Here is a 57,671-nt window from a genome sequence, read left to right as displayed (position 1 = left end):
TGAGAAAGAGGGGGGAACCTTGCTTCAATTATCCCATACAGCTTCTGGTGTCATTCATGAGAATTGGGAACATGATCACACTAAAGGATGGGAATACCTACTTGGCACATTACTAAAAAAATACGTTGAAGCTAAGTAATGTTAGGAGGACAAAATGGTAGATGTTTTAACAGAAATCATAATAAATCGCCCCATTTCACAAGTATCAGAATATGCAATGAATCCTGATCATGCTCCAGAATGGTATGTAAATATACAGTCTATAGAATGGAAGACACCCAAACCGCTCAAACTTGGTTCACAAATTGCTTTTAAAGCGAACTTTCTTGGAAGGGAACTTGCCTATGTGTATGAAATTGTAGAATTTATACCCGAGGAGAAATTTGTGATGAAAACAGCAAATGGCCCATTTCCTATGGAGACAATCTATACATGGCAAGCCATCGATGAAAATCATACTCGAATGACTTTACAAAATAAAGGTAAACCAACTGGCTTTAATAAGATAATATCCCTTTTCATGACAACAATGATGAGAAGAGCAAACATGAAAGATTTGAAAAAAATCAAAGCTATACTTGAACAATAACTTCTGCTGACAAGAATTTGTTCAAAATTTAATTATCACCTAGTTGATTGTTGACTTCCGCTTCGGAGTGGACGCTTTCCGTGGGCGTGGCTTGAGCCTCCTCGTCTCTGCTGCTCCTGCGGGGTCTCAAGTCTCACGCTTTTCTCGCGATATAAAAACAACAAAGTTTGCGAAAACATCATTTTTGAATGAATTCCGTTGTTGCGACTATAAACCCAGGTTATCTAAGTTTTTAAAATTGTATTACTTTTCCCTTTACTATTATATTAATAAAATGAAGTTCTGTAATTTTAAAGGCGGAAAAGGAAGAAAATCTTTGATTATCAAGTGATTAAACAAACATATAGTTTTCATCTATTGAAAAAGTATTATATTAATACTTCGATAGACTTTTTAAAATATTTCTGCTTTTGGCTTTAGTATTTCCTCCAAGATTAGACTGTGATACTATCTTATAGGTTTTGGAATTAGAAGATATTTCATCACAGATTAGAGTATTACTGGTTTTGATCATCACCCATTCCAAAACCATAATAAAAAAATATTATTGGAGTGTATGATGAAAACAAAAGAGAATGTTCAAAGTGAAAATATGGAACTCTTAATAGAAATCTTTCATCTTAGAAATACCTTAAGCGAAATATACTCTCAAAAGGGGCCAGATAACTCTGTTTATCTTTCACTCTCACTAGAGTTAAAAGTACTTGTTAATGAGTATGTTGAGGAAAAAATTACGATGTTGAAAGATGAGCTTATCGAAATATGTAATGAAAAAGGCTTTCAAAACAAAGAAACGATTGAGACGAGTAGGAAACTTGATAATGCAATTATCGAATATCAGAAGTTGATGTATATTGGCTAGAATGGGAGTAAAAAAGGTTATCTTAAAGGAGTTATAGATTAGGATAACTTTTTTGTTTATAAACCTTTATACCTGAACTTTTCAGTAGTTCATGGATTGCAGTTCTATTTGTACCTCTGTATCCCGTATGGTGATAAACTCTTTGAATAAGTGTACACCGGTCTTTCAGCCAAATACATATCATTTTACTAAATTTCCTCTAAAAAAAATGAGTGATTATATATTTGCAATAGGCGTTTAAAAAGTGAAGAGTTTACAACAAAGTTATGAAATGAAACATATTATCTACTATTACAAAGGACCATGTTTAGATATTAAGCATGGTCCTTTTTTATTTTGTATTGTCTGAAACAGTATTTTTCAATTAATTCTAATACAACCTAATATGGGTTGAACAATTGACTGTAAATTGAACACCTTGAAAAAATACCCGATTCAGCATATGTTCTTATCTTAAAAAAATATTGACTGGACACTAATTGGTGTCATATAATTTAGGACACCAATTAGTGTTATTTACATTTAATAAGGGGGGAGGATTTTGAACACTACTCACCAAAAGCATGATGTTTTTGTCGCGATTGCAGATCCATCAAGAAGAAAATTAATACGTTTGTTGGCAGGTGCAGAAGAGTTACCTCTTCACGAACTAACTCCTCATTTTCAAATGGGTCGGACAGCGGTATCGAAACATTTGGCTATCCTTAAAGACGCAGATCTAGTTACTAATCGTAAAGTAGGTAGAGAAACAAAGTACCGACTCAATCCAGCTCCCTTACAGGAAGTGAAAGATTGGTTAGCCTTTTATGAAAAGTTTTGGAATGAAAGAGCATTATTACTAAAGAATATTTTGGAGGAATAGAGAATGGCAGATTTATCATTAGATTTTGAATTTAAGAGTCCAATCAAAAAGGTATGGGAAGCTTTAACCAATTCCGATACACTCGCACAATGGGTAATGAAAAATAATTTTAAACCAATAGTCGGATACAAATGTCAGTTTCAAAATGAGGAAATCGGTTTAATTGTAGAAAGTGAAGTATTGGTGGTGGACGAGCCTAATAAATTGTCCTACACATGGGTAGGTGGCCCGGTAAACACAATAGTCACATGGACGTTAAAACAAGAGGGGGAAACCACCTACTTACATCTTGAGCAGACTGGATTTGAAAATGAGAATGTTCAAGCATTCAATGGTGCGAAGTATGGTTGGGCATATAAGATTGAAGAGCTTAAAAAAGTGTTAGAGGAATTGTAAGCCGAAACTTTTGAACACCATCTTTTTCATTTTAGGAGGGAATAACTTGGACGTTTTTGCTGAATTTTTAGCGGGGATTGATGACCCTTTCCACAGAGAAAGAACAGAAGAAATATTAACTTGGATAACAGATAAATATCCAAATTTAAAGAAAGAAATTAAGTGGAATCAACCGATGTTTACGGATCATGGCACATATATTATTGGTTTTAGCGTTTCTAAAAAGCATTTAGCTGTCGCTCCTGAAAGTGTAACGATTACTCATGTAGAGGATGACATTGTAAATGCTGGCTATGATTACACAAAGGAGATTATACGTATTCCTTGGAAAAGTTCGGTAGACTACCCACTACTTGAGAAAATGATTGAATTTAATATTAAGGACAAGGCAAACTGTACAACACTCTGGAGGAAATAGAAAAATATAGGGTAGCCTTAGAAAGTGTATGAGGGCTTCTGTGAGGCTTAAAGGAGATAGTAAAATGGGATTCTTTCAAGATATGATTGCGGTATTTAAAAAGAGACAATTAGTATTTATAGAAAGCTACAAAGAATCAGATGATGTATATACCTTTGTATTTGAAAAGGAGAAAGATTTAACCTGGAAAGCAGGGCAGCATGGATTGTTTAGTATTACTCATAAAAAAGTAAAAAATCCTACTAAACCTTTTACAATAGCAGCTGCTCCAAGTGAAAATGTTTTAAAATTAACGATGAAAATAAATGATAACCCCAGTGAATTTAAGAAGGCAATGTTAGAATTAAAACAGGGAATGACAATCGGTATGTCTGGTCCTTTAGGTTCATTAAATGTTAACGATGAACGTCCTACTGTTTTAATTGCTGGAGGAATTGGAATCACACCGTTTCGATCCATCATAAAACAAATTGAGGCAGAAGGAAATGGTAATAAGAAGCCAATACACCTACTCTATATGGATAGTGAAAAGAAGTATATGTTTAAAGATGAACTTGATGCTAACAATGACTCAATAAGTATCTCGTATCTAGACTCTAGGGATGACTTACATCAGGAGATAGACAAGTTATCTACTCTTTATCAGAACAATGGTCAATATCTGATTGCAGGGCCGAAGTCAATGGTGGATTCAATCTCAAGTTACTTACAAAATAGTAGTATTTCAAAAAAGAATATTAAAAAAGATGCTTTTCATGGCTATTAAAATATAAGCTGAGGAGGTTGAATTCATTTATGAAGCCAAGAATCACTGTCATCACATTAGGTGTAGATGATTTGGAAAAGGCATTAGAATTCTATCGTGATGGGTTGGGACTACCCACAGAGGGTATAATAGGTAAAGAATTTGAGCATGGAGCTGTCGCCTTTTTTGACCTACAAGCAGGTTTGAAACTTGCTATTTGGAAACGTGAAGATATTGCATATGAGGCAAAGGTTACAAAGGCTCCTGCAAGTCCTACTGAATTTACAATTGGTCACAATGTAAATAGTAAAGAAGAAGTAGATAAGGTATTAGAGCAAGCTGAAAAAGCAGGTGCAACAATAACAGACCCAGCACATGACACTTTTTGGGGTGGATATTCTGGTCATTTCCAGGATCCGGATGGTCATTTGTGGGAAGTAGTTTGGAACCCTGCGTGGGAGATTGAGGACTAGGTTCGTGTTCTTGAAACAGACTGTGCTTTGAGTAATATGTTAACAGGATAGTCGAATAAGGATATGATTGTTCAATTGAACTATATGAAGAAAAACTATGTCAAAGGAGATAGAATACATAGGATGGAAACAATTTTTATTGAAAAAGACATTAACGTATATTGTATAACTGCTACGTCTTTTCCAAATGGAGTTTTGGAGGCTCATCAGAAACTTCATAAAATGATTCCATTTTCGGAAGAAAGAAGGTACTTCGGTTTATCGAGGCCGGAAAATGGTAAGATTGTGTACAAAGCAGCTGCAGAAAAATTAGAAAAAGATGCAGAGGAAAATAATGAATTTGAATCATTCATTATTAAAAGTGGTAACTACAGAACCATTACCGTATTGAACTTTAAAAAAGATCCACAAGGTATAGGAACAGCTTTTGAAAAGCTAATTTCATATTCCGACATTGATCCTAATGGCTATTGCGTCGAATGGTATTTTAATGATCAAGATGTGAAGTGTATGGTTAGGTTAGAAGATAATTAATTAAATTTTGTATCCAGGGTGGTTTTTCCAATCAAAACCAATACAAATTCTTACTGACATTGGAACTAGATCTATATTCGTTCAAATAACACCTAAAAATAACGCCTCTACTTAGTAGTAGAGGTGTTTTTTAGATAAAATCCATTTTGGATTCTTATAATAGTAAAGGTGAAATCTCCATATTACGGGGCTGTTCCTATTTTTATAACTATCGGTATGTTATAAAATAAGAAACATGAAAAATAATTGTAAGGTGTCGATAAAATGGAGAAGGAAATAAAGATCTTAGTTGTTGAAGATGACAATGATATCAATAAATTATTATGCGACATTATAAGAAAGAGTGGGTATGTGCCTCAGTCCGCATTTTCTGGAACAGAAGCGATGATTTACTTGGAAAATCGGGTTTGGGATTTGGTGCTGCTAGATCTAATGCTACCAGGTATGTCGGGGGAAGAGCTTCTTGAAAAAATAAGTGAGCAAATTCCTGTTCCTGTCATGATTATATCAGCGAAGAGTGAGAAGCAAACAAAAATAGATGCATTAAGAACTGGAGCAGATGATTACATTACAAAACCTTTTGATATTGAAGAAGTATCTGCGAGGATTGATTCTCATTTACGTAGATATCGACGCTTAAATCAGGCTTCACATAAAGAAGAGCTAAGCTATAAAGATATTAGAATCAATACAGACTCACAAACAGTAATTGTAAATGAAAAAGAGATTCTTTTTACCGCACGAGAATATGCCATTTTAACACTTCTTATGTCCTCTCCTAAGAAAGTCTTCACGAAAGCTAATCTGTTTGAGAGTGTGTGGAATGAGAAATATTACGGAGATGATAATACGATAAGTGTTCATATGAGTAACCTCAGAAGTAAACTTTCGAAAGCAAATCCAAATGAAGACTATATTGAGACCGTTTGGGGAGTCGGATATAAATTGCAAACTTAAGACTTTCTTAAGACTTTCCTTAACTCTTTTTTATGATTTCCTTTCTATACTTAAAGCATCACATAAGGGAGGGAAACGATATGGTGGAATATGTACTTCGAACGAATAGCTTATCAAAGCATTATAAAAACCAAATTGCCCTTAATAAAGTAAATCTTACGATAAATAAAGGATCAATTTATGGATTTATTGGGCAAAACGGTGCAGGTAAGTCAACGTTAATACGATTAGTAACGGGTCTTGCTTTTCCGACGACGGGAAAGATTGAATTATTTGGACAAAGTAGTGAAATGGAACTTATTGAGGCAAGGCGACGAATAGGGACGATTATAGAAGGTCCAGCTTTGTACCCGCATTTGAGTGCAACTGATAATCTAGAAGCACATAGACTATTAAAAGGGATTCCTGGGAAGGAATGTATCGAAAAAACACTCGAAATTGTTGGACTCCAAGATACTGGAAAAAAGAAAGCGAAGAATTTTTCATTGGGCATGAAACAAAGACTTGGGATTGGGATTGCTTTGTTAGGTGAGCCGGAATTCTTGATTCTCGATGAACCGATTAATGGACTTGACCCTATGGGTGTTGTAGAAATAAGAGAATTATTGAAGAAGCTCAATCATGAATATGGGATTACAATCTTAATATCAAGTCATATTTTAAGTGAACTTCATCTACTTGCTACCCACTACGGAATCATTCATAAAGGAGAATTGTTAGAGCAATTAACCGCAAACGAACTTAATGAAAAATGTCAGCAGTATATTCATATAAAAGTGGATAATCCAGATAGAGCAGCGATCATCATTGAGACGGTTCTAGGAACTACTGAGTATGATGTTTTTCCTGACGGGACAATTAAGCTTTATAATCATCTTGAAGTTCCAAGTAAAGTTTCAAAAATACTCACGGATAAAGGATTATTAATCGAGGAATTTATGCCGATGGGTGAAGACCTGGAAACGTATTTTACTAATCGGATCGGTGGTGTTCAGCATGGATAATCTATTGAAGTTTGAGTTATTTAAGCTGAGGAAGGATCGGTCATTTTGGACATTGGTCTTTGGGCTAACCGCATCTGCTGCTTTTTATCCCTTTCTAATCTTTTTTAATGATGGCGTATTTGGTGCGGAACCAGTATCCGTGAGTGAATTATACACATTTACAGCTCTTGGAGGAAATAATTATATTGTTCGATTAGTTCCATGTATTCTTGCAGGTTTCTTTATTTCTAGCGAATATTCAATCGGTACAATGAAAAGTATGGGTGCTTCTGGTAATAGTAGATTTCGTATCTTTTCCTCTAAATTAATTGTCTTTTCGATAGGTGCTGCCATTATTTCACTGATATTCCCTATTGTCATGACTGGGGTTTCAGCGATCTTATCTGGGTTTAATGACATGCCAGATTTAGGCTTTATCGTTCGAACGCTAGGATTAACGGCTTTATACGCAGCTGCATTTGCATCTATGATGGCGTTAGCTGCAATAATACTTACTGATAGTGGAAAAACAATTGGATTTCTAATCTTATTTTTTATTCTTTTCGACAGTATTTTATATATGTTGAGTCAACAGTTTTCGTTATTTGAAACAATCTTTAATAATTCAGCGTTTAAGCTCTATTTAGATATTACAAAACTTGATCTTGGGTCCGGTGAATTTCTTAAGTTGATACTGGTACCCATCTTAACCTTTATTGTTTTTGGACTTATCGGTAGTTTTGTGTTTCAAAGGAAGGAAATTAAGTAAGAATGAAAGCGGGTGAGAATCATCGTCTATATCGCAGTCACTTCAATAGTCATAACTGTATTTGTTCTCACTCGTTATTATTTGTTAAAAAAGGAAATAAAACGAGCTAAAAAGCAATTGCACGAGTTAAATAATAATCGAACTGAAAAGAAAATTGACCTTGCTTTTTTTGATAAGGATATTGAAAAGCTTGTGAAAGAAATAAACAATCAAATTGATGTAACCAAAAAAGCAAACGCAGAAAAGCGACGGAAAGAGAATGAATTAAAGCTAGCGATCGCTAACATTTCGCATGATATTCGTACACCCATGACATCAATTCTAGGGTATATTCAATTTTTAGAATCAGAAGAATTATCAATAGAGAAAAAAACAGAGTATACGAAGGTAGTAAAAAGTGGTGCGTTAAGATTAAAGGCCTTACTAGAGGATTTTTTTGAATTATCCATCATAGAGTCTGCCGATTATCCATTAAAGCCTGAAAAGATAACATTGAACCAATTGCTTTTAGAAGTCTTGGTCTTCTTTTATGAGCAATTCAAACAGCAAGGCATTGAGCCTATTCTTCAAATTCCAGATGAAGAGATCGATATCATAGGTGACATCTCTGCAGTGAAAAGAGTGATAGAAAACTTAGTTGTCAATGCAATTAAGCATTCAAAGGGAAATGTTACCATCCGACTTGAAAAACTTCCATCATCAGTACAACTGATCATAAGTAACACTGCTGAACAGCTAAGTGAACAAGAGATCGATTATCTATTTGACCGATTTTACAAAGCAGACAAAACGAGAACAGAAAAAAGCACAGGTTTAGGATTAGCCATTGCTAAAAGTCTAATGATTAAAATGAGTGGCACTCTCACTGCACATTTAAAAGAAAATGAGTTATTTATGATTTGTGAATGGAAAAGGTAGTTTCTATCTAAATGATTTAAATCTAAGAAAACAATTCAATTCCAAAATGAAAAATCCAATCTTTATTCAAACCAAGAATAAAGATTGGCTTTATTTTTCCCACATTTTGGATTTAAAGGTTTAGACCATATAGGTTGAGGACTTTTTGCAAATAATGACGAAATTTTTTTTCAAAAATTCCACCTTCAATAATTTGGGCATTCGTACCTAACTGTAATATAAAACGGTAGGCATTCTCATTATTAGGAAGTTGTAAGTCTGCATAGTATGTTGTTTCATCACACGGTGTAATCACCGAAATGCCAAAGCGTTCGATGATGATATCGCGAACCCGCATATTCGCTTTCAAACGTACTGGGTAAAATGGAGGGAGCTTTTCTTTTGGTATTTTGTCTATAAGAACATAATCTCGAGCATGAAATATTTCGTTAGTAATTTGTATATTCGACATGCGAGCTAATCGAAAGGTACGAAAATCCTCTCGTTCATAACTATAGCCTTGTAAATACCAGCGTTCTCCTTTAAACATCAAGTGATAGGGTTCAATTTTTCGGGAAGTGTGTGTGCCGTTGACATCGTAATAGTCGAATTTGACGATTAAATGGTCTCGGATTGCCGCTTGTAAAGACTCCGCTACCGCCTTCAATTCCTCAGTTCCTTGCCAGTTTGTAAAATGCAAGGAAAAATCCATCTTATCGTTCAATTGTTCTGTTTGCATGGCACGGATTTTCGTCATAGTCGATTTGATCTCCGGACTTTCTATCAATTGTTCGACACTATTTAAGGCACTTATTATATTTTGTAAATCTTTTGAGGTTAGTAGCTTTTTATCAACCTTATAAGTAGACATGAGCCCAATTCCGCCATCTCGTCCGGGAACAGTATATATAGGGATGTTTGCCATGCTAAGCGTTTCAACATCGCGATAAATTGTCCTTGTAGTTACCTCAAAAGTTTTAGCTAGTTCTGTTGCCGAGACTAATTCTCGCTTTAATAAGATCATAATGATACTAATTAATCGTTCGATTTTCATAACTTTCTCCAAATATATGACAGACTGCTGTCAAGGTTAGTTGATTATAGTATAGATATAAATTAAGAAAATAGGAATGATAATATGACAAATTTAACTATAAAACATATGGGTGAATTAACATTAACCGGCTATAGTACGAACATTTCACTCCCAACAATGGAGAATGTAGATGAAGTATCAAAACAAAAGTCAGCACACTTCGGGTCACTCGCAAAAAGTGGCAAATTCGGTGAATTAATGGCTGGAAGTAGAGACAAAATTGGTTATGCAGTCGGGACAACTAGCAGTGATAGCTTATCCTATTTCGCAGGAGCAAATACAACTACAGTCGCTGAAGATGCGGAACAATTGGTCCTGCCGGGTAATGATTATGTCGTGCTTACCGCAAAAGGAGGCCCAAGCCGAAATTTATTCGACCAATTAATCCGCCAATTTTTTGGAGAAATACTACCCAATCATCCGGAAATTGAGTATAAAGATACGTATGTCATTGAAATGTTATTAAACGGAAATCCAATGGATGCGGTTGTTGAATTAGCAGTTCCGGTAAAGTTGTAATCGTAGGAAAGAGAGCATCATTTAAAAAATGACAGTCTGAAGATTGTATGTTTGGGCACTATATCCATTCGAAATGCCCGCAGCTAGAATCTTTGATGATTGCTGTAAAAAATTTAGGAGAAAATTAAGTTTTTGTTTCAGATTCCCTCAAACTATGATTGAAGAGTTGATAAACATAAATGGTTTAGTGGGGATTGTACTGAATCTTTTGGTTGGACTGTTTAAGAAAAGTTTAAGTAATAAAAACACCGGTTGCCGGTGTTTTTGTTTTGGTTATATTCAACGGTTTATATTTTTGTTAAGTATTCTTCTAATTGATTAAAGGTTCCACTATATCCTGCCTGAGCCATCTCTTTTGAATCTTCGAAGGTTTTAATCTCTTCCTCAGTAGGGGATACAGGAGCCACAATCATTGTAAGTGTTGTTTTTCCAGCGTCTTCGGTAAGCGTGATGGAATTCAGAGTTTGCATAGGCCAATTTGCGTCAAATGGTGCACGTACAGTGTTTCCTTCTTCATCCGAAAAGAAACTGGTGTAAATGATTTTCTCTGGTGCAATAATTTCATTGTATAAGAATTTAACCCACATTATGTTGCCGTCGGCAGGTTTTTGGCTATAGTGAAAGACACCGCCTGAACTGAAATCTGATTTAGAAACCTCGAATGCCCATCCTTTTGGTCCCCACCAGTTCTTTAGGTGTTCTGATTCAGTTAATGCCTTAAATACTAGTTCACGCGGGGCGTTGAAAGTATGAGTAATTTTGATTTGAGTTGACATTATGTTTCCTCCATTTTTTAGTCTTCACTTTCTTTATTTTCTCTCTTTTGTAGGTCTTACAGATAACGATCCGAGTTGTCGATTTTTTCTTCCCAAATGTCACTAATTCTAAATAACTGAACTTTTAAGAAAAAAGTTATTGCTGAACAGCAATTAATAATAGAGCTTAAAAATTATGTGAAGCAGAAATATAATAAAGTTTGGGGTTTTAAGGAAATCCCTATTGATGCCTATATACCAAAATAGGAAATGTTTAATTTGGACTTTGCCTGTTTGGTTATTGTTATAATAGCCATTAAAATTGGATTTTACTACCTCAATTACTACCTTTTCCTTATTTCTATTTGGCTATTTTCGTAAACTTTGTTGCTTTTTGATCCGATTATGCAAGGGATATATTATTGTCCAATCAGTGATTGCAGTGGATGGTACGAGATCCTCAAAAATGCAAGCATTTTCTTCGTGCGGTGTAGCTTCGAGGAAGTAATTCAACGTCCTGCGGGAATAGCGAGCCAGGCGAGACCCCGCAGTGACATAGCGACTTGTCCAGTTGCAGCGGCTAGAAACTCGAGAAATTTCAACTCCTCCTTCAGAGGCAAAATACGCCTCTTTGTCGGAGTCTCCGACGCACAGGACGTGCTAGTGCCGACTCCGCCACAGGACGTGGCGCTTTAGTCGGCCAATTTTCTCGTTTCTGTGCAAGCCGCCTCCACATTTCGTTGAGGAGGCTTGCGGATCGCCCGCGGAAAGCGAGTACCAGGAGCGGAAATCACCCTACATATAAAAGCAACAATCTTTTAGAAAATAGCCTTCTATTAAAAGTATAGGAACCCTTCGAATAATAGAAATAAGAACACCTTCCTATATGAATAGGAACAACAGGTGATTCATTTTTTTTATGAATTCCGTCAAAATTAGCATATAGGTTGAAAAGGGGATGACGAGCTTGAGAAAAACTGTATTAATTGCTGACGATTCATTATTTATGAGAACTTATTTAAAAAAAATGATAGTCAAAGAGAACTATAAAGTTATCTCGGAAGCCAGCAATGGAGAAGAGGCTGTCATCCAATATAAAAAGTCCTTACCAGATATTGTTTTTATGGATATAACAATGCCTACAGTCAACGGTATTAACGCATTAATAGAAATTAAAAAATTTGATCCTAATGCAATAGTGATTATGTGTTCCTCAATGGGGCAAAAGTCAATTATTATAGATGCGATTAGAAACGGAGCGACAGATTTTATTGTAAAACCTTATTTCAATAATCTCATTCATATATTAAGGAATATCGAATATAACTGTCACTCAAATAGATTGAAAGTAAAGTAGCGTACATATACTTAAGCAAACATTCGTGATTTCTCTCCATTAGCCCTACTTCTTATGAGGTAGGGTTATTCGTTTGTTAATATAATACACTTTCGCATACTTCGAAATATAAAGATAATTATCAACATATCTACAAACACTTATTCACATATCCACAGGAATCAATAATTTTCAATGGCATTTAAATTGAATGGGAATATAATCAAACTTGAAGTTGTGAAGCTCAATGAAGTACATTATGAAGGGAATATCTAATAATAGAGAAATACATTACCTAAGGAGAAAACAATGAACAATTATAAATTAACCATTCAGTATGATGGTGGACGTTACAAAGGGTGGCAGCGACTTAGTAATAGTGACAATACGATTCAAGGGAAAATTGAGAATGTATTAACAGAGCTGGCAGGAGAAAAGATTGAAATTATTGGATCTGGAAGAACGGATGCAGGTGTACATGCTCTTGCTCAAATCGCTAATTTTAAGATGCGTAAAAATGCATCCGAAGATGAAGTTATGCAATATTTAAACAGATACCTTCCAAATGACATTAGCGTTGTAGATGTTACGTTAACCCACGATCGATTTCATGCACGCTATAATGCTAAAGATAAAACCTATTTGTATAAGATATGGAACGAGCAATATACACATCCTTTTATGAGAAAGTACAGTATGCATGTGGAGGAGAAGCTTGATATTGAAAAAATGAGAATGGCATCTCAATTCTTTCTAGGTAAGCATGACTTTACTTCCTATTCCAACGCAAAATCTAAGAAAAAGTCGATGGTGCGTGAAATATACTCACTTGAAATAAATGAAAATGAGGGCTTTATCGAAATCAAAGTGCGAGGCAATGGCTTCCTTTACAATATGGTGAGAAAAATTGTAGGAACGCTAATTGAAGTTGGATTAGGCGAAAAAGATGCGGCTGCAATACCGAGTATTCTTGAATCAAAGGAAAGAATTCAAACAGGTCGTATGGCCGAAGCTGAGGGGTTGTATTTAGAAAAAGTTGGTTTTTAAATCATCTCCTTTTTTACGGAGCTATAATTAGCACCTCATGTGTTGCCATATACACTCAAGCTACTTGCTGCATTTATATTATTTTGGGAGCCATAAAACTATAGTAAAAAAAAGTAGGATTTGAGACGACCTCAAATTCTACTTTCTTATAATTTATTATTTATGAAATCGACTTATTGGAAGGACAAGTGGTGTGTTAGAAATGGGATCATTTATGATATGGCAATCTAAATTAAAGGTTTCTTTAATCAGTTCGCTCGTGATAATGTCATTTGGCGAGCCTTCAGCAATCAGTTTCCCATTCTTTACGGTAAATAAATAATCCGCATAACGTGCTGAAAGGTTAATATCATGAAGCACCATGACAATTGTTGTCCCATACTTTTCATTTAAGTCCTTCAATAAATCTAAAATTTCTACTTGATAAGTGATATCTAAATAGGTTGTTGGCTCATCTAAAAATAAAATATCGGTTTGCTGAGCTAATGCCATCGCAATCCATACACGTTGGCGTTGTCCACCTGATAATTCATCAATATGACGATCGCTAAATTCAGCGATATTCATCATATCAAGAGCTGTTGCAACGGCTTCGTAATCCTTTTTTGACCAACTTGAAAACATCGATTGATGCGGAAATCGCCCACGGCCAACTAAATCAGCAACGGTAATACCTTCTGGAACAATAGGGGACTGAGGCAAAAGTCCAACCGTACGAGCAAGCTTTTTAGACGGAATTTCATAAATTGATTTGTTATCTAAGTACACATCGCCATCCGATGGTTTTAATAACCGAGCCATTGTTTTTAATAAGGTCGATTTTCCACAGCCATTTGAACCGATAATAATGCTAATTTTATTTTTAGGAATCGAGAGGTTTACATCCTTTAAAATGAGATTTTGGTCATAGCCAGAATGTAAGTTTTTAGTCTGTAATGTATGAGACATTAAATATTCCCCTTTCGATTCAACTTGATTAGTAAGAAAATTAAATAAGGTGCTCCAATAATCCCTGTAATAACACCAACTGGATAGTGTGTCTCAAAAGCAAATTGCCCGATTAAATCTGCTGCAAGTACCAAGATTACACCAATTAACCCTGAAGGTATAAGTGCAGAGAATCCGACTCCGACAATACGTCTGGCAATTGGGCCAGCTAAAAATGAAATAAAGGCAATCGGTCCTGTTGTTGCAGTTGCTAAGGCAATAACCAGTACAGCTGATATTAATAAAATGATACGAACTTGATTTGTTGAAACACCTAAAGATGTAGCTGCTTGTTCACCGAGCTCTAACATTTCCAAATGATTTGAAAAATAGATAAGTATCGGTGTACAAATGACTATAAGAATAAGTAAAGGCATTATAGTTTCAACTTTTGCGCCGTTTAAGCTTCCACTCAGCCATCGAAGAGCAGTCGGTAAATCATATGTTTTTGCTATTAACATTAAATAAGAGATAAAGGCATTTAACATTGCTTGAATCCCGATTCCAATTAAAATTAATCGTCCAATTGAGAAAGAAGAACTTTTCGACAAAATATATAAAACCGCAACTGTCAATAATCCACCTACAACTGAAGCAATTGAAATCATTGTGTTACTTGCATGTAGGACGACAATACAAAATACAGCTGCTGCACTTGATCCCGTTGTAATACCGATAACATTTGGATTTGCTAATGGGTTTCGCAGCATTGTTTGGAAAACATAACCCCCAACTCCAAATGCAAATCCAGCAAGGAGACCAGCTAACAAACGAGGAAAACGTAATGTTCCAACGGTAAAACTTGCCCCCTTAACATCTTCACCTAATAAAACGGCTATGACATCTTTCACTGGATAAATCGTATTTCCAAGCATGAGCATGGCACAACATAATCCAAGGGCAATTATTATTAAGATAACCATCGTCGCAATATAACGACGTTTACGTTTTGATCTTGATTGAATAATGGTTTGTAAAGTCTCATTGTTCATCATAGGCTACGCATTTTCGCTTTCATCGTAATATAAATTAAAATTGGTGCGCCAATAAAGGCTGTTAATATCCCAACCTCTACTTCTCCAGGACGAGCGATCACACGTCCTACAACATCGGATATGGTTAAAATAATCCCACCAGATAAGGCGGAAAGAGGAATGACAAAGCGCAAATCTGGCCCAATCATTAAGCGAATGACATGAGTTGCTAATAGACCAATAAATCCAATTGGTCCCGCAAAGGCTGTCGCAGCCCCACAAAGTAATACGCCAGCAAAAGCAGAGACTAAACGAATCGTCCCTGTTTTAGCACCTAATCCTGTCGCTACCTCATCCCCTAATGCCATCGCATTTAGTGCAGGTGCAGTTAAAATAGCAAGTATTATACCTACAACTAAGAAGGGTAGAAGTAATTGAATACTATCCCATGTACCAGCTCCAACGCTTCCAACTTGCCAAAAACGGAATTGATCCATAACATTTTGTCGAGGAATCATAATCGCTGTTACGAGTGATGAGAAGATAGCACTTGTTGCAGCGCCAGCTAAGACGAGTTTTAAAGGCGTAGCGCCGTTATAACCAAGAGAACCAATTGTAAACACAAAAATAGCAGTAAGAATCGCACCTGCTATAGCTAACCAGACATATTCACTTGGAGAGCTAATATTTAAAAAGGCAATGCCACTAACGACAAATAATGCAGCACCTGTATTAACTCCTAAAATACTTGGATCGGCAATCGGGTTTCGCGTGACTGATTGCATTAATGCCCCAGATACACCTAATGCAGCACCACACATAAAACTAAAAATAGTTCGTACAACACGTTGACGAACAACACTAGATTCATGATCGTTTAATTCTGGATGGAATAATCCATCCAGAATTATCGACCACCCAATTGAACGAGAGCCAAAAGCTATAGAAGCAATGATTGATAATAGTAAAAGAATGAAAAGAATAATTGTTAACTTCCCTAAATTCTTTGGCCGGAAAAATTGCTTCTCCATAGCAACATTCAACTGTTTCATGACTACTTAATATTCTTCGCTACGTCTGAGATTAAAGTTAAGTATTCATCAATTGTATATTGAATTGAAAGTGGGTTTGGGTTACCAGCAGCTGCTAATGGTGTGTTGTCTTCTATAACTACGATGTTACCAGCAGCAATTGCAGGCACTTTCCCCAAAATTGGATTTGCTTGTAAAGCAGCTAATGTATCCTTGTTACCATAAGTAATAAATAGTTCAGTGTCGTTTAATGCATCTGCATTTTCAGCACTTACTTGAATGTAGAAGCTGTCATCAGTAATTAATTCTTTAATACCTTCAGGATATTCCATACCCAAATCCGATAAGAATTCACCACGTGGGTCTGCAGGTGTATAAATATAGAAACTTGATAAGTCAGCTGTGTTAAACATACCGAATGCAGCTTTTTTGCCTTTAATACTAGAGTACTCGTTTGCTTTATCAGCAATTAACTTTTCTGTATCCGCAACTAATTTCTTACCTTCTTCTTCCATACCCATACCTTTAGCGTTTAATAATACTTGGTCGCGCCAAGGTGTTACCCATGGAGTTTCTTCATACGGAACTACTGGAGCAATTTGGCTTAAAGTATCGTACTCTTCTTCTGTAATACCTGAATATGCAGCAAGGATTACATCTGGATTACTATCAGCAATTGCTTCAAAATCTAAACCGTCAGTATCTTGATATACGGTTGGATTTTCTTCACCTAGCTCTTTTAATTTATCAGCAGTCCATGGTAATAAACCAGAATCATCTTGGATCCCGTAGTTTGCAGCAGAGAAACCTACTGGTACTATACCAAGTGCTAACACTACATCATGGTTTGCCCAGGCTACTGTTGCAACTCGTTCGGGTTTTTCCTCAATTGTTGTTTCACCAAATGCATGTTTAATGACGATTGGATACTGACTATCGCTTTCTTTATCAGTGGTTGCCTCTTCATTGGTTGTGCTTTCGTTGGCACAAGCCGCTAGAAATAAAATAAAAATAGAAGTAATAATAAATAATAGCTTCTTCATTATAATTAGCCTCACTTTGTTAATTAGTTTTTTTATTTTCCGGTTAAATGATAAAGATTTTCATTATCATTTGTATAAATTTATAATACGCTTACTTTTTTTCATATGTCAATAACTTTTCTGAGAATTATTATCAATTACAATTGACTTTCAAAACAGGATTCGTTAATCTAGTTGATAAGAGTTCTCATTTAAATTCATAAACAAAATGGAGTGTTCCAAATGGAAATATATGATGTGACGATTATAGGTGGTGGACCTGCCGGACTATATAGTGCTTTTTATAGTGGTATGCGAGACATGAAAACAAAAATTATCGAATATCATTCCTATTTAGGTGGAAAAGTAAATATCTTTTTAGAAAAAGTACTTTGGGATGTAGGTGGTCAACCACCAATTCTGGGCCATCAATTTGTGGAAAATTTAATCGCACAAGCTATGACATTTGAACCGACCATATGTTTAAGTCAAAAAGTTGACCGGATTGATAAAGAGGAAGAATATTTTATTATTTCAACAAATACAGGGGAGAAGCATTATTCAAAATCTATTATTATAGCAATTGGCGGGGGCATCTACGAGCCAATTAAGTTGGAGCTTGAAGGAGCAGAAAAGTTTGAAATGACTAACCTTCACTACACAATTAACGGCATCGAGCGCTTTAGAAATCGAGATATTTTAATATCGGGCGGAGGAAATGCGGCTATTGATTGGGCTGTTGAACTATTGCAAGTCGCAAAAAAGCTAACAATTATTTACCGTAGTGATGAATTAAAAGCACATGAATCACAAATAAAAAAATTAGTAGAGAACGGTGTAGAAATTAAATTACATACAGAAATAGTGAAGCTCATTTCAAATGAAAATAAGACGGCTATTGACCGTGTTTTATTAAAAGAAAATGATACGGAATATGAAATAACAATGGACGAAGTATTAGTCTGTCACGGTTATAATCGGGAAGTTTCACTAGAATTCTGTGATTCTATTGCACCCGTACGAAATGAATATAAGCAATTTGAAAGTGAAGGGCAATGTAAAACATCGATACCTGGGATATACGCGGTAGGCGATATTGTATCCTATACAGATAAAGTCTACTTATTAGTCGGGACCTTTAATGATGCAGTTTTAGCTGTAAATAGTGCGAAGAAATTCATTGAGCCAGATGCGGCGAGTTATGCCATGGTTTCTTCACATAATGATAAATTTAATCAGCGTAATGCAGCGATTTTAGTGAAAAAATAAGGCTCATTTCTAAAAGATTGTTGATTTCAAAAATAAATGTGTAAACCTAGTAGATTGGAGCAGGTGGCGACCCCCGCGGGGAAAGCGTCCACATGAAGCGGAACAATCATAATAAACAACAAAGTTTGCGAAAACAGCCTAAATATAAAACAGTGTAAGACATTTCTACATAAAGAGCGGTCGCGTTTTTAGAATTACTATAACGAATAGAACGAATTTCCATTAGTGGAATTCGTTCTTTTTTGTTATATAAGAGGATTAAAGATATTTTTGAAGAATTTCTATATGATGCATTTGTACTAATTTTTTATGGAGGGAACTATGGGGTCGGAATTTATTATAACGATTGTTATTATTTTTGCAGTTGTATTCTTGATAGACAAAGTATACGGAAGAATTAATATAGAAGATTATTCACCTATTTGGGAGTATTTTTTTAAAGCCCTTCTCTATGGGTTTATCGCTAGCGTTACATTATTCTACGGAAAGGAATCGCTAAGTGATGTAAATACGCTAGAATGGGCCATCATTGCAGTATCAGCAATAGAAGGAATAGGGAATTACATTAACTATGTAAAAGAATCTAAAAGGAGAAAAGAAGAAAAAAAGGAAGCCTTGAAAAGACTTAACTAAACCACTGTTTGATTTGGTGTGGTAACTTAATTTTCCTTATTTTATTTTTTATTTTGAAAAAACCAAAGCCTGTGAAATTTTACTCATGGTAAATAACACAGGCCTTTTCATTTCAAAGGAGGGTTTTGTCCCAGTCTCTTGTTATGTTAAATCAGAAGATTCCATATGTATTTAATTCCATCCCATAAAGCTAAGGCTACGAGTACAGCAACTATCCCTTTTAAAATCTCTCTCATACTATCACCTCACAATAGCCGGTTTCTATGTATTTACGAAAGGGATTCGTAAAAGTTTCAAATCTCTAAAATTCATTAAGTAGTGTCAAATCCTTCGTTGCTCAAACTCAATGTTTAATAAAAGAGAAGGGCATCCCTTTATATAGTTCCATATCAAAAACCGATTAGTGCTCCGGCAATCAATTTCGTATTTAACATGGTGAAAACTAGGTGAAGAATATTTTGATACAGAGAGGTGGGAAAATACAGGTTATGTAGATAAACAATTTATGTTTTATTAGAAGGCTCTTTTCTAAAAAATTGTTGGTTTATTGATAATAAAGTTCAAACCTAGTAGATTGGAGCGAAAGATGGCGACTCCTCGAAAATGTATTCACATTTTCTTCGTGCGTGGGTTATTTCAAAGAAGCAAATTCAATGTCCAGCGGGAAAAGCGTGAGACTTGAGAACCCGCAGGAGCAGTAGCGACGTGTCCAGTTTCAGTGGCTAGAAACTCGAGAATTTCAACTCCTCCTTAAGAGGCAAAATACGCCTCTTAGTCGGCAATTTTCTCGTTTCTGTGCAAGCCGCCTCCACATTTCGTTGAGGAGGCTCAAGCCACGCCCGCGGAAAGCGTCCACCTGAAGCGGAAAGTCAACAATAATGTATCCCATGATTTGAGAACACCTTTGACCATGGCAAAGCAGTACTGAAAGTATCAAATAGGGTAGAAAAAGCTCCTGTAGATGATGTGAAAAAATTATTTGAACTATTTTTTAGAGGAAACAAAGCAAGGAAAGATAACCAAGGTACGGGGTAGGACTTGCGATCTCAAAAAGAATCGTTGAACTTCATTATGGCAATATTTGTGCGGATTATAAGAAAGGGTGGATGACTTTAATTGTTGAACAACCGATTCATAAAAGTAGCAGGTAGAGAGGAAACCCTGTCGATTCTCTAGTTAGGGTAAGAGGAATGTAGAGAGTATGATGTTAATATCTTACAAAAAAATCTTGTTTTAAAAGGAGGAGTTTTAAATGTCAAGAAAGGCTTTTAGTGCACCAGGAGCTGTTGCTGTTGGTCCATATTCACATGCAATTGAATCAGGTGATTTACTATTTCTATCTGGACAAACCCCAGTAGACTCACAAAATGGAAAGCTTGTAGAAGGTGATATTGTTGAACAGACAACTCAATGTTTTAAAAACCTTTTCAATGTATTGGAGGCAGCAGGATTAACTCCTGACCATGTTCAAAAGGTGAATGTGTTCTTAACCAATATGGATAATTTCACAGCGATGAATGAAGTATATTCTAAACAATTTTCTGAGCCATATCCTGCACGTACAACTATAGGAGTGTCATCACTTCCTCTTGGTGCACAGGTTGAAATCGAGATGATAGCTAGAAGATAAAACTCAGGGAATTCGGACCAAAGTATAGGAATAAGCAGAAGTGAAAACTGGAGTGCAGCAGGTATCAAAATAATCAACGGATGGCTACTTGTAGAAAGACCATGAGTTCGTTAAAAGGTTTTTTAACAATTCATGGTCTTATCTATTTCAAATAAACTACTTGGATTATATGTTCCTAAGGTGAAGATCTGGAGTCGCGATATAACTACTATTGTTATTTTTATAAAGGCTAGATTTCAGTATGCTCTTACTTTCGATTAACTACTATTAGGTCTCCAGCTTTTTAAAATGGTATAATCTTGTTTATCGTTTGCGGTTTTACTATCATTATTAAAATATTCATCGGGTCTTCACTGTGACCGATGACACATAGACGAAGAGGGGGATTAATAGTGATTAAAATGGGGGTTATTGGACTTGGAGATATTGCACAAAAAGCTTATCTTCCTGTTTATAGCGGATTAAAGGAGATTGAGTTTCACTTTTACACAAGAAACCAAGAAAAGTTACGAGAAATTACCAGCCAGCATAGGTTTGAACATTTTCACTTCAGCCTCCAATCCTTGGTTGAGAGTGGGATTACGGGAGCATTCGTCCATTCAGCGACATCTTCTCATGAAGAAATCGTGAAGTTGCTTCTACAGCACGGAATCCATGTATTTGTGGACAAACCAATCACGGATAATTATGAAGGTGCTCATCGGCTTGTTGAACTAGCAGAAGCCCGAGGGGTCATTCTTATGGCTGGATTTAATCGTAGGTTTGCACCTTCGTATGTCAGTTTGAAGGAAGTATCTCACCCCAATATGGTTGTGGTCCAGAAAAATCGTCATAATCTTCCTGGAGAGCCGAGAACGTTTATTTTCGATGATTTTATTCATGTAGTGGATACGATGAGGTATTTATTTCCACACTCAATGGAAGATTTAATAGTGAACGGTCGTATGGAAAATGGTCTCTTATACCATGTAGTGATCCAATTTGTATCAAAAGGCGGCACGGCAGTCGGTATTATGAACAGGGATAATGGGACGACCGAGGAAATGGCCCAAGTTATGGGTCCGTTCGAAAAGCGAACAGTCATGAACGTATCCAACTTAGTTATTTCGAAAGGTATGGAAAACAGTGAGGTTCGTAGCAGCGATTGGGAGCCAACCTTGGTTAAAAGAGGCTTTGAGCAAATGGTAACTAATTTTATTCAAGCGGTCAGCACAAATTCGGTACCATTAATTACAGCTAGGGATGCACTGAAAACCCATGAAATTTGTGAAGAAATCCTCACAAAACTAGCGGAACAGAAGTAACTGACAGTTAAATAGAAAAAAAGGAGGTCAAATGATGGATAATAACGATATTTTAATCCGATTAAGATATGCATTGGAATTAAAAAATAAAGAAATGGCAGAGATTTTTAGACTTGGTGGCACGGAGGTATCGGTACCAGAGGTAGTAAAGATTCTCACAAAGACATACGATGAGGATGAATACGAGAATGAAGATCAAATAAAGTGTACGCACAGTATGTTAGACTCATTCTTAAATGGCCTTATTATTTACAAAAGAGGGGTGCAGGAACCTAAACCAGGACAGCCTAATCCAGCAGAACCTACTCTAAAGACAAGTGGGAACATGAATAATCTTCTTTTAAAGAAAGTCAAAATTGCACTAGCTTTGACGACTGAGGATATGCTAGATATTTTTGATAATGTAGGATTAAGGGTAACAAAAGGTGAGCTAGGGGCATTATTACGAAAAGAAGGACATAAAAACTATAAAGAATGCGGAGATAATTTCGCAAGAAACTTTTTAAAAGGGCTAACGATCAAATACAGAGGGTAGTGCCACAGCCATCATTTATTAGAGGTTCTATTATCTCGTTCCGCTTAACAACAGATGATCATATATAGGGGTTTTCCAAAAGTAATAAGACTTTTGGGAAGCCCTTTTTTATAGCTTTTTCGAATGGTTTCGGAATATAAAATTTCATTTTACCTCACGATAAAATAAGTTGTCAATAAGAAAATTTGAAAAACTTTCAAAAAAATGTTACAATAATCTTACAATTGGTTATTGATACCAATCGAAGAATAAATCAATCATTTACGTGGGATTGAAAGGAAGCTAGTTGAATAAAATGATCAATTTACTATCTAATAGTAACCGAGTTTTTTTATTCTACAAGGAGGACTAGAATAATGAATCTAATTAATAAGAAAGTTACACACAATCGTTTTGGCCTGGGTAGTATAGTTGAGCATAATGAATCTAGTATTGAAATCCATTTTGAATCTGAAAATAAAAAGTTTGTTTTCCCCGATGTATTTGAAAAGCATCTAAAACTGCATGATAAAAATATTGCCAATTCACTAGAAAAAATAATACAAAAAAAGGCAATGGAACGAAAAGAGGAAGAACGGAAGAAGGAAGAGGAAAGAGCACGACAAAGAAAAAAAATGGAACTTCGCTTGGAATATGAAAAACTTATGAAAAATCATAAACTTCATCCACAATCACAAATGGTCTTTTGGTGTGACACAGAAGAACAGCATCAATCTTTATCAGAATGGAAGGTTTTTTCAGGTGAAATAAAGAGTGGTACAAATAAAGGGAAGCCAAATAAACCTATCCGTCTGCACCAAAATAGTGCTGTCTTGTTAACAGAAATAGATTCCAGCATGCCTGAAAAAGATAGACGTATCTTAGGTGTTTATATGGTGAAGGAAGGTTTTATCGGTAAGCTTTGTGAAGATGGATATATTCCGGCTCATTCAACTTACAGACTCCAACTCACAGAACAGGAGTCAGAACAGATGCTTTTCTGGAAATATTACGTGAATGAAAAGCACCCTCATAAAATGACATGGAATACAGGGAAATACCGTTATTTTGATAACTTATGGATGGCTCAAATTTTGCTTGATATTGTTTCGTTGAAAAGTGATCCAAAGGAAAGAGAGCTAGCCCAACAATTCTTTGAACATTTTTGTAAAATGAACCAGATCTCAGAGCAAGAGATACAAGAGCCTAATGGCGCTTTAATGCGTAATTAGTCGTTTGTCCTATACCCCACCCGCGATTAATGCCAAGTTATCGTGTAGCTTTTGCGTGGTTGGAGCTCACATAATAGAAAAGCAGTTGATATAGAAACTCTATACCATCTGCTTTTTTTGTAGTGCCTTTTTGTGTCTAGCAAAATAGATTCCAGCAGCAAAATAGGGGAATGCCTTTTAGCGTGAGCACCGAATTTTTTAGAAAAAATGGTCAAAAAGTGGGAGAAAAGGAAAGACTTTATTTTAAGAGGATTGAATGAAGGTTTCGGAGGATGAATAGTAATGAGTGATGTAAAATTAAGGCCTTTAGAACGAGTTGATTTAGGATTTGTCCATAAATTAAATATAAATGCAAACATCATGTCCTATTGGTTTGAGGAGCCATATGAGTCTTTTGTTGAATTGCAGGATTTATATGATAAGCATATTCATGATCAGGGTGAAAGAAGATTTATTGTACAAAAAGGCGATGAAATGGTGGGACTAGTTGAATTAGTAGAAATTGATTATATTCATCGTAGGGTTGAATTCCAAATTATTATTGATCCCAACCATCAAGGGCATGGATATGCGAAGTCTGCAACCTATCTCGCAATGGACTACGCGTTTTCTGTATTGAATATGTATAAATTATACTTAATCGTGGACAAAACCAATGAAAAAGCGATTCACATTTATCAAAAACTTGGATTTCAATTTGAAGGAGAATTAATTGATGAGTTTTTTGTTGACGGTGAATATCATAATGCAATAAGAATGTGTATGTTTCAACATCAATATTTTAATAGGGGTTCTTGAGAGTCCTATTGCGGTGCTAGGAAGAATTAATTAAGAAGTTGGAAAACGCAGTTCTTATACAGGAAAATACAAATCAGTTCAAGGAAAAACGGAGTGCTACTAAATGGGCACTCCGTTTTTTCTATTTTATTTGTACGTTTTAGTAAGGATAGTACGGGTAGTATGGTGGATACGGCGGATAATAATAAGGGTATGGTGGGTAATAACCAAATCCCGGGCCTGGAGTCAATAGTGCACCAGTTGCTAAGCCGCCTAAAAAGCCTAATCCAAAGCCTGGTCTACCGAACCCAAAACCAGGTCTGCCGAATCCAAAGCCTGGTCTACCAAAACCAGGTCTACCAAAACCAAAGCCTGGTCTGCCGAATCCAAATCCGGGGCGTATTCGTTGATCATTGACATCAATTATTTCCTGATAAAATGGTTCTTGTAAAGCGTTATATGGATAACCGTTATTCAAAGCAAATCCCTCCTGTTTATTTATTTCACTAAAGGATATGCTAAAGTAGCCTATTTGGGTTGGGCATATGCCTCATATTCATCCAATAAATAAATTGTTTAAGTATTCACCACTATCTGTTATTGACTGAACACCTGAATGTGATAAAATCTAGAGGATTTTAAGAATTGGAAGAATTGATCCTACGTGCATGAGAAAAATGAATGATATTAAAGTAATCAAGTAAGCTATTGAGGGAGTTAATATATGCAAACACAAACCTTACATAAAAACCTTATTCGTGCAAGTGAAAATGGATCATTGGAAAATGTAGAGCGCTTCCTGCAAAAAGGAGCGAGCATTCATTATAAAGATAAAAATGGCAGAACCGCTTTAATGGCGGCTACACAAAAAAATCATGTTTCAATTGTTCAAATGTTAGTAGAAGCAGGGAGTGATGTGAATACAAGGGACATTAATCAGTTAACTCCATTTATTTGCGCGGGTGCAAACGGATTTCACGAAGTATTAAGCATAATGCTGAAATACGGAGCTGACCTGAAAAGTGTAAATCGATTCGGTGGTACAGCTTTACTGCCTTCAAGTGAAAAAGGGTACCTGAAAACCGTTCAAATTTGCCTGGAAGCTGGTGTCCCGGTAAATCATGTGAATGATTTAGGATGGACGGCCTTATTAGAAGCTGTCATTTTAGGAAACGGTGGCCGTCTGTATTCTGATATTATTCAAATTCTTGTTGAAGCGGGGGCGGATGTTAACCTCCCTGATAGAGATGGTAAGTCCGCACTTCAACATGCAAAAGACCTAAATCAATCAAAGGTTGTTAACATCTTAAACAAAGATTATAAAGTGCGAAATGAAGGCATCGAAAAGGCAATATCATTCTATAAAAATGATAGGTACTTTGAGGCAATCACTACAATAGACTATGAACTTGAAAGTGATAGTGAAAACATAGATTTATATTTTTATAAAGGGTATTTTTTACAAGAAGCAAAGAGGTATGAAGAAGCTTTGGTTCAGTTTGAGATAGCCATAGCTAAAGATCCGAGCGACTTAGACTTTTATTTCTATACAGCTAATTGTAAGCGGTTGATGAAAAGATCAGAAGAAGCACTTGCTGAATATGATAAAGCTTGTGAACTCAATCCACATGCAACCTTTTACCGATACCATAAATCGAATTATTTGAGAGAACTGAGCAGACATGAGGAAGCTGTCAACGAGATGGACAAGCTTTTAGCTCTCCAACCACATCGGTACGATTTCTCATTTCATAAGGCTAACAGCCTAAGGTCATTAGGAAGACACGAAGAAGCACTTGCTGCAATTGAGAATGCAATCAAACTTGATCCGACTAATCCTTTATACCAATTGCACAAAGAACAGTCTCTCGAATTACTAGAAAAATAATAGATGAACAAAAAGGAGAATGCACGAATGGAAGCTAGAAATACGGTCAAAGAAGAGCTACATAAAAAGAACTCCTATATGCTATTGAATGTTCGATTAGAAAGTGGATATAAGTATGAAGATGGACAAGTTGTCGCCACTGAAACAGAATTACGAAATATCGAAATTGAAAACGGTATTATTACGAAAATACAAGATGCTCATCTACCATATAGAAGAGAAATAGATTGCTATGATGCGATGGGAATGCTTCTCCTCCCGGCATTTAAGGAAATGCATATCCATTTAGATAAAACCTACTATGGGGGGCCTTGGAGGTCTGGGGCAAATCGAAAAAGTATTTTTGACATGATTGAATTAGAGGAGGAAATACTGCCAAAGCTACTGCCAACGGCACAAGAGCGTGCTGAAAAATTAGTTGAGTTAATCCTAAGCTACGGTTCAACGTATGTTCGAAGTCATTGTAATATTGATCAAACTGTTGGGCTAAAAAACCTCGAAAAATTAAAGGCTGCCTTAGAGAATTATTCAGATAAAATTTCACATGAGATCGTAGCTTTTCCTCAACATGGATTGCTTCGTTCCAATGTAGATGGGTTATTACGAGAGGCAATGGAGCTTGGCGTAACACATGTAGGAGGTCTTGATCCAACCGTTGTTGATGGAAACATGGAGAAGTCCCTTGAAACAATGGTACAAATCGCTGTGGACTATAACAAAGGCATTGATATGCATCTTCATGAGGGTGGGGAAACAGGGATTAAAGCGATAAATAGATTGGCTGATTTAACCGAAGAGGCTGGACTAGAGGGAAAAGTAACAATTAGCCATGCATTCTCACTAGCTTCATTGTCGGAGGAATCAGGAATCGAGCTTGCAAACCGCCTAGCCTCATTAGGTATTTCAATTGCCTCAACTGTTCCGATCGGTAAAATGATTATGCCGATTTCACTACTTCAAAAGCATGGAGTAGAAGTTCTTCTCGGGAATGACAGTATCACAGACCATTGGTCACCGTTTGGGATTGGAGATATTCTTCAGAAAGCACATCTTGCAGCACAATTATATGGTTGGAGCAATGAATATAACTTATCACGCGCTTTATCACTAGCAACTAGAGGCATTACACCTTTAGATAAAGAGGGAAATCAAATCTGGCCAAAGGTTGGAGATGAAGCTACTGCTGTCCTCGTAGCTTCCAGCTGTTCAGCAGAAGCTGTAGCAAGGTTACCGAAGCGTACTGCTGTTCTGCATAAAGGTGTATTTTCTTCAGGCTATTTAGAAAAAAAGTAATTTTACACAATGGAGTGTTCTAGCAACTTTGATCTTAAAGAAGGCAACTAGCCCATTTGTAGTGAGGGGATGGGAAAATGAAAAGGGAAGACCCAGAAAATCAAATAAACAATGATTTAGATAAGAATAAAACAAAGCATGAAATTATTGAATCAGGACACAAATATCGGGAAGAATTATTACAATCCATTCGAAAAGGAGAACAGGAATCTGTTGTCCGATCCATAAGTGAATTTAATGAGTTTCTAAGTGAAGAAACTGACACTCTAGATATTTTTAAAAGAGTTCCAAGGAATAAATTACGTGCATTTAAAAACATATTATTATCGCATAATACGCTCTACAGCTATTCGGCAGAAAAAGGTGGCTTGAGCGCATGGCAATGCCATTACCTTTCTGAAAAATACGCAATTATGATTGAGAATGCCAAGTCTACACCTGAACTAGAAGAGATTCATAAAAAAATGCTAGAGGAGTACTCTGACCCTTCCATTCGTTTTGTCGAATTTGAAAAGGCATCAATTGCCGAAAAAGCTGAGCATTTTATAAAGATGAACTTCTCAGAGGATATATCAATAGAGGACATATCGCGAAAGTTACATGTACATTCTTCCCACTTAATGCGTGCTTTCAAAAAAGAAAAAGGGATGACAATAAGTCATTATCGAAATTTGGTAAGGATTAAGGAAGCAAAGGAATTATTAATCAATTCTAATCTTACATTGATAGAAATCACCTTTATTGTAGGTTTTAAAAATCAACAATACTTTTCTCGCGTTTTTAAAGAGGAAGTAGGCGTAACCCCAAAAGAGTATAAACAAAAAAATAGTAAGTGAAGCCCTTTTATCATTTGAAAAGTTTGATAAAAGGCTTTTTTTATTTAATGCAATGATAGTGTAAAAGGATGCAATATTATTGCAAAAGTAATTCGGAATTTTGAGTTAAAATTCTAATATATTAATATTTTAAACGCTTTCATTAATATGAAGGAGGATGAAGTAAGTTTAGTATATAGATAATAGTTAAAACTATTGGTTTGTATAGTAAACAAATATAATGAGATATCATCATAAGTTGAAAATCTGGATAATTAAAGCCTTACTCTTCTCAAGTTAAGTTATTGCAGCATTGAAATTAAATTTAAAAGTAATAAATCCATTATTTCATTTACATTGGGGGTTAAAACATGGAAAAGAAACAGGTTAGAAAATTTGGTTTCCGTGATCAATTTGGATATATGCTAGGGGATGTTGGTGGTGGCTTTGCAAACCTTTACATCGGCTCGTTTTTCCTTTTATTCACCACCTCAGTATTGGGAGTAAGTCCTTATTTTATGGGAACATTGTTTTTAGTTGCTCGAATATTTGATGCATTTACAGATGTTGTGATGGGAAGTATTCCTGATAGATGGAAATTAGGAAAAAGTGGTGATAAATTTTTACCTTATATCAATATATCAAAATGGTTACTTGCAGCATCCATTTTAATTTCATTTGCAGACGTCTCAAGTTGGTCATCAACGGCAATTCATGTATGGGTCGTATTTGTTTATCTATTCTATGGAATCGCATACACAGCTGATTCAATTCCTTATGGTTCATTAGCGGCTGTTATTACAGATGATCCAATTGAACGTACAAAATTATCTCGTGCTCGTTCTATTGGTGGAATGGTTGTTGGAATCGGGTTTTTATCGTTTGTCCCTATGTTTATCTATGATAAATCTGGGAATCTAGTGCCTGAAATGTTTTTCTATATTTCTATCGTATTCAGTATTCTTTCTGTTCTGGCTTATACAGGACTTGTTAAATTAACAACAGAGCGTATTCGTGATGACAGACCAGTTGGTACTAAAGCTGATTACAAATTTACTGATGCTTTAAAAGCTGCCTTAAAGAATCGACAGTTATTAGGGATGATGGTAGCAAGTGTTGGTTCATTAATTATGATTAATGGTGTTACACAATTAGCTGCAATTGTGTTCTCAGAATACTACAAAAATCCTGGTGCATTTGCGATTAACTCATTCTTACAAATGGGAGTTACACTGGTACTGTTTATTTTTGTCCCTACGTTAGTTAAGAAGTTTGGTAAGCGTAATATGGTCATTAGTACGGCAAGCTTTAGTTTAATAGCTTCTACACTCCTAACCATTTTTATTATTGAGAATGTTTACGTGTATATAGTAGCCTATAATATCGCAACAATCGCAAATATGGTTTTTGTTATGATCGTATGGGCACTTGTAACAGATTGTTTAGATTTTACAGAACTTCAAACTGGCAAACGATATGATGGAACACTTTACTCCATTTATTCATTCTCACGTAAAGTAGGAATGGGTGTTGGTTCTGCACTAGGTAGTTATGCTCTAGGTTGGGTCGGATTTGTTTCTGGACAAACTTCTCAAACTCAAGAAGTAGCAGAAGGTGTTTTACGTATGTATAACGGATTACCTATTTTGTCTTTTCTCTTAATGATTATCGGTATTGCGTTAATCTTTAACTTGAATAACACTAAAGCTCAAGAAATGTATAGAACATTAAAAGAAAGAAGAGCTCAAAACTGATAAAACCAATGACTTATCTATTAAATATATACATTAATAATTTTTAAGGGGGATGTTATTCGATGAGAACTCGGTTCCTATCTAAATGCACAAACGGGGAAGTTGAAGAATACCTGCAACAAAATGATCTGATTTTTGTACCTGTTGGTGTAACAGAAACGCACGGAGCACTACCGCTTGATACGGAAACGGTAATTGCGGAAGCACTTGCGTTAAAAATGGCAGAGGCGACAAATGGCCTCGTTCTTCACAACCTGCCCTATTTCTTCGCTGGTGGGACAGCGATGGCTCGCGGGACCGTTAATATAAGTGTTAAAGAGGGTATGAGATATTTAGAAGCAATAGCTAAATCACTTTTAAAACAGGGTTTTAGAAGACAGGTATATGTTACTTGTCATGGTCCTGCACACATAACATTAAGCGGAATGGTTCGTGATTTCTTTGAGGAAACAAAAGTACCAATCCTTTATATTGACATGATTAAAGCAACTGATAGTGTTGAAGATTTAAGTTTTTCGTTTATGGAGAAATTCAATGATATTAGCATTGGGGCATACAAAATACTAGGTAGATTAGAAGATGTTCCGATGAATGTTCCAGAGTCAAACTCAGTAACCTATGATGTACAGAGTATGTTAAAGGGCATGAGTAAAAACCCGGGAAATGCACTTGGTAAATATGCACTGCAATCAGGGGCAATTGGTTCATACTTTGATCAAGCGTCTGACCATCTACCAACACCACTCATTACATCTGAAGAACATCGTGAAGAATTAGCTCATTCAGGCGTTCTTGCAATTGAAGAGTTTATTGAAAAATTGGATTTGCCAACAATTGTTGACCTTTTACGAAAAACAGATGAGTATACACAAAACGACAGTCTACCAAAATACGGTGAATGGTTATAATTTAGATAAAAACGAGAATTCATTTTCTCGTTTTTTTGTTGGAGATTTATGAGTATTTTATATCCCATTAGCAGTTTTGTTTTATCTCTCTGGTTATTAAAGTCTAATTTAGTAACAAATGTAGTGAGGGATTGTACAAAATTACAGTTTCAAATTACAAGTATTTAAGTTATATTCTATAAGAAAAACCGAGCTGTTGGGGAGGAAACTTTTTATGAGAAATATCATTATCCGCATCGCTTCTATTAACGATATTGATGATATCCTTTCAATTTATAATGAGGGAATTGAGGATCGAATTGCAACTTTGGAAACTTCTACAAAAGATAAGGCTTTTATGCTTGCCTGGTTTCATCAACATACTGGACGTTTTAAGGTCATAATTGCCGAAGTTGAGGGAGAAATTGTTGGATGGGCAAGTCTTAATCAGTATAATAGTCGATCTGCATATGATGGGGTTGCTGATTTATCTGTCTATGTTAGAAGAGATGATCGTGGAAGAGGTATAGGAGGAAAATTACTTTCCACAATCGAGAAGTTGGCTAAGGAAAACGCATTTCACAAAATTGTCTTATTTACTTTTCCGTTTAATAAACTTGGTCAAGGACTTTATAAAAAAAGTGGATATAGAGAAGTAGGCATATTTAAAAATCAGGGGAAAATCGGTGATCAATTTATTGATGTAATGGCAATGGAGAAACTGTTAGTTTAGTAGGATGAGAAAGCAATTTATGTGTAATGACCAGTCTGAAATGTATGGATTGGTTATTTTTTATCATGCAATATGCAAGCATCTACTCAAAATCAAAGAGAAATTATTGGTCAAGTGTGAATCAAAGAATGTAAGGCATTTATACTAATTAGGAAAGATAGATTTGACGTGTTTAGTAATTGATTGATATGCATTTAAAATAAGAGTTGCGATTTTTATATAAGCAAAATATTATATAAGTAAAAGGTTATATAGGTGGATCTTTATGTAGGAAGGAGAAGACTGATTTGGAGAACATTGAATTAATGGCTAAACAGCTAAAAGCTGTGAGTGACCCCAACAGATTAAAGCTATTATCATGCCTTAAAAAAGGGGAAGTATGTGTTTGTGATTTTGTCGATGTTTTAAATATTTCTCAACCAGCGGTTAGTCAACAATTGAAAAAGTTGAAGGATGCTGGAATTGTTCTTGAAAGACCCTCTGGTACTTGGAAACATTATCGATTAAATGATGATTTACCTCCATATATTCAGTCTATTATCGATCAATTGCAAGAAATCGCAATTATTAAATGCGATTGTTAAGTATGCAACAGGAGTATTCTAATACATCTAAGTAAGTAGTAGGAGGTTATCTATTGATATCAGTAATTTTAGCTTCAGTTATTTTCTTAATTACACTAGTCTCGGTTATATGGCAACCTAAAGGTTTATCCATTGGTTGGTCTGCATGTGGTGGAGCTGTCTTAGCTCTAATCGTTGGAGTAGTGGATTTTAAAGATGTAATCGATGTTACATCCATTGTTTGGAACGCAACTCTAGCGTTTGTTGCTATTATTATCATTTCATTAATACTAGATGAAATCGGATTTTTTGAGTGGTCAGCCTTACACATGGCAAGAGCCGCGAAAGGAAATGGAGTTCGAATGTTTGTGTATGTATCTATTTTAGGTGCATTAGTAGCTGCATTCTTTGCTAACGACGGAGCAGCATTAATTTTAACTCCAATCGTATTAGCGATGGTTCGAAATCTAAACTTCAATGAAAAAATGGTATTCCCATTTATTATAGCTAGTGGATTTATTGCAGATACGACATCTCTGCCACTTGTCGTTAGTAACTTAGTAAATATTGTTTCAGCAGACTTTTTTGGAATTGGTTTTGCAGAGTTTGCATCAAGAATGATTGTTCCCAATCTCTTTTCGTTAGCAGCAAGTATTTTGGTCTTATATCTATTTTTCCGTAAGAGCATTCCAAAGAATTATGATATGACTCAATTGAAAAAGCCAGTAGAAGCGATTCGTGACCTGAAGATGTTCAGATTATCTTGGATTGTGTTAGGGATACTACTTATTGGATACTTTGCAAGTGAATTTACAGGAATTCCTGTATCAATTATCGCAAGTATCGTGGCAATCTTCTTCCTCTTCATGGCTAGGAGAAGTTCAGCCGTGAATACACGTACAGTAGTAAAAGGTGCTCCGTGGGCTATCGTGTTTTTCTCAATAGGAATGTATGTAGTTGTGTATGGGTTAAGAAATGTTGGGCTTACAGATATCCTAGCAAACCTAATTCAGTTTACAGCTGATCAAGGATTATTCGCGGCAACAATCGGAATGGGATTCATTGCAGCGATTCTGTCATCTGTTATGAATAACATGCCGACTGTCATGATAGATGCTCTAGCAATTGCAGATACAAATACAAGCGGTGTAATAAGAGAAGCTCTTATCTATGCGAATGTTATTGGTTCAGATTTAGGTCCAAAAATTACACCAATTGGTTCTCTTGCAACGCTATTATGGCTACATGTACTTTCACAAAAAGGTGTTAAGATTTCGTGGGGAACATACTTTAAGACTGGTATTATTTTAACCATTCCGACTTTGTTCATTACTCTAGTTGGATTATATATCTGGTTACTTATTATTCATTAAACAACAAAGGAGACTTCGTTTATGTCTAAAAAAACAATTTACTTTTTATGTACTGGTAACTCATGCAGAAGCCAAATGGCTGAAGGGTGGGGGAAAAAGTATCTAGGAGAAGAGTGGGACGTATTAAGTGCAGGAATTGAAGCGCATGGTTTGAATCCTAATGCAGTAAAAGCGATGAACGAAATTGGTATTGATATTTCCAATCAAACTTCAGATATAATTGACCCTGAAATCCTAAACCATGCTGATTTTGTCGTAACTTTATGTGGAGATGCTGCTGATAAGTGTCCAACGACACCACCACATGTTAGACGTGATCATTGGGGATTCGATGATCCTGCGAAAGCTCAAGGTATGGAAGAGGAGAAATGGGCAGTGTTCCAACGAGTGCGTGACCAAATTGGTGAAAGAATTCAACGATTTGCTGAAACAGGTGAATAAGAACCACTAGAGGAACTACCAAATTTCCGTTGGTATTTGAAAGATAGGAGGATATGAATGCATAATTAATGTTGTCTATTATCTAGGCAATCTATGCATTAATATCCCCAGTTTATTGATGTAAATAACCAATCAGTATCTTCGAACACCCCCTCCCAAACCTACCTTTTTTTACCCGATTTTCTTTACGCTTTAAATTTGATATAGTAAAGTTTATAATTTTTAAAGTTATTATAGTTTGATAAAAAGGATTTATGAATGCCATTGCTATAAATGAAGCATGAACATTCTGAGTGTTACTTTCGGATGAAAGTTTGACCTCGTGTTGATATAGAGAGGATTTGAGTTTGACTATGAAAGATAATTTTTGGCGTGATCTACCAAGGCCGTTTTTTATACTTGCACCAATGGAAGATGTGACGGATGTTGTTTTCCGCCATGTAGTAAGTAAAGCAGGCAGACCTGATGTGTTTTTTACAGAGTTTACTAACACGGATAGTTATTGTCATCCAGAGGGGCAGCAAAGTGTACGCGGGCGTTTGACGTTTACTGAAGATGAACAACCAATCGTGGCTCACATTTGGGGAGACACGCCCGAACACTTTCAAAAAATGAGTATGGGTATGGCTGAAGAAGGATTTCGGGGGATCGATATCAATATGGGGTGTCCAGTTGATAATGTCGTAGATAATGGAAAGGGATGCGGTCTCATCCGCCGTCCGGAAGTTGCAGCTGAAATCATTCAAGCAGCAAAAGCGGGAGGACTCCCTGTTAGTGTGAAGACAAGGCTTGGTTGCGCGGAAGTTGATGAATGGCGCGATTGGTTAACACATATTTTGAAACAGGACATTGTTAATTTATCCATTCATTTGCGTACAAGAGAGGAAATGAGCAAAGTCGATGCGCATTGGGAGTTGATTCCGGAAATCAAGAAACTTCGTGACGAGGTGGCTCCAGACACGCTTTTAACGATTAATGGAGATATTCCTGACCGTCAAACGGGCATGAAACTTGCTAATCAATATGGTGTAGATGGGGTTATGATTGGGCGCGGGATTTTTACAAACCCATTTGCCTTTGAAAAAGAGGCAAGAGAACATAGCAGTAAGGAATTGCTTGATCTTTTAAGATTGCATCTCGATCTTTTTGACAAGTATTCACATTTACAATCGCGTTCTTTGGGACAACTACGTCGCTTTTTTAAGATTTATGTCAAGGGATTTCGCGGGGCGAGTGAGTTAAGAAATCAATTGATGAGTACAAAATCAACAGATGAAGTACGTGCGCTGCTTGATAACTTTGTGTTAGAGAATGATCTATAATGTAATCAAAAAAGCTTGTAAAGACATTGAATCTTTACAAGCTTTATTTTTGTTAAAGGAAGCTTAGTAGCTTATCTTTTAATCGCTTTTTCCATTGAAGGTAAACAATAGAAAGGCATTATCGTGGAAAATGCACCATTTACTGCCTATGATAGAGTAAGAGGTTAATTGTCTTTCCTGGTAACTATTACAGACGAAAGGAGGCAAACTATGAATATCGGTGTAATTGGGGCGGGGGCAGTTGCTACCTTTTTATTGAAAGAAATCAATCAAAATCAACTTGATAATCTGCGTATTAAAAGCGTTTTGGTACGGGATACAGAAAAATATCGGTTGTTGGAGTCAAAATTTGGTGTGAAATTGTATACTGATCTCAACTCATTTCTTGATTCAGAAATCGATATTGTTGTGGAGGCAGCGAATATACAGGCAGTAAAGTCCTTGTTACCGTCAGTTATCAAGAAAAAGGATGTAGTTGTAATCAGTGTTGGTGCACTTGCAGATGAAACACTGTTGAATGAAATTAGTAATCCTGTAAAACAGCATAAGTATTCCGTTCATCTGCCGTCTGGTGCAATTGGCGGATTGGACTTATTGCAAAATGCACACGCACTAGGGAAAGTGAGTAGCGTTTCGTTGACAACTCGAAAACCTGCCATCTCGCTCATTGATGAAGACATCCAAGAAGCGAAGGTTGTTTTTGAAGGAAAAGCGATTGATGCAATTAAGCAATTTCCGAAAAACATGAATATCTCTATTTTACTTTCACTAGCTGGGATTGGGATAGAAAAGACAAGAGTATGCCTTGTGGCTGATCCGCATATCCAAAAGAACATACATCAAGTGGACATAACAGGCGAGTTTGGCGAAGCAACATTCTCTATAACGAATCATCCACTCCCGGAAAATCCAAAGACGAGCTATTTAGCGGCTATGAGTATTCTGGGGACCCTAAAAAGAATGAATGGGAAACTAAGAATTGGTGGTTAAGTTAGAGTTTAAAAATATCCTATTTTTGATGGAGCGTGCCTTTAAGGTTCGCTCTTTTTTTACTATTTTTGATACAAAAAGAAGGGTATATTTTGAAAATGCAATAGACAACCCCTGCTGCTATTGCCTTCGCTTCATCGGCGTTTAAAGAGGAAAAGGGTTGATGAAAAGTTGCTGAATCCCCTTCATCGAGCGTATGAAGAGGAAAAGTGCCGAAGAAAGTTGCTGAATCCCCTTCATCGAGCGTATGAAGAGGAAAAGAGCCGAAGAAAAGTTGCTGAATCCCCTTCAACGAGCGAATGAAGAGGAAAAGAGCCGAAGAAAAGTTGCTGAATCCCCTTCATCGAGCGTATGAAGAGGAAAAGAGCCGAAGAAAAGTTGCTGAATCCCCTTCATCGAGCGTATGAAGAGGAAAAGAGCCGAAGAAAAGTTGCTGAATCCCCTTCATTGAGCGTATGAAGAGGAAAAGAGCCGAAGAAAAGTTGCTGAATCCCCTTCATCGAGCGTATGAAGAGGAAAAGAGCCGATGAAGAGTTGCTGAATCCCCTTCATTGAGCTTATGAAGAAGAAAAGAGCAAATGAAAAGTTGCTGAATCCCCTTCATCGAGCTTATGAAGAGGAAAAGAGCCGAAGAAAAGTAGCTGAATCCCCTTCATCGAGCGAATGAAGAGGAAAAGAGCCGAAGAAAAGTTGCCGAATCCTCTTCATCGGCCGTATGAAGGGGAAAAGAGCCGAAGAAAAGTTGCTGAATCCCCTTCATCGAGCGTATGAAGAGGAAAAGAGCCGAAGAAAAGTTGCTGAATCCCCTTCATTGAGCGAATGAAGAGGAAAAGAGCCGAAGAAAAGTTGCTGAATCCCCTTCAACGAGCGAATGAAGAGGAAAAGAGCTGAAGAAAAGTTGCTGAATCCCCTTCATCGAGCTTATGAAGAGGAAAAGAGCCGAAGAAAAGTAGCTGAATCCCCTTCAACGACTGTCCGAAGTTACTTCAACTTCGGACACGCCGCGCGGATAGTACCTCTCCGAGTCCGAAGATGGTTAAACTTCGGACAAGCCCACGCGGAAAGTGCCGCCCCGAGTCTGAAGATAGGTAAACTTCGGACACGCCCGCGCGTAAAGTGCCACCCCGAGTCCGAAGATGGGTAAACTTCGGACACGCCGGCGTTGATTTTACCTTCGCTTGTCCGAAGATAGCTAAACTTCAGACACGCCCGCGCGGATAGTACCACCCCGAGTCCGAAGATGGGTAAACTTCGGACGCGCCCACGCGTAAAGTGCCACCCCGAGTCCGAAGCTGGGTAAACTTCGGACACGCCGGCGTTTTACCTTCGCGTGTCTGAAGCTGGGTAAACTTCGGACACGCCCGCGCAGATAGTACCTCCCCGAGTCTGAAGACGGGTAAACTTCGGACACGCCCTCGAAGATAGTGCCACCCCGAGTCCGAAGATGGGTAAACTTCGGACACCCCGGCGTTGATTTTACCTTCGCTTGTCCGAAGATAGCTAAACTTCAGAAACGCCCACGCGGAAAGTGCCACCCCGAGTCTGAAGACGAGTAACCTTCGGACACGCCCTCGTTGAAAGTGCCTTCGCGTGTCTGAAGATGGGTAAACTTCGGACACGCCCACGCGGAAAGTGCCACCCCGAGTCCGAAGATGGGTAAACTTCGGACACGCCCGCGCGGATAGTACCTCTCCGAGTCCGAAGATGGGTAAACTTCGGACGCGCCCACGCGTAAAGCGCCACCCCGAGTCCGAAGATGGGTAACCTTCGGACACGCCCGCGCGGATAGTACCTCTCCGAGTCCGAAGCTGGGTAAACTTCGGACGCGCCCACGCGTAAAGTGCCACCCCGAGTCCGAAGATGGGTAAACTTCGGACACGCCCGCGCGGATAGTACCACCCCGAGTCCGAAGCTGGGTAAACTTCGGACACGCCCGCGCGGATAGTACCACCCCGAGTCCGAAGATGGGAAAACTTCGGACACCCCGGCGTTGATTTTACCTTCGCTTGTCCGAAGATAGCTAAACTTCAGACACGCCCGCGCGTAAAGTGCCACCCCGAGTCCGAAGACGGGTAACCTTCGGACACGCCGGCGTTGATTTTACCTTCGCTTGTCCGAAGATAGCTAAACTTCAGACACGCCCGCGCGGATAGTACCACCCCGAGTCCGAAGATAGCTAAACTTCAGACACGCCCGCGCGGAAAGTGCCACCCCGAGTCCGAAGACGGGTAAACTTCGGACAAGCCCACGCGTAAAGTGCCACCCCGAGTCCGAAGCTGGGTAAACTTCGGACACACCCGCGCGGGAAGTGCCGCCCCGAGTCCGAAGAAAGCTCAACTTCGGACACGCCCGCACTGATTGTGCTAACCCTTGTCCGAAGACAGATCAACTTCCGACATCCCTGCACTGATTGTACCTCCCCGAGTCCGAAGATAGCTCACCTTCAGACACGCCCACGCTGAAAGTACTACCCCAATCCGAAGATCACCAACCTCCATACACCCATGCCCAGATTTGCCATCATATTGTCCGAAGATACATACTCCCTCACGCCGGCACCACCCAGTTTCTCGACAAATGTAAACAAAAGTTGATATTAAATTTATGTTCGATTAGTAAGATCATATTCGAAAGGTATTAAAGGAGGTTTTACATTTTGAGGAAATTGTTATATCCAATTACAGATTGGGTTTCAAGTAAACGTGGGATGTGGATTACGATTATAGCTTGGCTCGTCTTGATGGTCGGATTAAGTGCGGGACCAAGGCTTGCCGATTATAAAGTAAGTAATTTTCAATCGCTTCCTGATGAAGCACAATCGATCATAGCTGAGAAAAAGACAGAAGAGCTATTCCCAAATGAGCAAGGGACACCGGGAATCCTTGTATTCCATAATGAAAATGGGGACATTAATACCGATGAGGTCACACAAATACTAAATGGAATCGCAGCAGAAGATATTAAAGGAATTGAGACAATCCTTGATATAAACGCGCTTCCACCTCAAGCATTATCGGGCTTTATCTCTGAAGATGGTACAACCATGATTGTGCCGATGGAATTAGAACAGGGCCTTGGCAATAGTGAATTTGCCGAAATAAATGACAAGGCTTCTGAGATAGGCAATAAGCTGGCAGAGCAGTTTGATAATATGTCCTTTTATATCACTGGTCCAGCTGGGATAGCTGGGGACACACTCAAGTTATTTGAACAAGCGGATGTGGTGTTATTACTTGCAACGATAGGTATTATTTTAATATTACTTATTGCCATTTACCGTTCGCCATTACTTGCATTTATACCTCTTCTAGCAACAGCGATTGTTTATCAGGTTGTGAATCAAAGTGTTGCATTACTAGGAGCGGGTGGGTTAGAAATTAATAACTCCACAACCTCAATTATGAGTATTTTACTTTTTGCTGCAGTGATTGACTATTCACTATTTGTATTCTCACGTTACCGCGAGGAACTAAACAAAGTAGAAAGTAAATATGAAGCTATGAAACTAGCAATGCGTGCAACTGGGGAACCTGTATTTTTTGCTGGAGGAACAGTATTAGCAGCTATGCTAATCTTATTCTTTGCCGATTTCCGTGACTATCAAAACTTTGCTCCTATATTTGGGCTTGCAATGTTCTTTATTATGTTAGCATCGATCACATTGGTTCCAGCTTTATTTACACTTTTCGGTCGTAAAGCGTTTTGGCCAAAAGTTCCAAAGTATGGCCAAGAAAAAGAAATAAAACATGGAATTTGGGGACCAATTGCTAAGTTTGTGGTGAATAAACCAGGTTTATCTGGAGGCATTGTTGGTGTTTTCCTTCTCATTACTGCATTAAATATATTTAATCTTGATTTTGAATTTGATACTGTCAAAAAGTTCCCTGAGGATTTACCTTCTCGAGTAGGTTATGAAGTTGTAGAGACAAGATATGATAAAGGGGAACTAGCACCTACAACATTGTTAGTTGAAAGTGATAAAGCAATAGCCCCAGAGCAAGTAACAACTTTTACAGAAAAACTACAAGAATACGAAGAAATTGCAACTGTTCGAATGACTGCACAATCTGAAGACTCTAAGGCATTAAAATTAAGTGTTGTCTTAGCAACGAATCCATATTCTACAGAATCTATGACAATCATTAAAGATTTGCGTGAAGATACACCAAATCTATTGAAGGACCTTTCCATACCAGGAGATGCATACTATAGTGGAGTGACTGCAAAGCTAGTAGATGAACTGGATGTGAATACGAGAGATATCTTTACAATTGCGATACTTGAAACATTACTAATACTCATACTCTTATTTGCCCTAACTCGTTCAATGAAAATGCCAATTTATATGATGGCAACCATTTTACTGTCCTATGTATCTGCTTTGGGGCTTGGTATTTTCCTTGTCGATATCTTGTTTGGATATGATGCATTAAGCACTCGGGTTCCGGTATATGCTTTTATCTTCCTTGTGGCATTAGGTATCGATTATAACATTATCCTTGCCTCACGTTTTATAGAGGAAAGGAAAACTCATCGCGTTAAAGATGCTCTTGAAGTTGCGATTCGTAATACGGGTGGAGTAATCTCATCTGCTGGTATCATTCTAGCTGCAACCTTTGCAGCGCTAACAACGATGCCAATTGCCGATCTATTCGTATTTGGATTCATCGTTTCGATTGGAATCTTGATTGATACTTTCCTAGTACGTGGAATGCTATTACCAGCTTTGGTATTGTTATTTGAAAAAGACAAGCAAGCATCGCATAATAGACAGTAAAATAAAATACAAAGGGCTTCCTTCGTATTTTACTTTTTAGGAGGTTCGCATTATGAAGATTCTTGTTGTAGATGATGATGTCTATATTCAACAGCTAGTATCGATCCATTTGAGCCGAGAAGGCTATCAAGTATATCGAGCTAATCATGCCGAAGAAGCATTAGATTTGTTAGAGGAGAAAACAGTTGATTTGGCGATTGTCGATGTGATGATGCCTGGAATGGATGGATTTGAATTGACCAAGATTTTGGCGAACGACTATGATATCCCTGTCATATTGCTTACGGCTAAAGGTCAAATCGATGATAAAGAACAAGGCTTCTTATCTGGTTCTGAAGACTATATTGTTAAGCCTTTTGAGGTGAAGGAACTTCTATTCCGTGTTGCCGTTGTGTTAAGGCGTGTCGAACGTGCCATGGAAACTGTAATAAAAGTAGGAAATCTCATGATAGATCGAAAAAATTTCGAATTAAATATAAATCATGAGACAGTCCTTCCGCCTTTAAAGGAATTTGAAGTATTAAGCTTATTAGCATCACGGGCAAATAAGGTTACGCCTAGATCCATTCTGGTGGAACAAGTATGGGGTGTTGATTATGAAGGTGGAGAACAAACTCTAAATACTCATATAAATCGTATCCGGGAGCGTTTAAAAAAATACGATGCATCAGTGGAAATTCAAACGGTTCGCGGAATTGGCTATAAGCTAGAGGAAACGAAATGAAGACTTTATATCGGAAATTCATTGTGGCTACGCTATTGATTTTAATGATAAGTGTCATTGTAGGTATGATCATCGCAAATTTTATTTACATGACATCGACAAAACAGAAGATTGATCAGCAGAATGTAGAGATTGCACAAAGAATTACATTAACCCTTGAGAGTATGCATTCGGATAGCTCCTCCTTCGAGCCATTCTTGGAATCGATTGGAAACCTGGGGTATCAGATATATGTGGTAAACGAATCAGGTAAAGAAGCTTATTTTGGTAAGCCTTTTACAAAAACGGATCTTCCACAAGAAGCCAAGAAGGTTCTTTCTAAGAAGGAAGTTTACCATGGTATGAATGCATTTTCCCATAAGTTTTTAATGATGGGACACTTCTCAAATACTGTAGAGAATACGGTAGGTGTTCCATTCACAATGAATGGGAAACAATACGGTTTATTTATCCGTCCTAACAATAAATTACTTTTTTCAGATATTCATATGATATTAGCGTGGTTTTTTGTAGCGGTAACGATTGTTAGTATTAGTGGGGTAATTCTGTTTGCAAAGCATCTGATCCAGCCGATTACTAAGTTAACGGAAGCGACCAAAGAGATTACACGGGAGAATTTTAATTATCCACTACCGATTGATCGTAATGATGAGATTGGACAATTAGTAGAAAGCTTTAATACGATGCAGAGGCAGTTACAGCATAATGATGAAGCGAGGAAATCCTTTATCAATAATGTGTCACATGACTTTCAGTCCCCACTTATGAATATTCAGGGATATGCAGAGCTTTTACTGTCACAAAACGTAAATGAACGAGATTCTAAAGAATACTTACAGATTATTGATCACGAATCAAAGCGGCTTTCAAATCTAACAAAACAACTCTTGTTGTTAACATCTCTTGATCAAAAAGCATACCCGATGAAGATTACAGAGGTCCAATTGGATGAACAAATTAAACAAACCATCCGTAGGTATCAGTGGCGACTACAAGAAAAGGAAATTGAAGTCTCGTACAAATTGCCTTTTATTCGGACAAAAGTTGATGCAGAACTTATGAGCAATGTTTGGGACAACTTACTAACAAATGCGATTAAGTATAATACACAAGGAGGAAATATCTGGATTAACTTATCAAGAAGCGAATTTTTCATTAAGGTCATTGTGAAAGATACAGGAATTGGTATGTCGAAGGACGCCGTCTCTCAAATTTTTGAACGTTTTTACCGAGTAGATTCATCTAGAAAAAGGGACGGCACAGGACTTGGTTTATCAATCGTTAAACAAATAATTGACCTGCATGGAGGAGAAATCAAGGTTGACAGTAAGGTTGCCGAGGGAACAACCTTCACAATTATACTTCCTAACATGATTGGGGAAATGGAGGAATAAATAATGGAACAAACTTGGAGTATACGGCTCATTCGATTTTCAGCGATATTCGGTATAATCGGTACTTTTCTAGGCTCTCATATGTCTGGAAATATGGATTATTCGTTGAGACCTATTCATGCTCATATTCTATTAGTAGGCTGGCTATCAGTGTTTGCTTGGGGAATTTTTTATAAGGTATATACGATTAAATACAAAAAACTTGTGTCAATTCACAGTATCCTAGGAATGTTAGGTGCCCTAGGGTTAACGGTAGGTATGTGGATGTACAATATTAATCCATTTAATCTTAATGAGACCTTTGTAATGGTGTTCTTTATTGTGGGGGGAACCTTCCTTTTACTTGCTTTTTTACTATTTGTGCCAATCACTTTTCTTATTGATAAACAGGAAAATAAAAATTTCTAATATTAATCAAAATTTTTTATCAATTCTTAAAAATGCTGGTTGACGCTGGAAATAAAAGTGCATATACTGAAATTAGTTATTAGAATCTAGAGCTTTATAGATACTTAAACAAGTGAATTGTTATTTTGTATAGTTAAAATCAATCACATATCATTCGCCCATAGTATTTTAGTTAATAGGGGGCTATATGATGAAGTCATTTTTTTAGTGGCTTTCATCATGTAGCTCCCTTTTTTATTGGCTCTTTACCGGACTAAAGCGAATTGAGGGGAGACAAACAGATGGTTACATTAACTGGTCAAACACTAACTTTTAAAGAGGTACAAAGAGTTTTATATGAAGGTGAAAAAGTTAATTATTCTGAAGAAAGTATGAGAAAAGTCCAAGAAAGTCGAAAAGCAGTTGAAAAAATTGTGGCTGAGGAACGAATTATTTATGGCATTACAACAGGGTTTGGGAAGTTTAGTGATGTGTTTATCGATAAAGACGATGTAGAGGCGTTGCAACTAAATTTAATTCGTTCTCATGCTTGTGGAATTGGCGAACCCTTTCCGGAGGTTGTATCACGTGCGATGCTCCTTCTTCGAGCAAACGCATTGCTGAAAGGGTTTTCAGGTGTACGTCCAGTCGTGATTGATAGATTGCTTGATTTACTGAATACTGGCATTCATCCGGTCATTCCACAACAAGGATCGCTTGGTGCGAGCGGGGACTTAGCACCACTCTCACATTTGGCTCTTGTTTTAATCGGGGAGGGTGAGGTCTTTTATAAAGGAGAGAAAACATCTGCGATTCAGGCGTTAACAAAGGAATCTATTTTTCCGATCACATTAACAGCCAAAGAAGGGTTAGCGCTTATCAATGGAACACAGGCAATGACAGCGATGGGGGCAGTTGCATATCTGGAAGCAGAAAAGTTAGCCTATCAAACAGAATTGATTGCCTCTCTAACTATTGAAGCGTTGCGCGGAATTATTGATGCATTTGATGAAGATATTCATCTTGCACGTGGTTATCAAGAACAAATAGATGTAGCTGAACGTATTCGTGCTCATCTTTCCGATAGCTCTTTAACAACAAGACAAGGTGAAATCCGCGTTCAAGATGCCTATTCAATCCGTTGTATCCCACAAGTGCACGGAGCAACATGGCAAACATTAAACTATGTTAGAGAAAAATTAGAAATAGAAATGAATGCTGCTACTGATAATCCATTAATCTTTGATAATGGTGAAAAGGTATTATCAGGGGGGAACTTCCACGGACAACCGATAGCTTTTGCCATGGATTTCTTGGCGATTGCAGTGGCGGAACTAGCTAATATTTCAGAGCGCCGCATTGAGCGTTTAGTTAATCCGCAACTGAATGACCTACCGCCATTTTTAAGTCCTGAACCTGGTTTACAATCAGGTGCAATGATCATGCAGTATGTCGCAGCATCACTTGTATCCGAAAATAAAACTTTGGCTCATCCAGCTAGTGTAGATTCGATTCCTTCATCAGCAAACCAAGAGGATCACGTGAGCATGGGGACAATTGGATCAAGACACGTATATCAAGTCATCACAAATACGCGACGTGTATTAGCAATCGAGGCTATTTGTAGTATGCAGGCAGCTGAAATTCGGGGAAAAGAAAAATTGGCATCCGCAACAAGTTCATTTTTAGAAAATGGTAGAAAAGTCGTGCCGTATATTTCCGAAGACCGCGTGTTCTCTAAGGATATAGAAGCAATGAATCACTGGTTAAAGACAGGAACTTTTAATTTTAATCAGCAGAAGTCCCCTACTTCTACTGAATAAAGTTAAAGCATCCGGCGGATGCCTCCAATTTTCAGCGGAAATTTTTCGAGCATAGGATCAAAGACTAAAAACGCCACGTCCTGTGGCAACGTCTTTGTGACCCACATCGTGTGGGCCTAAAAAAATAGGGCGTAAATACGCCAAGGCGCATTTGATATTTAATCAAAAAGCAACAAAAAACTCCATTAATTAACAGAGGATCGAAGTAATGTGATTGGGATTCTATACATTCTTTTTATTAATAAAATATAAGTAATACAACTTGGAGGGAATAAAATGAAAAGTACAAAAAACAACAAAATTATCCGTTACGTAGGGACACAATTAAATACGAAAGGTTGGCAGCAAGAGGCTGTGCTTCGTATGTTAATGAATAATTTAGATGCGGATGTAGCCGAGAGGCCAGAGGATCTTGTTGTATATGGGGGGATTGGGAAAGCAGCACGTAACTGGGAATCATTTGACGCGATTGTTGACTCAATTAAAGATCTAGAGAGTGATGAAACATTGCTGGTGCAATCAGGAAAACCGGTGGTTGTGTTTAAAACTCATAAGGATGCACCACGCGTTTTGATTGCGAATTCGAATATTGTTCCAGCTTTTGCAAACTGGGAAACCTTCCATGAACTCGATAAAAAAGGCCTAATGATGTATGGGCAAATGACAGCAGGTAGCTGGATTTATATTGGTTCTCAAGGAATTGTTCAAGGTACGTACGAAACGTTTGCCGAGTTAGCGAAGCAGCACTTTAACGGTACATTAAGAGGCACGATTACTGTGACAGCTGGTCTTGGAGGAATGGGTGGTGCACAGCCACTTGCAGTAACGATGAATGGTGGCGTATGTATCGCGATTGAAGTGGATGAGTCTAGAATCGACCGCCGAATTGAAACTCGTTATACAGATGTGAAAGCGTACACATTAGATGAAGCGATCCAGTTGGCTGAAGAAGCAAAAAGAGATGGAAAAGCATTATCGATTGGTTTATTAGGCAATGCCTCTGATCTTCTTCCGGAGATGATTGCAAGAAACTTTATCCCTGATGCCTTAACCGACCAAACATCAGCACATGATCCACTAAATGGGTATGTACCTTCTGGGATGTCATTGGAAGCAGCAGCAAAATTAAGAGAGTCCAGCCCGAAAGAGTTTGTAAATCTTTCAAAAGCATCAATGGCTAAGCATGTTGAAGCAATGCTTGAAATGATGGAAAAAGGAGCTATCACATTTGACTATGGTAATAATATTCGCCAGGTTGCCAAAGATGAAGGTGTAGAAAATGCATTTGATTTTCCTGGCTTTGTTCCGGCTTATATTCGCCCACAATTTTGTGAAGGAAAAGGACCATTCCGATGGGTAGCACTATCAGGAGACCCAGAAGATATCTACAAAACAGACGAAGCCATTTTACGTGAATTTAGTGACAATGAACACTTATGTAACTGGATTCGTATGGCAAGGGATAAAATCCAATTCCAGGGCCTTCCATCTCGTATATGTTGGTTAGGCTATGGAGAGCGTGCCAGATTCGGAAAGATCTTGAATGATATGGTGGCAAGCGGAGAACTGAAAGCACCAATCGTCATTGGTCGTGACCATCTGGATTCAGGTTCAGTTGCTTCACCAAATCGTGAAACAGAAGCAATGAAAGATGGATCAGATGTTGTGGCAGATTGGCCGATTTTAAATGCGATGGTAAACGCTGTTGGAGGCGCAACTTGGGTATCTGTCCATCACGGTGGCGGAGTTGGAATGGGTTACTCTTTACACGCAGGGGTTGTGATTGTTGCGGATGGTACGAAAGAAGCAGAAGCACGTATTGAACGTGTATTAACAACGGATCCAGGGATGGGTGTTGTACGTCATGCAGATGCAGGATACGAACTTGCTAAGAAAACAGCGCGTGAAAAAGGAATCAAGATGCCAATGTTGGATAAAGGGGCTGATCAATAATGACAAAACCAATCTGGATTAAACATGCAGCACAATTAGCAACACTCGCGTCTGATGTAAAAGGTCCACGCTCAAAGGAAGCAATGTCTGAGCTTGGGCTAATTGAAGACGGCAGTTTGTGGATTGAAGATGGTGTAATCCAGGCAGTAGGAACAACAAAAGAACTTGAAGTGCGGTATGCTGATAGGCTCCATGAGGCTGAAACTGTTGATGCTACGAACCATCTAGTTACTCCAGGACTGGTGGATCCGCATACACATGTTGTGTACGGGGGAAGCCGCGAGCGTGAATTTGAAATGCGCCTTGAGGGTGCAACATATATGGACATAATGAACGCGGGTGGAGGAATTCATGCGACCACCCGCATGACAAGAGAAGCTACAGAAGATGAGCTAATTGATCAAACAACACATCGATTAGATTCGTTTTTGGCACATGGTGTAACAACTGTGGAAGGAAAAAGCGGTTATGGTATGGATTTGGAGACCGAGTTGAAGCAGTTACGTGTAATGAAAAAACTTCAAAATCAACATCCAATTGATCTAGTTCCAACGTTTATGGGGGCACATGCAGTGCCACCAGAGTATAAAGGTCGTGAAGATGAGTTTGTTGATCATTTAATTAATGATATGTTACCGGCGGTGGCTAAGGAAAAATTGGCTGAATTTAATGATGTGTTTTGTGAAAAAGGGGTATATACACCAGAGCAATCAGAGCGGATATTAGAAGCTGGAAAACGATTGGGATTAATCCCGAAAATCCATGCCGATGAAATTGTACCTTATGGAGGGGCGGAATTAGCGGCGAAAGTAGGAGCCATTTCAGCTGAGCATTTATTAAAAGCGTCTGATGAAGGGATTAAAGCGATGGCGAAGTCCGGTACAATCGCTTGTTTACTTCCAGCGACAGCTCTGTATTTACGTGAAGCAGCAGCCGCAGGCAGAAAAATGATCGACGAAGGTGTGGCTGTGGCGATTTCGACGGATTGCAATCCAGGATCATCCCCAACAACCTCGATGCCACTTGTTATGAATTTAGCTTGTATTTTAATGCGTTTAACACCTGCAGAAGCATTAACGGCAGCAACCTATAATGCAGCCCATGCAATTAATCGGCATGAACAAGTTGGGTCTCTTGAGGTCGGTAAACAAGCGGACTTTGTTTTATGGAATGTGAAAAATTATCAAGAATTGCAATATTTATTCGGGGTAAACCATGTAAAAGATGTCTGGAAAAAAGGTATAAAGGTCGTGAAAAAAGATGAATGAACATTTTCTTCAGAAACCTGAATGGTCATGGAATCAGACGGCAATAGATGAACCAACTTACGTCCATCAATGGGTTACACCATTGAATGTGCAAGAACATACACCTGATCTCATTCTGTACGGAGCGCCAATTTCAAGGTCTTCGATTAGTGTTTCTGGAGCTTCTTTATATCCAACTGAATTTCGGCGGATGTGGAAGGGATTTGCCACATATAATTTGGACGAAAATGTTGATTTAAGTTCCTTTCGAGTAGCGGATGCTGGCGATGTGGCGATGCATACAACGGATATTCTGTTATCACATCAACGAATCCAAAAGTCCACAGCCTATCTTGCTGCACACTATCCAAACACGCCGACATGTATGATTGGCGGTGATCATTCGACAACGGCTTGTGCTGTACGAGGGATTAAGGATGCATTCCCTAGTGAAACGATTGGAATTTTACAACTTGATACACATCTTGATGTAAGGGATCCAAAAGAACTAGGGCCAGCAAATGGAACACCAATCCGGCAATTAATCGATGGCAAGGTCATTAAAGGAGAAAACGTGATTAATATTGGACTTCATGGATACTTCAATGCAAAACCATTAGTAGATTATGCAAAACAGCACAAAATTCAGATGGTTACCTTAAAGCAAGCTCGAAAACAGGGGTTAATGAACACGATTCAATGTGCATTAGAGCAACTAACAGCAAAGGTTGATCGGATTTACGTAACAGTTGATATGGATGTATTGGATATTTCAGTTGCCCCTGGAGTACCAGCTTCTACACCAGGAGGGTTATCAGCCGTTGAACTGTTTGATAGTTTGCTAGAAATCGGCAAACATCCTTCTGTTAGACATATTGATTATGTCTGCCTGGACCCAAGTAAGGATTCGACAGTTTCTGAAACAGTTAAGGTTGGAACTTATGCGTGGCTGCAATTTATTACAGGTCTTGTCTTACGATAGACCCAAGTGCAGGGATAATTAAGGGTAGATAGATTAAGGAAAACTGTAGGTGCTTGAAACCTACAGTTTTTTTATCTTCTATTGCATGACATATTTCGACTATTAGTTGAACTGTTAGAGTTGAGGTATAATATAGATGATATAAAGTGGCATACAGAAGAATGAGAGTGATTAAGTTTTGATTGATATTAGCAAAATTATTCAAGGGAAAAATTTGACGGAATTAGATGTACAAATCATACGTTATATTATTACGAATATTGATACCGTTTTGCAAAAAGGAGTACGTGAAATTGCTAAAGACAATTTCACTTCCCCCGCAACTGTTATTCGCTTATCCAAAAAGTTAGGCTATACCGGTTTTGTGGATATGTATTATCAACTACTGCCGATGATAAGGAATGTTGAAGTACCGCAAAGTGGTGATATAGAAGACTTTTTGCAGGTTAGCCAAACGGATTTTTTAACCCTTAATTCGATGGAAGATATTGAAACGTTTATTAGCGAAGTGTTAAATCTAGATCAAAAATATATATTCATTTATGCGACTGGCTTTTCAGCGATTGCTGCAGAGTACTTTCATAAAAAACTACTAGTATTAGGTAGGAAAACGATATTTGCCAGTGCAACGGATTCCGTTGGCATATTTGAAAATAATCTTGAAGATATTGGAGCATTAGTTGTTATATCAAAATCAGGGGAAACACAGACTGTGATTGATAAGCTGCATGCAGCAAAAGAGCATCATGTGTTTACAGTTTCTTTTACAAAGGAAACGGAGAATCGCATTGCAAAGTTGTCAGATTTAAACTTTAAAATTATGGATTACAATAAACTAGATGACCGAAATATGCTACCAAATCGTTTCTTTCCAAAATTGCTTTTGTTGTTTGAGTTTATCCTTAAGCAGTATGTTGAGAAATTAGGGTCGAAAAAGAATAGGGTCGAATGAAACGTGTTTCAATCTGTGAAACACGTTTTTATTCATGTTGAAACTATCGACTATAAAACGCTTGCATTGTATTCTAAACTTGTCGAAAGAAATTAAGTGAATATTGGAGGTGCGGCTAAATGAAAGCCAAAATGATGGAAGGTATGCAACGCTTTTCAAAAGCAATGTTCATTCCAGTACTTATTTTACCGATTGCCGGTATTTTGATTGCCCTTGGTAATTTATTTACAAATGCTAGACTATTGGAAGTCATTCCATTTTTAGATAATCCGATTACGACAGGATTCGGATCCATTTTAACAGGATCATTAGTTTCGATTCTTGGGAACTTAGGATTGATTTTCTGTGTCGGTATCACGGTAGGCTTGGCTAATAAAGAGAAAGCCGTTGCTGGTTTTACTGCTTTGTTAGGTTATTTGGTTTTTGTTAATGCGATGAATAAATTTATGGACCTTACCGGAGTACTGTTTCAAGGAGACTCCCTGCAAGGTACAGGACAAACGCTTGTTTTAGGTGTTCAAATACTTGATATGGGTGTTTTCCTCGGAATTATTCTTGGAATTGCAACCGCTTTTGTTCATAACAAATTTGTTGATATAGAATTTAACGGAGCTTTTCAAATATACGGTGGATCACGTTTTGTCTTTATCGTACTTATACCAGTAGTTGTACTCTTATCAATTGCTCTTACGTATATTTGGCCGTTTTTCCAAAATGGGATCAACAATCTTGGTACTCTTATTAATCACAGTGGGAGCTTCGGAATATTCTTATACGGAATGTTAGAGCGCTTATTAATTCCTACTGGGCTGCATCACTTAATCTATACACCATTCTTATATACATCATTGGGCGGTGTAGCAGAAGTTGGCGGACAAATTTTTGAAGGTGCAAGAAATATTTACTATGCTGAAATCGCAGATCCAACTGTAAAAGAACTTTCTTCATCTGTAGTTTGGGATGCACGAGGTATTTCAAAAATGTTTGGTTTACTCGGAGCTTGCTTAGCGATGTATCATACAGCAAAGCCTGAGAACAAGGCTAAGGTAAAAGCAATTTTGATTCCTGCAGCCGTTACTTCTTTTATTGCTGGTGTAACGGAACCTATTGAATTCTCATTCATGTTTGTTGCTCCACTACTATTTGTGGTTCACGCAGCTTTAAGTGGGTTAGCAATGGTGACGTTTAATCTATTAGATGTCAGAGCAATTGGACCAAATGGAATGATTGACTTCCTATTGTTCAACTTACCGCTTGGTATTGAGAAAACACACTGGCCAATGTACATTTTAATCGGTTTAATCTACTTTGTTATCTACTACTTACTATTCCGCTTCTTAATTGTGAAGTTTAACTTCAAGACAGTCGGAAGAGAAGAAGGTGGACAAGAAACAAAGTTATATACGAAGAAAGACTTAAAAGAAAAGCAAAAACAAGGAAAAAATGGAACTTCCGAATCACAAGGAAATGACGGAATTGCCCCAGTCATTGTTGATGCATTAGGTGGAGCAAGCAATATTCATACCGTAACAAATTGTTATACAAGACTTCGTTTAACACTAGATAATCCTGAAATGGTCAACGAGGAAGTGTTGAAGAAAGAAACAGGAGCTAGTGGAGTCGTGATTAAAGATAAAAACGTTCAAGTTGTTTACGGCTTACAGGTAACAACGATTAGAAAAGCTGTTGACAGTTATTTAGGATTAACGACAAACGAATAGAATCGGAATAAAACAATAAAAAGGTTTACTAGAAGGGAATGGAGAAAATGAAAAAATTCTCAGTCGTTATTGCAGGTGGAGGAAGTACCTATACACCAGGGATTGTTATGATGTTATTAGATAATCTGGACCGTTTCCCACTTCGAAAATTAAAATTATATGATAATGATCGTGAAAGACAAGCTGTTTTAGGAGAAGCAATTGAAATTGTATTAAAAGAAAATGCGCCGGATATTGAATATTGCTTCACAACCGATCCAGAAGAGGCATTTACAGATATCGATTTCTGCTTTGCTCATATTCGTACGGGTAAATATGAAATGCGCGAAAAAGATGAAAAAATTCCATTGAAATATGGTGTGGTCGGCCAAGAAACATGCGGACCTGGCGGAATTGCTTATGGAATGAGAAGCATCGGTGATATGGTTGAGTTAATCGACATAATGGAAAAATATTCGCCAGATGCATGGATGTTAAACTATTCTAATCCAGCAGCCATTGTAGCTGAAGCTTGCCGAGTTCTTCGCCCAAATTCAAAAGTATTAAATATTTGTGATATGCCTGTAGGTACACTGCGTAGAATGTCTCATATCATCGGCAAAGAGCCACAGGATTTAGAAGTACGTTATTTCGGATTAAACCACTTTGGCTGGTGGACAAGTATTAAAGATAAAGAGGGAAATGAATATCTTCCTCAAATTCGTGATTATGTTGCAGAAAACGGTTATCTTACTCAAAAAGAAGTAGATACCCAGCACACAGATGCCAGCTGGCAAGAAACACACAAGAAAGCAAAAGATTTACTAGCGGTTGATCCTAGATTCTTGCCAAATACGTATTTAAAATACTACTTATACCCTGATTATGTGGTAAAGACCTCTAATCCGGATTACACAAGGGCAAATGAAGTTATCGCAGGTAGAGAAAAGACTGTCTTCTCTACAGCTAGAACAATCATTGAAAGAGGAACAGCAGAAGGCTGCGAATTTGAAATGGGGGCACATGCTACTTTCGTTGTTGATTTAGCCCGTGCGATTGCCTTTAACACACATGAAAGAATGTTATTAATTGTTGAAAACAATGGAGCAATTGCTAACTTTGATGATGAGGCGATGGTTGAGGTTCCTTGTATTGTCGGTAGTGAAGGTCCAGAGCCATTAAGCCAAGGAAAAATTCCTGAATTCCAAAGAGCATTAATGTACCAACAAGTAACAGTTGAAAAATTAGTGGTTCAAGCCTATATCGAAGGCAGCTATCAAAAGCTATGGCAGGCTCTAACACTTTCAAAAACAGTACCAAGTGCAAAAGTAGCGAAAGAAATCTTGGATGAATTAATAGAAGCTAACAAAGGTTATTGGCCTGAATTACATTAATAGAAAAGTAGAATTCTAGGGGTGACCCGTAGCATAAGAATACTACAAGCTTTAAAGATTAATAATAAGATTTTTCAAAAATCTTATTGACAGTTAACCACATTCCATGTAAATTATAAATTACAATTCAATAATCAATGAATTCTTATCAAGAGAGGTGGAGGGACTGGCCCTTTGAAGCCTCGGCAACAGACTACTAGGTACTGTGCCAAATCCAGCAAGCAAAGAGCTTGAAAGATGAGAAGAGACGATTAAATTTACTATTTAAACCCTCTTCTGTCATGAAGGGGGTTTTATTTTTGGGCTGTTTTCTTGAGCATTGTTGCTATCGGTAAAGCCATTATATATTCACGATGAGTACTACGTTCAGTGATTGGAGCGGATGGTACGAGATCCTCGAAAATGCTGGCATTTTCTTCGTGCGGTGTAGTTTCAAGGAAGCAAATTCAATGTCCTGCGGGAATAGCGAGCCAAGCGAGACCCCGCAGTGAAGCAAGGAGGCTTGCGGATCGCCCGCGGAAAGCGAGTACCAGAAGCGAAAATCACCCTGCATTTAAAAGCAACAATCTTTTAGAAAAGAGCCTATTTTTTCGATATAAAAAAGAGGTCTTTACTACCTATAATCAATTCTCAAAAACTAAATTTATATAAAATGAAAAAGTATGCCGATTAGACAACTAAAGGTATCTTTATCCAATACATCTTTACATGGTGTTGGATAGAGGTACCTTTTTTGTTTTATTTCCAAAAGGAGGATTCAAAATTGATTAAGTTTGAGGAAGTAAATAAAGTATTTGGTTTGGAAGGAAAGAAGGTGCAAGCGTTAAAGGATGTTTCTTTAACCATATCAAAAGGAGAAATCTTTGGGGTGGTTGGATTTAGTGGGGCTGGTAAAAGTACATTGCTCCGACTTGTTAATTTACTTGAACGTCCAACATCAGGGAAGGTGGTGGTTAACGACCAAGAAATATCTAGTCTCTCACAAGTTGAACTAAGGAAGTTACGAAGGAAAATCGGTATGATCTTCCAGTCCTTTAATCTATTTAACTCACGTACTGTGTATGGAAATATCGCCTATCCACTAAAACTTGCAAAATTGCCAAAAGATCAGATTGATCATCGTGTTAAAGAATTACTTCAATTTGTTGGTTTGCAAGATAAGTCAGAGCAGTATCCGGAACAGCTTTCAGGCGGACAAAAGCAAAGAGTGGGTATTGCAAGAGCACTTGCTACCTCACCAGATATTCTGATTTGTGATGAAGCAACCTCTGCGTTAGACCCTGAAACAACGGGAGAAATCCTTCAACTATTACGCAAGGTTAATGAGGAGTACAATATTACCATTTTACTTATTACTCATGAAATGCATGTAATCCGTAGCATTTGTCATCGGGTGGCAGTGATGGAAAATGGAACAGTGATTGAAGAAGGAAGTGTTTATGATATTTTTTCAAACCCACAATCCAAAACGACAAAAAATTTTATTAGTTCCGTGTTAAACGATAAGCTTTCCAGCAAACTCTTAGAGAAATTGCGCAATAACCATTTTGGAAACTTGTATCGAGTGATTTTTACAGGAGGGGCTTCAAGTCAGCCAATTCTGTCTCGAGTCACGAGAAAGCATGGGATTGATTTCAATATTATATACGGAAGCATTAATGAGTTACAAGATCAATTGTTTGGTAATTTAATTGTTGAGTTTCAGGGGCCTGAACCTCTTATTCAGCAAGTTATTAATGAACTCAAACAAATTGTTGAGGTAAGGGAGGTGATTAGTCATGAGAGTTGATTGGACTACATTTTGGCCTCGTATTATTGAAGCTACCGGTGAAACCATTTTGATGGTTATCTTTACATTAATTTTCTCAAGCATGATTGGTATAGCGATGGGGGTACTCTTTTTTGTCACCCGTAAAGGAAACATATTAGAAAATAAATATATATTTCTCGTACTTAATTTGTTAGTGAACATCGTTCGTCCAATTCCATTTATTATTTTGCTAGTTGCACTGAGTCCCATAACTCGGGCAATTATGGGTACTACGATTGGAACGGCAGCAGCTATTTTCCCTATGACGATTGCTGCATGCTTTGCAGTTGCTAGGATCGTAGAGAGTAATCTTGTCTCGATTGATCCTGGCATTATTGAAGCCGCACAGGCTATGGGTGCAAGCCCAGTACGAATCATATTTGGCGTACTTATACCTGAAGCATTAGGACCTCTTATTCTCGGTCTTACTTTTGTTACTGTTGGACTCGTCGACTTCTCAGCCATGGCGGGAACGGTAGGTGGCGGTGGATTAGGTGATCTTGCCATGACCTATGGTTACCAGAGATTTGATACATCGGTCATGATTGTAACAGTTGTTATATTAATTCTACTCGTTCAAATCGCACAGTTTTCAGGGAACTTTTTATCAAGATTCTTTTTACGCAGATAATCAAAAAAAAGGGAGAGATTTCAAAATGAAAAAGCGATTCATTATTTTCTTATCAATGGTGTTTTTAATATCAATACTTATAGCGTGCACGAATAGTACATCTGGAAAATCCAATGAGGTCGTAAAGATAGGTGTAACAGGTGCTGATGGACCGTATTGGAAGCTTATTGAAGAAAAAGCAAAGGCAAAAGGCATCACAATTGAGTTAGTTGAGTTTTCTGATTACATTCAGCCAAATAATGCTCTTGCAAATGGTGAGATTGATATGAATTCATTTCAACATTTAGCTTTTCTAGGTCCTGCTAACGTTGAAAATGGTTTTACTATTGTTCCGATTGCTTCGACAACAATTAATCCTACAGGGATTTACTCTGACAAATATGATGATTTATCAGAAATACCTGAGGGTTCTCAAATAGCAATATCAAATGATCCTGCAAACCTTGGTCGAGGATTACTTTTATTGCAAGCCGCGGGTTTAATTGAGTTAAAAGAAGGTGTTGGCATTTACGCAACTATAGATGATATTGCTAAAAACCCAAAAAATTTAGAAGTCGTTCCAGTCGTTTCCCAACAAACTGCACAGGCACTTAAGGATGTTGCTGCATCACTGATAAATAATGGGATTGCAGGTCAAGCTGGGTTGAATTTTAAGGATGCATTGTTATATGACGATCCACAGAGTGAAGAAGCAAGACCATATATTAATGTATTTGCCGTTCGTGAAGAGGATAAAGACAATGAAACATACAAAACGATTGCAAAGCTATATCAGGAAGCTGACGTTAAAGAAGCTGTAATTGAAGATACAAAAGGTGGAAGTATTGTTGTTGATATCCCTGCTGAAGATCTAGAGGAGACTTTAAAACAATTAGAAGAAAACATAAAAAATAGTAAATAGTTGAGTGTGAGAGTTAAGTTTTATAGGTCACTGCTATCGTAATTAAATAATCTATGAAAAGGTGAGAAAATTGACGAAACAAATACGATTAAATGTATTCGATATGACGAGTGCCGTGCATAATTCACATGGGCTTTGGAAGCATCCAAATAGTGAGAGACATACTCGATACAAGGATTTAGATTATTGGATAGAATTAGCGAAATTATTGGAACGAGGAAAGTTTGATGCTGTATTTTTTGCAGATGTGCTTGGGATATATGATGTTTATAAACAAAGTAAACATCCATCTATTCGTGACGGGGTTCAGGTCCCATTAAATGATC

56 protein-coding genes, 1 pseudogene and 1 riboswitch (2 of these 58 cut by a window edge) are annotated in these 57,671 nt (G+C 37.5%); of the genes and pseudogenes, 50 read left to right on the top strand and 7 right to left on the bottom strand.

Annotation, left to right across the window (positions count from 1 at the left end; all coding sequences use genetic code 11):
* The 13 genes from AC6CHV_RS10480 to AC6CHV_RS10420 form a co-directional block, all read left to right on the top strand.
* On the top strand, positions 1-139 hold the end of the coding sequence (locus tag AC6CHV_RS10480) for an SRPBCC domain-containing protein (RefSeq protein ID WP_498078853.1). 638 nt of this gene lie to the left of the window's left edge; 139 of the gene's 777 nt are visible here — the last part of the coding sequence; its start codon lies beyond the left edge, outside the window; its stop codon occupies positions 137-139.
* A 15-nt stretch (positions 140-154) separates the two neighbouring features.
* Entirely contained in the window at positions 155-589 is a 435-nt protein-coding gene (locus AC6CHV_RS10475) for an SRPBCC family protein (protein ID WP_498078852.1), read from the top strand.
* A gap of 559 nt (positions 590-1,148) precedes the next feature.
* On the top strand, positions 1,149-1,451 hold the full coding sequence (locus AC6CHV_RS10470) for a Spo0E family sporulation regulatory protein-aspartic acid phosphatase (RefSeq protein ID WP_498078851.1): 303 nt from the start codon (positions 1,149-1,151) through the stop codon (positions 1,449-1,451).
* A 541-nt stretch (positions 1,452-1,992) separates the two neighbouring features.
* Positions 1,993-2,313 carry a metalloregulator ArsR/SmtB family transcription factor gene (locus AC6CHV_RS10465; protein ID WP_498078850.1) on the top strand — a complete coding sequence of 107 codons (321 nt, stop codon included), beginning with the start codon at positions 1,993-1,995 and terminating at the stop codon, positions 2,311-2,313.
* A gap of 3 nt (positions 2,314-2,316) precedes the next feature.
* The gene (locus AC6CHV_RS10460; protein WP_498078849.1) at positions 2,317-2,709 is read left to right on the top strand and encodes an SRPBCC domain-containing protein; all 393 of its coding nucleotides are present in this window, start codon (positions 2,317-2,319) and stop codon (positions 2,707-2,709) included.
* A gap of 46 nt (positions 2,710-2,755) precedes the next feature.
* Positions 2,756-3,127, top strand: a complete 372-nt coding sequence (locus tag AC6CHV_RS10455) for a DUF1801 domain-containing protein (protein ID WP_498078848.1) — start codon at positions 2,756-2,758, stop codon at positions 3,125-3,127.
* A gap of 64 nt (positions 3,128-3,191) precedes the next feature.
* Entirely contained in the window at positions 3,192-3,893 is a 702-nt protein-coding gene (locus AC6CHV_RS10450; RefSeq protein ID WP_498078847.1) for an FAD-dependent oxidoreductase, read from the top strand.
* Between the two features lie 29 nt (positions 3,894-3,922).
* Positions 3,923-4,345: a VOC family protein gene (locus AC6CHV_RS10445; RefSeq protein WP_498078846.1), complete on the top strand. Its 423-nt coding sequence runs from the start codon at positions 3,923-3,925 to the stop codon at positions 4,343-4,345.
* Positions 4,346-4,468: 123 nt separating this feature from the next.
* Positions 4,469-4,879: a transcriptional regulator gene (locus tag AC6CHV_RS10440; protein WP_498078845.1), complete on the top strand. Its 411-nt coding sequence runs from the start codon at positions 4,469-4,471 to the stop codon at positions 4,877-4,879.
* A 264-nt stretch (positions 4,880-5,143) separates the two neighbouring features.
* A complete protein-coding gene (locus AC6CHV_RS10435; RefSeq protein ID WP_498078844.1) occupies positions 5,144-5,836 on the top strand; it encodes a winged helix-turn-helix domain-containing protein in 693 nt (230 codons plus the stop codon).
* 80 nt (positions 5,837-5,916) lie between these two features.
* A complete protein-coding gene (locus AC6CHV_RS10430) occupies positions 5,917-6,840 on the top strand; it encodes an ATP-binding cassette domain-containing protein (protein WP_498078843.1) in 924 nt (307 codons plus the stop codon).
* On the top strand, positions 6,833-7,588 hold the full coding sequence (locus AC6CHV_RS10425; protein ID WP_498078842.1) for an ABC transporter permease: 756 nt from the start codon (positions 6,833-6,835) through the stop codon (positions 7,586-7,588). Before AC6CHV_RS10430 ends, AC6CHV_RS10425 begins: the two co-directional genes overlap by 8 nt.
* A gap of 12 nt (positions 7,589-7,600) precedes the next feature.
* Positions 7,601-8,506 carry an ATP-binding protein gene (locus AC6CHV_RS10420; RefSeq protein ID WP_498078841.1) on the top strand — a complete coding sequence of 302 codons (906 nt, stop codon included), beginning with the start codon at positions 7,601-7,603 and terminating at the stop codon, positions 8,504-8,506.
* Positions 8,507-8,618: 112 nt separating this feature from the next.
* On the opposite strand, the gene AC6CHV_RS10415 is transcribed toward AC6CHV_RS10420, so the two are convergent.
* Positions 8,619-9,539, bottom strand: coding sequence for a WYL domain-containing protein (locus AC6CHV_RS10415; RefSeq protein ID WP_498078840.1), 921 nt, complete (start codon positions 9,537-9,539; stop codon positions 8,619-8,621).
* Between the two features lie 84 nt (positions 9,540-9,623).
* Between AC6CHV_RS10415 and AC6CHV_RS10410 the strand changes: the two genes are divergently transcribed.
* Positions 9,624-10,100 (top strand): effector binding domain-containing protein, encoded by a 477-nt coding sequence (locus AC6CHV_RS10410; protein ID WP_498078839.1) that lies wholly within the window; start codon positions 9,624-9,626, stop codon positions 10,098-10,100.
* Positions 10,101-10,387: 287 nt separating this feature from the next.
* Here AC6CHV_RS10410 and AC6CHV_RS10405 read toward each other — a convergent pair whose 3' ends face one another.
* Complete coding sequence (locus tag AC6CHV_RS10405; protein WP_341330008.1) at positions 10,388-10,876, bottom strand: SRPBCC domain-containing protein; 489 nt, start codon at positions 10,874-10,876, stop codon at positions 10,388-10,390.
* Positions 10,877-11,813: 937 nt separating this feature from the next.
* On the opposite strand from AC6CHV_RS10405, the gene AC6CHV_RS10400 reads away from it, so the two are divergent.
* Positions 11,814-12,212, top strand: coding sequence for a response regulator (locus AC6CHV_RS10400; protein ID WP_440272602.1), 399 nt, complete (start codon positions 11,814-11,816; stop codon positions 12,210-12,212).
* Positions 12,213-12,500: 288 nt separating this feature from the next.
* Positions 12,501-13,238 carry a tRNA pseudouridine(38-40) synthase TruA gene (truA, locus tag AC6CHV_RS10395; RefSeq protein ID WP_440272601.1) on the top strand — a complete coding sequence of 246 codons (738 nt, stop codon included), beginning with the start codon at positions 12,501-12,503 and terminating at the stop codon, positions 13,236-13,238.
* A 156-nt stretch (positions 13,239-13,394) separates the two neighbouring features.
* Here the strand turns inward: truA and AC6CHV_RS10390 are convergent, their stop codons facing one another.
* From AC6CHV_RS10390 to AC6CHV_RS10375, 4 genes are read right to left on the bottom strand one after another with little or no spacing between them, the layout of a single operon-like run.
* Positions 13,395-14,186 (bottom strand): ATP-binding cassette domain-containing protein, encoded by a 792-nt coding sequence (locus tag AC6CHV_RS10390; protein ID WP_498078838.1) that lies wholly within the window; start codon positions 14,184-14,186, stop codon positions 13,395-13,397.
* Positions 14,186-15,217: an iron chelate uptake ABC transporter family permease subunit gene (locus AC6CHV_RS10385; RefSeq protein ID WP_498078837.1), complete on the bottom strand. Its 1,032-nt coding sequence runs from the start codon at positions 15,215-15,217 to the stop codon at positions 14,186-14,188. The genes AC6CHV_RS10390 and AC6CHV_RS10385 overlap by 1 nt, the downstream gene beginning before the upstream one ends.
* The gene (locus AC6CHV_RS10380; protein WP_498078836.1) at positions 15,217-16,230 is read right to left on the bottom strand and encodes an iron chelate uptake ABC transporter family permease subunit; all 1,014 of its coding nucleotides are present in this window, start codon (positions 16,228-16,230) and stop codon (positions 15,217-15,219) included. Before AC6CHV_RS10380 ends, AC6CHV_RS10385 begins: the two co-directional genes overlap by 1 nt.
* A 23-nt stretch (positions 16,231-16,253) precedes the next feature.
* Positions 16,254-17,273 (bottom strand): ABC transporter substrate-binding protein, encoded by a 1,020-nt coding sequence (locus tag AC6CHV_RS10375; protein WP_498078835.1) that lies wholly within the window; start codon positions 17,271-17,273, stop codon positions 16,254-16,256.
* Between the two features lie 222 nt (positions 17,274-17,495).
* Here AC6CHV_RS10375 and AC6CHV_RS10370 point away from each other — a divergent pair, with 222 nt between their 5' ends.
* The 8 genes and pseudogenes from AC6CHV_RS10370 (at position 17,496) to speG (ending at position 24,632) form a co-directional block, all read left to right on the top strand.
* A complete protein-coding gene (locus tag AC6CHV_RS10370; RefSeq protein ID WP_121446986.1) occupies positions 17,496-18,521 on the top strand; it encodes an NAD(P)/FAD-dependent oxidoreductase in 1,026 nt (341 codons plus the stop codon).
* Between the two features lie 321 nt (positions 18,522-18,842).
* The gene (locus AC6CHV_RS10365) at positions 18,843-19,154 is read left to right on the top strand and encodes a hypothetical protein (protein WP_440272598.1); all 312 of its coding nucleotides are present in this window, start codon (positions 18,843-18,845) and stop codon (positions 19,152-19,154) included.
* Positions 19,155-20,069: 915 nt separating this feature from the next.
* Positions 20,070-20,305 (top strand): annotated as a pseudogene (locus AC6CHV_RS10360) (ATP-binding protein); the annotation flags it as partial.
* A 101-nt stretch (positions 20,306-20,406) separates the two neighbouring features.
* Positions 20,407-20,784 (top strand): RidA family protein, encoded by a 378-nt coding sequence (locus AC6CHV_RS10355; RefSeq protein ID WP_341330016.1) that lies wholly within the window; start codon positions 20,407-20,409, stop codon positions 20,782-20,784.
* A gap of 401 nt (positions 20,785-21,185) precedes the next feature.
* Entirely contained in the window at positions 21,186-22,088 is a 903-nt protein-coding gene (locus tag AC6CHV_RS10350) for a Gfo/Idh/MocA family protein (RefSeq protein WP_440272660.1), read from the top strand.
* 34 nt (positions 22,089-22,122) lie between these two features.
* Positions 22,123-22,623 (top strand): YehS family protein, encoded by a 501-nt coding sequence (locus tag AC6CHV_RS10345; protein WP_440272597.1) that lies wholly within the window; start codon positions 22,123-22,125, stop codon positions 22,621-22,623.
* 356 nt (positions 22,624-22,979) lie between these two features.
* A complete protein-coding gene (locus AC6CHV_RS10340) occupies positions 22,980-23,834 on the top strand; it encodes a malate synthase (protein ID WP_121446982.1) in 855 nt (284 codons plus the stop codon).
* Between the two features lie 282 nt (positions 23,835-24,116).
* On the top strand, positions 24,117-24,632 hold the full coding sequence (speG, locus tag AC6CHV_RS10335; RefSeq protein ID WP_121446981.1) for a spermidine N1-acetyltransferase: 516 nt from the start codon (positions 24,117-24,119) through the stop codon (positions 24,630-24,632).
* Positions 24,633-24,771: 139 nt separating this feature from the next.
* Here speG and ymaG read toward each other — a convergent pair whose 3' ends face one another.
* Positions 24,772-25,089: an inner spore coat protein YmaG gene (gene ymaG, locus AC6CHV_RS10330; RefSeq protein ID WP_246006420.1), complete on the bottom strand. Its 318-nt coding sequence runs from the start codon at positions 25,087-25,089 to the stop codon at positions 24,772-24,774.
* Positions 25,090-25,335: 246 nt separating this feature from the next.
* Between ymaG and AC6CHV_RS10325 the strand changes: the two genes are divergently transcribed.
* From AC6CHV_RS10325 to AC6CHV_RS10200, 26 genes are all read left to right on the top strand, one after another.
* Positions 25,336-26,499, top strand: a complete 1,164-nt coding sequence (locus tag AC6CHV_RS10325) for an ankyrin repeat domain-containing protein (RefSeq protein ID WP_498078834.1) — start codon at positions 25,336-25,338, stop codon at positions 26,497-26,499.
* Between the two features lie 27 nt (positions 26,500-26,526).
* Entirely contained in the window at positions 26,527-27,792 is a 1,266-nt protein-coding gene (locus tag AC6CHV_RS10320) for an amidohydrolase (protein ID WP_498078833.1), read from the top strand.
* A gap of 77 nt (positions 27,793-27,869) precedes the next feature.
* Complete coding sequence (locus AC6CHV_RS10315; RefSeq protein ID WP_121446978.1) at positions 27,870-28,628, top strand: helix-turn-helix domain-containing protein; 759 nt, start codon at positions 27,870-27,872, stop codon at positions 28,626-28,628.
* 350 nt (positions 28,629-28,978) lie between these two features.
* Positions 28,979-30,361: a glycoside-pentoside-hexuronide (GPH):cation symporter gene (locus AC6CHV_RS10310; RefSeq protein ID WP_121446977.1), complete on the top strand. Its 1,383-nt coding sequence runs from the start codon at positions 28,979-28,981 to the stop codon at positions 30,359-30,361.
* Positions 30,362-30,423: 62 nt separating this feature from the next.
* The gene (locus tag AC6CHV_RS10305; RefSeq protein ID WP_498078832.1) at positions 30,424-31,269 is read left to right on the top strand and encodes a creatininase family protein; all 846 of its coding nucleotides are present in this window, start codon (positions 30,424-30,426) and stop codon (positions 31,267-31,269) included.
* A gap of 214 nt (positions 31,270-31,483) precedes the next feature.
* Positions 31,484-31,981, top strand: coding sequence for an arsinothricin resistance N-acetyltransferase ArsN1 family A (locus tag AC6CHV_RS10300; RefSeq protein WP_498078831.1), 498 nt, complete (start codon positions 31,484-31,486; stop codon positions 31,979-31,981).
* Positions 31,982-32,268: 287 nt separating this feature from the next.
* Complete coding sequence (locus AC6CHV_RS10295) at positions 32,269-32,565, top strand: ArsR/SmtB family transcription factor (RefSeq protein WP_180271344.1); 297 nt, start codon at positions 32,269-32,271, stop codon at positions 32,563-32,565.
* Between the two features lie 53 nt (positions 32,566-32,618).
* Positions 32,619-33,917, top strand: coding sequence for an arsenic transporter (locus tag AC6CHV_RS10290; RefSeq protein WP_440273157.1), 1,299 nt, complete (start codon positions 32,619-32,621; stop codon positions 33,915-33,917).
* A 21-nt stretch (positions 33,918-33,938) separates the two neighbouring features.
* Complete coding sequence (gene arsC, locus AC6CHV_RS10285) at positions 33,939-34,358, top strand: arsenate reductase (thioredoxin) (RefSeq protein ID WP_341330028.1); 420 nt, start codon at positions 33,939-33,941, stop codon at positions 34,356-34,358.
* A 353-nt stretch (positions 34,359-34,711) separates the two neighbouring features.
* A complete protein-coding gene (locus AC6CHV_RS10280) occupies positions 34,712-35,680 on the top strand; it encodes a tRNA-dihydrouridine synthase (RefSeq protein ID WP_498078918.1) in 969 nt (322 codons plus the stop codon).
* 210 nt (positions 35,681-35,890) lie between these two features.
* The gene (gene nadX / locus AC6CHV_RS10275; protein WP_498078830.1) at positions 35,891-36,670 is read left to right on the top strand and encodes an aspartate dehydrogenase; all 780 of its coding nucleotides are present in this window, start codon (positions 35,891-35,893) and stop codon (positions 36,668-36,670) included.
* A gap of 2,656 nt (positions 36,671-39,326) precedes the next feature.
* Positions 39,327-41,447, top strand: coding sequence for an MMPL family transporter (locus tag AC6CHV_RS10270; RefSeq protein ID WP_498078829.1), 2,121 nt, complete (start codon positions 39,327-39,329; stop codon positions 41,445-41,447).
* Positions 41,448-41,499: 52 nt separating this feature from the next.
* Positions 41,500-42,171 (top strand): response regulator transcription factor, encoded by a 672-nt coding sequence (locus tag AC6CHV_RS10265; protein ID WP_121446968.1) that lies wholly within the window; start codon positions 41,500-41,502, stop codon positions 42,169-42,171.
* Positions 42,168-43,565: a sensor histidine kinase gene (locus tag AC6CHV_RS10260; RefSeq protein ID WP_341330032.1), complete on the top strand. Its 1,398-nt coding sequence runs from the start codon at positions 42,168-42,170 to the stop codon at positions 43,563-43,565. Before AC6CHV_RS10265 ends, AC6CHV_RS10260 begins: the two co-directional genes overlap by 4 nt.
* Positions 43,566-43,568: 3 nt before the next feature.
* On the top strand, positions 43,569-43,973 hold the full coding sequence (locus AC6CHV_RS10255) for a hypothetical protein (RefSeq protein ID WP_341330033.1): 405 nt from the start codon (positions 43,569-43,571) through the stop codon (positions 43,971-43,973).
* A 281-nt stretch (positions 43,974-44,254) separates the two neighbouring features.
* Complete coding sequence (gene hutH / locus AC6CHV_RS10250; protein WP_498078828.1) at positions 44,255-45,775, top strand: histidine ammonia-lyase; 1,521 nt, start codon at positions 44,255-44,257, stop codon at positions 45,773-45,775.
* Positions 45,776-46,051: 276 nt separating this feature from the next.
* Positions 46,052-47,728: a urocanate hydratase gene (gene hutU, locus AC6CHV_RS10245; RefSeq protein ID WP_498078827.1), complete on the top strand. Its 1,677-nt coding sequence runs from the start codon at positions 46,052-46,054 to the stop codon at positions 47,726-47,728.
* On the top strand, positions 47,728-48,996 hold the full coding sequence (gene hutI / locus AC6CHV_RS10240) for an imidazolonepropionase (RefSeq protein ID WP_498078826.1): 1,269 nt from the start codon (positions 47,728-47,730) through the stop codon (positions 48,994-48,996). The genes hutU and hutI overlap by 1 nt, the downstream gene beginning before the upstream one ends.
* Positions 48,989-49,957 carry an arginase family protein gene (locus AC6CHV_RS10235; protein WP_498078825.1) on the top strand — a complete coding sequence of 323 codons (969 nt, stop codon included), beginning with the start codon at positions 48,989-48,991 and terminating at the stop codon, positions 49,955-49,957. The genes hutI and AC6CHV_RS10235 overlap by 8 nt, the downstream gene beginning before the upstream one ends.
* Positions 49,958-50,135: 178 nt before the next feature.
* Complete coding sequence (locus tag AC6CHV_RS10230) at positions 50,136-50,909, top strand: SIS domain-containing protein (protein ID WP_498078824.1); 774 nt, start codon at positions 50,136-50,138, stop codon at positions 50,907-50,909.
* A 119-nt stretch (positions 50,910-51,028) separates the two neighbouring features.
* On the top strand, positions 51,029-52,630 hold the full coding sequence (locus tag AC6CHV_RS10225; protein WP_341330039.1) for a PTS transporter subunit EIIC: 1,602 nt from the start codon (positions 51,029-51,031) through the stop codon (positions 52,628-52,630).
* 47 nt (positions 52,631-52,677) lie between these two features.
* Entirely contained in the window at positions 52,678-54,003 is a 1,326-nt protein-coding gene (locus AC6CHV_RS10220) for a 6-phospho-alpha-glucosidase (protein WP_440273151.1), read from the top strand.
* A 142-nt stretch (positions 54,004-54,145) separates the two neighbouring features.
* Positions 54,146-54,247: riboswitch (SAM riboswitch) on the top strand.
* Between the two features lie 519 nt (positions 54,248-54,766).
* Entirely contained in the window at positions 54,767-55,792 is a 1,026-nt protein-coding gene (locus AC6CHV_RS10215) for a methionine ABC transporter ATP-binding protein (RefSeq protein ID WP_341330041.1), read from the top strand.
* Positions 55,782-56,444 (top strand): ABC transporter permease subunit, encoded by a 663-nt coding sequence (locus AC6CHV_RS10210; protein WP_498078823.1) that lies wholly within the window; start codon positions 55,782-55,784, stop codon positions 56,442-56,444. The genes AC6CHV_RS10215 and AC6CHV_RS10210 overlap by 11 nt, the downstream gene beginning before the upstream one ends.
* Positions 56,445-56,469: 25 nt before the next feature.
* Complete coding sequence (locus AC6CHV_RS10205; RefSeq protein WP_498078822.1) at positions 56,470-57,345, top strand: MetQ/NlpA family ABC transporter substrate-binding protein; 876 nt, start codon at positions 56,470-56,472, stop codon at positions 57,343-57,345.
* 70 nt (positions 57,346-57,415) lie between these two features.
* Positions 57,416-57,671: the beginning of an LLM class flavin-dependent oxidoreductase gene (locus AC6CHV_RS10200; protein ID WP_440273150.1), read on the top strand. Its footprint extends 1,130 nt past the window's final position; only the first 256 of its 1,386 coding nucleotides appear in the window; its start codon is at positions 57,416-57,418; its stop codon lies beyond the right edge, outside the window.

The sequence above is a fragment of the Ferdinandcohnia sp. GQ5 genome, assembly GCF_059759275.1.
This window is presented reverse-complemented; position numbering and strand designations above follow the sequence as displayed.

Excerpts from the sequence above, each read along its gene's own strand:
- AC6CHV_RS10370 (WP_121446986.1), top strand. The coding sequence starts at position 17,496 with ATGGAAATATATGATGTGACGATTATAGGTGGTGGACCTGCCGGACTA.
- hutU (WP_498078827.1), top strand. The coding sequence starts at position 46,052 with ATGAAAAGTACAAAAAACAACAAAATTATCCGTTACGTAGGGACACAA.
- nadX (WP_498078830.1), top strand. The coding sequence starts at position 35,891 with ATGAATATCGGTGTAATTGGGGCGGGGGCAGTTGCTACCTTTTTATTG.
- AC6CHV_RS10385 (WP_498078837.1), bottom strand. The coding sequence starts at position 15,217 with ATGAACAATGAGACTTTACAAACCATTATTCAATCAAGATCAAAACGT.
- AC6CHV_RS10470 (WP_498078851.1), top strand. The coding sequence starts at position 1,149 with ATGAAAACAAAAGAGAATGTTCAAAGTGAAAATATGGAACTCTTAATA.
- AC6CHV_RS10220 (WP_440273151.1), top strand. The coding sequence starts at position 52,678 with ATGAAAAAATTCTCAGTCGTTATTGCAGGTGGAGGAAGTACCTATACA.
- AC6CHV_RS10300 (WP_498078831.1), top strand. The coding sequence starts at position 31,484 with ATGAGAAATATCATTATCCGCATCGCTTCTATTAACGATATTGATGAT.
- AC6CHV_RS10265 (WP_121446968.1), top strand. The coding sequence starts at position 41,500 with ATGAAGATTCTTGTTGTAGATGATGATGTCTATATTCAACAGCTAGTA.
- AC6CHV_RS10350 (WP_440272660.1), top strand. The coding sequence starts at position 21,186 with ATGGGGGTTATTGGACTTGGAGATATTGCACAAAAAGCTTATCTTCCT.
- AC6CHV_RS10425 (WP_498078842.1), top strand. The coding sequence starts at position 6,833 with ATGGATAATCTATTGAAGTTTGAGTTATTTAAGCTGAGGAAGGATCGG.
- AC6CHV_RS10210 (WP_498078823.1), top strand. The coding sequence starts at position 55,782 with ATGAGAGTTGATTGGACTACATTTTGGCCTCGTATTATTGAAGCTACC.
- AC6CHV_RS10380 (WP_498078836.1), bottom strand. The coding sequence starts at position 16,230 with ATGGAGAAGCAATTTTTCCGGCCAAAGAATTTAGGGAAGTTAACAATT.
- AC6CHV_RS10225 (WP_341330039.1), top strand. The coding sequence starts at position 51,029 with ATGAAAGCCAAAATGATGGAAGGTATGCAACGCTTTTCAAAAGCAATG.
- AC6CHV_RS10435 (WP_498078844.1), top strand. The coding sequence starts at position 5,144 with ATGGAGAAGGAAATAAAGATCTTAGTTGTTGAAGATGACAATGATATC.
- AC6CHV_RS10325 (WP_498078834.1), top strand. The coding sequence starts at position 25,336 with ATGCAAACACAAACCTTACATAAAAACCTTATTCGTGCAAGTGAAAAT.
- AC6CHV_RS10310 (WP_121446977.1), top strand. The coding sequence starts at position 28,979 with ATGGAAAAGAAACAGGTTAGAAAATTTGGTTTCCGTGATCAATTTGGA.
- AC6CHV_RS10315 (WP_121446978.1), top strand. The coding sequence starts at position 27,870 with ATGAAAAGGGAAGACCCAGAAAATCAAATAAACAATGATTTAGATAAG.
- arsC (WP_341330028.1), top strand. The coding sequence starts at position 33,939 with ATGTCTAAAAAAACAATTTACTTTTTATGTACTGGTAACTCATGCAGA.
- AC6CHV_RS10460 (WP_498078849.1), top strand. The coding sequence starts at position 2,317 with ATGGCAGATTTATCATTAGATTTTGAATTTAAGAGTCCAATCAAAAAG.
- AC6CHV_RS10355 (WP_341330016.1), top strand. The coding sequence starts at position 20,407 with ATGTCAAGAAAGGCTTTTAGTGCACCAGGAGCTGTTGCTGTTGGTCCA.
- AC6CHV_RS10305 (WP_498078832.1), top strand. The coding sequence starts at position 30,424 with ATGAGAACTCGGTTCCTATCTAAATGCACAAACGGGGAAGTTGAAGAA.
- hutH (WP_498078828.1), top strand. The coding sequence starts at position 44,255 with ATGGTTACATTAACTGGTCAAACACTAACTTTTAAAGAGGTACAAAGA.
- AC6CHV_RS10280 (WP_498078918.1), top strand. The coding sequence starts at position 34,712 with ATGAAAGATAATTTTTGGCGTGATCTACCAAGGCCGTTTTTTATACTT.
- AC6CHV_RS10390 (WP_498078838.1), bottom strand. The coding sequence starts at position 14,186 with ATGTCTCATACATTACAGACTAAAAACTTACATTCTGGCTATGACCAA.
- AC6CHV_RS10450 (WP_498078847.1), top strand. The coding sequence starts at position 3,192 with ATGGGATTCTTTCAAGATATGATTGCGGTATTTAAAAAGAGACAATTA.
- AC6CHV_RS10320 (WP_498078833.1), top strand. The coding sequence starts at position 26,527 with ATGGAAGCTAGAAATACGGTCAAAGAAGAGCTACATAAAAAGAACTCC.
- AC6CHV_RS10375 (WP_498078835.1), bottom strand. The coding sequence starts at position 17,273 with ATGAAGAAGCTATTATTTATTATTACTTCTATTTTTATTTTATTTCTA.
- AC6CHV_RS10340 (WP_121446982.1), top strand. The coding sequence starts at position 22,980 with ATGAATCTAATTAATAAGAAAGTTACACACAATCGTTTTGGCCTGGGT.
- AC6CHV_RS10475 (WP_498078852.1), top strand. The coding sequence starts at position 155 with ATGGTAGATGTTTTAACAGAAATCATAATAAATCGCCCCATTTCACAA.
- AC6CHV_RS10440 (WP_498078845.1), top strand. The coding sequence starts at position 4,469 with ATGGAAACAATTTTTATTGAAAAAGACATTAACGTATATTGTATAACT.
- AC6CHV_RS10415 (WP_498078840.1), bottom strand. The coding sequence starts at position 9,539 with ATGAAAATCGAACGATTAATTAGTATCATTATGATCTTATTAAAGCGA.
- AC6CHV_RS10430 (WP_498078843.1), top strand. The coding sequence starts at position 5,917 with ATGGTGGAATATGTACTTCGAACGAATAGCTTATCAAAGCATTATAAA.
- truA (WP_440272601.1), top strand. The coding sequence starts at position 12,501 with ATGAACAATTATAAATTAACCATTCAGTATGATGGTGGACGTTACAAA.
- AC6CHV_RS10365 (WP_440272598.1), top strand. The coding sequence starts at position 18,843 with ATGGGGTCGGAATTTATTATAACGATTGTTATTATTTTTGCAGTTGTA.
- AC6CHV_RS10400 (WP_440272602.1), top strand. The coding sequence starts at position 11,814 with ATGACGAGCTTGAGAAAAACTGTATTAATTGCTGACGATTCATTATTT.
- AC6CHV_RS10410 (WP_498078839.1), top strand. The coding sequence starts at position 9,624 with ATGACAAATTTAACTATAAAACATATGGGTGAATTAACATTAACCGGC.
- hutI (WP_498078826.1), top strand. The coding sequence starts at position 47,728 with ATGACAAAACCAATCTGGATTAAACATGCAGCACAATTAGCAACACTC.
- AC6CHV_RS10260 (WP_341330032.1), top strand. The coding sequence starts at position 42,168 with ATGAAGACTTTATATCGGAAATTCATTGTGGCTACGCTATTGATTTTA.
- AC6CHV_RS10235 (WP_498078825.1), top strand. The coding sequence starts at position 48,989 with ATGAATGAACATTTTCTTCAGAAACCTGAATGGTCATGGAATCAGACG.
- AC6CHV_RS10445 (WP_498078846.1), top strand. The coding sequence starts at position 3,923 with ATGAAGCCAAGAATCACTGTCATCACATTAGGTGTAGATGATTTGGAA.
- AC6CHV_RS10255 (WP_341330033.1), top strand. The coding sequence starts at position 43,569 with ATGGAACAAACTTGGAGTATACGGCTCATTCGATTTTCAGCGATATTC.
- AC6CHV_RS10345 (WP_440272597.1), top strand. The coding sequence starts at position 22,123 with ATGGATAATAACGATATTTTAATCCGATTAAGATATGCATTGGAATTA.
- AC6CHV_RS10205 (WP_498078822.1), top strand. The coding sequence starts at position 56,470 with ATGAAAAAGCGATTCATTATTTTCTTATCAATGGTGTTTTTAATATCA.
- AC6CHV_RS10405 (WP_341330008.1), bottom strand. The coding sequence starts at position 10,876 with ATGTCAACTCAAATCAAAATTACTCATACTTTCAACGCCCCGCGTGAA.
- speG (WP_121446981.1), top strand. The coding sequence starts at position 24,117 with ATGAGTGATGTAAAATTAAGGCCTTTAGAACGAGTTGATTTAGGATTT.